Annotated in this window: 51 protein-coding genes (2 of these 51 cut by a window edge); 22 read left to right on the forward strand and 29 right to left on the reverse strand. The window is 35.2% G+C overall.

Annotated elements, in window-relative coordinates:
* The 4 genes from B0X80_RS15075 to B0X80_RS15090 all read right to left on the reverse strand — a co-directional run.
* A protein-coding gene (locus B0X80_RS15075; protein ID WP_077341742.1) for a PD-(D/E)XK nuclease family protein crosses the window boundary here: on the reverse strand, positions 1 to 40 show its start. 944 nt of this gene lie to the left of the window's left edge; only the first 40 of its 984 coding nucleotides appear in the window; its start codon is at positions 38 to 40; the stop codon falls past the left edge of the window.
* 137 nt (positions 41 to 177) lie between these two features.
* The gene (locus B0X80_RS20730) at positions 178 to 435 is read right to left on the reverse strand and encodes a DUF4145 domain-containing protein (RefSeq protein WP_077341744.1); all 258 of its coding nucleotides are present in this window, start codon (positions 433 to 435) and stop codon (positions 178 to 180) included.
* Positions 435 to 860 carry a hypothetical protein gene (locus B0X80_RS15085; protein WP_077341746.1) on the reverse strand — a complete coding sequence of 142 codons (426 nt, stop codon included), beginning with the start codon at positions 858 to 860 and terminating at the stop codon, positions 435 to 437. The genes B0X80_RS20730 and B0X80_RS15085 overlap by 1 nt, the downstream gene beginning before the upstream one ends.
* Before the next feature lie 585 nt (positions 861 to 1,445).
* Entirely contained in the window at positions 1,446 to 3,155 is a 1,710-nt protein-coding gene (locus B0X80_RS15090) for a proline--tRNA ligase (protein ID WP_077341748.1), read from the reverse strand.
* A gap of 193 nt (positions 3,156 to 3,348) precedes the next feature.
* Here B0X80_RS15090 and B0X80_RS15095 point away from each other — a divergent pair, with 193 nt between their 5' ends.
* Together B0X80_RS15095 and B0X80_RS15100 are read left to right on the forward strand one after the other, a co-directional pair.
* Positions 3,349 to 3,831 (forward strand): GNAT family N-acetyltransferase, encoded by a 483-nt coding sequence (locus B0X80_RS15095; protein ID WP_077341750.1) that lies wholly within the window; start codon positions 3,349 to 3,351, stop codon positions 3,829 to 3,831.
* A 421-nt stretch (positions 3,832 to 4,252) separates the two neighbouring features.
* The gene (locus B0X80_RS15100) at positions 4,253 to 5,362 is read left to right on the forward strand and encodes an arginase family protein (RefSeq protein WP_077341752.1); all 1,110 of its coding nucleotides are present in this window, start codon (positions 4,253 to 4,255) and stop codon (positions 5,360 to 5,362) included.
* Here B0X80_RS15100 and B0X80_RS15105 read toward each other — a convergent pair.
* The gene (locus B0X80_RS15105; RefSeq protein ID WP_077341754.1) at positions 5,359 to 5,874 is read right to left on the reverse strand and encodes an Lrp/AsnC family transcriptional regulator; all 516 of its coding nucleotides are present in this window, start codon (positions 5,872 to 5,874) and stop codon (positions 5,359 to 5,361) included. The two genes, B0X80_RS15100 and B0X80_RS15105, sit on opposite strands and share 4 nt — an antisense overlap.
* Before the next feature lie 232 nt (positions 5,875 to 6,106).
* On the opposite strand from B0X80_RS15105, the gene B0X80_RS15110 reads away from it, so the two are divergent.
* Complete coding sequence (locus tag B0X80_RS15110; protein WP_077341756.1) at positions 6,107 to 8,263, forward strand: TonB-dependent receptor; 2,157 nt, start codon at positions 6,107 to 6,109, stop codon at positions 8,261 to 8,263.
* Positions 8,264 to 8,363: 100 nt separating this feature from the next.
* Positions 8,364 to 9,668, forward strand: a complete 1,305-nt coding sequence (locus B0X80_RS15115; protein WP_077341758.1) for a cytosine permease — start codon at positions 8,364 to 8,366, stop codon at positions 9,666 to 9,668.
* A gap of 76 nt (positions 9,669 to 9,744) precedes the next feature.
* Here B0X80_RS15115 and B0X80_RS15120 read toward each other — a convergent pair whose 3' ends face one another.
* The gene (locus tag B0X80_RS15120) at positions 9,745 to 10,860 is read right to left on the reverse strand and encodes a M14 family metallopeptidase (protein ID WP_077341760.1); all 1,116 of its coding nucleotides are present in this window, start codon (positions 10,858 to 10,860) and stop codon (positions 9,745 to 9,747) included.
* Between the two features lie 247 nt (positions 10,861 to 11,107).
* Between B0X80_RS15120 and B0X80_RS15125 the strand changes: the two genes are divergently transcribed.
* Complete coding sequence (locus tag B0X80_RS15125) at positions 11,108 to 12,229, forward strand: S-methyl thiohydantoin desulfurase family protein (RefSeq protein WP_077341762.1); 1,122 nt, start codon at positions 11,108 to 11,110, stop codon at positions 12,227 to 12,229.
* 167 nt (positions 12,230 to 12,396) lie between these two features.
* On the opposite strand, the gene B0X80_RS15130 is transcribed toward B0X80_RS15125, so the two are convergent.
* Positions 12,397 to 12,789, reverse strand: coding sequence for an RNA-binding S4 domain-containing protein (locus B0X80_RS15130; protein ID WP_077341764.1), 393 nt, complete (start codon positions 12,787 to 12,789; stop codon positions 12,397 to 12,399).
* A gap of 305 nt (positions 12,790 to 13,094) precedes the next feature.
* On the opposite strand from B0X80_RS15130, the gene B0X80_RS15135 reads away from it, so the two are divergent.
* Both B0X80_RS15135 and B0X80_RS15140 read left to right on the forward strand, forming a co-directional pair.
* On the forward strand, positions 13,095 to 14,465 hold the full coding sequence (locus tag B0X80_RS15135; RefSeq protein WP_077341766.1) for a DUF1800 domain-containing protein: 1,371 nt from the start codon (positions 13,095 to 13,097) through the stop codon (positions 14,463 to 14,465).
* A 2-nt stretch (positions 14,466 to 14,467) separates the two neighbouring features.
* Positions 14,468 to 15,625: a DUF1501 domain-containing protein gene (locus B0X80_RS15140; protein WP_077341768.1), complete on the forward strand. Its 1,158-nt coding sequence runs from the start codon at positions 14,468 to 14,470 to the stop codon at positions 15,623 to 15,625.
* A 149-nt stretch (positions 15,626 to 15,774) separates the two neighbouring features.
* On the opposite strand, the gene B0X80_RS15145 is transcribed toward B0X80_RS15140, so the two are convergent.
* Positions 15,775 to 16,497, reverse strand: coding sequence for a 3-keto-disaccharide hydrolase (locus B0X80_RS15145; protein WP_089024898.1), 723 nt, complete (start codon positions 16,495 to 16,497; stop codon positions 15,775 to 15,777).
* A 165-nt stretch (positions 16,498 to 16,662) separates the two neighbouring features.
* Positions 16,663 to 17,529: a LysR family transcriptional regulator gene (locus B0X80_RS15150; protein WP_077341770.1), complete on the reverse strand. Its 867-nt coding sequence runs from the start codon at positions 17,527 to 17,529 to the stop codon at positions 16,663 to 16,665.
* 164 nt (positions 17,530 to 17,693) lie between these two features.
* Between B0X80_RS15150 and B0X80_RS15155 the strand changes: the two genes are divergently transcribed.
* Positions 17,694 to 18,827 carry an S-(hydroxymethyl)glutathione dehydrogenase/class III alcohol dehydrogenase gene (locus B0X80_RS15155; protein WP_077341772.1) on the forward strand — a complete coding sequence of 378 codons (1,134 nt, stop codon included), beginning with the start codon at positions 17,694 to 17,696 and terminating at the stop codon, positions 18,825 to 18,827.
* Positions 18,828 to 19,075: 248 nt separating this feature from the next.
* Here B0X80_RS15155 and B0X80_RS15160 read toward each other — a convergent pair whose 3' ends face one another.
* Both B0X80_RS15160 and B0X80_RS15165 read right to left on the reverse strand, forming a co-directional pair.
* The gene (locus tag B0X80_RS15160) at positions 19,076 to 19,489 is read right to left on the reverse strand and encodes a hypothetical protein (protein ID WP_245825473.1); all 414 of its coding nucleotides are present in this window, start codon (positions 19,487 to 19,489) and stop codon (positions 19,076 to 19,078) included.
* A 214-nt stretch (positions 19,490 to 19,703) separates the two neighbouring features.
* Positions 19,704 to 21,332, reverse strand: a complete 1,629-nt coding sequence (locus B0X80_RS15165) for a sulfatase family protein (RefSeq protein ID WP_077341774.1) — start codon at positions 21,330 to 21,332, stop codon at positions 19,704 to 19,706.
* Between the two features lie 301 nt (positions 21,333 to 21,633).
* Here B0X80_RS15165 and B0X80_RS15170 point away from each other — a divergent pair, with 301 nt between their 5' ends.
* On the forward strand, positions 21,634 to 22,410 hold the full coding sequence (locus tag B0X80_RS15170) for an IclR family transcriptional regulator (RefSeq protein WP_076419119.1): 777 nt from the start codon (positions 21,634 to 21,636) through the stop codon (positions 22,408 to 22,410).
* A 68-nt stretch (positions 22,411 to 22,478) separates the two neighbouring features.
* Here B0X80_RS15170 and B0X80_RS15175 read toward each other — a convergent pair whose 3' ends face one another.
* On the reverse strand, positions 22,479 to 23,162 hold the full coding sequence (locus B0X80_RS15175; protein ID WP_077341775.1) for a putative glycoside hydrolase: 684 nt from the start codon (positions 23,160 to 23,162) through the stop codon (positions 22,479 to 22,481).
* Positions 23,163 to 23,515: 353 nt separating this feature from the next.
* Here B0X80_RS15175 and B0X80_RS15180 point away from each other — a divergent pair, with 353 nt between their 5' ends.
* Genes B0X80_RS15180 through B0X80_RS15190 form a run of 3 tightly spaced genes read left to right on the forward strand, consistent with a single transcriptional unit; the run spans position 23,516 to position 26,315 of the window.
* Positions 23,516 to 24,529 carry a zinc-binding alcohol dehydrogenase family protein gene (locus B0X80_RS15180; protein WP_077341777.1) on the forward strand — a complete coding sequence of 338 codons (1,014 nt, stop codon included), beginning with the start codon at positions 23,516 to 23,518 and terminating at the stop codon, positions 24,527 to 24,529.
* 10 nt (positions 24,530 to 24,539) lie between these two features.
* Positions 24,540 to 25,370 (forward strand): amidohydrolase family protein, encoded by an 831-nt coding sequence (locus B0X80_RS15185; protein WP_077341779.1) that lies wholly within the window; start codon positions 24,540 to 24,542, stop codon positions 25,368 to 25,370.
* A gap of 9 nt (positions 25,371 to 25,379) precedes the next feature.
* Positions 25,380 to 26,315: an aldo/keto reductase gene (locus B0X80_RS15190; RefSeq protein ID WP_077341781.1), complete on the forward strand. Its 936-nt coding sequence runs from the start codon at positions 25,380 to 25,382 to the stop codon at positions 26,313 to 26,315.
* Positions 26,316 to 26,790: 475 nt separating this feature from the next.
* On the opposite strand, the gene ccoP is transcribed toward B0X80_RS15190, so the two are convergent.
* The 4 genes from ccoP to ccoN are packed head-to-tail and all read right to left on the reverse strand — an operon-like array spanning position 26,791 to position 30,046.
* Positions 26,791 to 27,765 carry a cytochrome-c oxidase, cbb3-type subunit III gene (ccoP, locus tag B0X80_RS15195; protein WP_076419114.1) on the reverse strand — a complete coding sequence of 325 codons (975 nt, stop codon included), beginning with the start codon at positions 27,763 to 27,765 and terminating at the stop codon, positions 26,791 to 26,793.
* Positions 27,765 to 27,962: a cbb3-type cytochrome oxidase subunit 3 gene (locus B0X80_RS15200; RefSeq protein WP_077341783.1), complete on the reverse strand. Its 198-nt coding sequence runs from the start codon at positions 27,960 to 27,962 to the stop codon at positions 27,765 to 27,767. Before B0X80_RS15200 ends, ccoP begins: the two co-directional genes overlap by 1 nt.
* Positions 27,963 to 27,966: 4 nt before the next feature.
* On the reverse strand, positions 27,967 to 28,611 hold the full coding sequence (ccoO, locus tag B0X80_RS15205) for a cytochrome-c oxidase, cbb3-type subunit II (RefSeq protein WP_076419112.1): 645 nt from the start codon (positions 28,609 to 28,611) through the stop codon (positions 27,967 to 27,969).
* Between the two features lie 10 nt (positions 28,612 to 28,621).
* Complete coding sequence (gene ccoN / locus B0X80_RS15210) at positions 28,622 to 30,046, reverse strand: cytochrome-c oxidase, cbb3-type subunit I (protein ID WP_077341785.1); 1,425 nt, start codon at positions 30,044 to 30,046, stop codon at positions 28,622 to 28,624.
* Between the two features lie 273 nt (positions 30,047 to 30,319).
* Between ccoN and B0X80_RS15215 the strand changes: the two genes are divergently transcribed.
* Positions 30,320 to 30,820 carry a hypothetical protein gene (locus B0X80_RS15215; protein ID WP_077341787.1) on the forward strand — a complete coding sequence of 167 codons (501 nt, stop codon included), beginning with the start codon at positions 30,320 to 30,322 and terminating at the stop codon, positions 30,818 to 30,820.
* 63 nt (positions 30,821 to 30,883) lie between these two features.
* Positions 30,884 to 31,804 carry an FAD:protein FMN transferase gene (locus B0X80_RS15220; RefSeq protein WP_245825474.1) on the forward strand — a complete coding sequence of 307 codons (921 nt, stop codon included), beginning with the start codon at positions 30,884 to 30,886 and terminating at the stop codon, positions 31,802 to 31,804.
* 69 nt (positions 31,805 to 31,873) lie between these two features.
* Here the strand turns inward: B0X80_RS15220 and B0X80_RS15225 are convergent, their stop codons facing one another.
* The 6 genes from B0X80_RS15225 to metG form a co-directional block, all read right to left on the reverse strand.
* Positions 31,874 to 32,986: a DUF3083 family protein gene (locus B0X80_RS15225; protein WP_076419108.1), complete on the reverse strand. Its 1,113-nt coding sequence runs from the start codon at positions 32,984 to 32,986 to the stop codon at positions 31,874 to 31,876.
* Positions 32,987 to 33,448: 462 nt separating this feature from the next.
* Positions 33,449 to 34,555 carry a DNA alkylation repair protein gene (locus B0X80_RS15230; protein ID WP_077341789.1) on the reverse strand — a complete coding sequence of 369 codons (1,107 nt, stop codon included), beginning with the start codon at positions 34,553 to 34,555 and terminating at the stop codon, positions 33,449 to 33,451.
* A gap of 9 nt (positions 34,556 to 34,564) precedes the next feature.
* A complete protein-coding gene (locus B0X80_RS15235) occupies positions 34,565 to 35,452 on the reverse strand; it encodes a DMT family transporter (protein WP_077341791.1) in 888 nt (295 codons plus the stop codon).
* Between the two features lie 2 nt (positions 35,453 to 35,454).
* Positions 35,455 to 36,204 (reverse strand): tRNA (N6-threonylcarbamoyladenosine(37)-N6)-methyltransferase TrmO, encoded by a 750-nt coding sequence (gene tsaA / locus B0X80_RS15240; protein WP_077341793.1) that lies wholly within the window; start codon positions 36,202 to 36,204, stop codon positions 35,455 to 35,457.
* A gap of 1 nt (position 36,205) precedes the next feature.
* Positions 36,206 to 36,604: an Rcs stress response system protein RcsF gene (gene rcsF, locus B0X80_RS15245; RefSeq protein WP_077341795.1), complete on the reverse strand. Its 399-nt coding sequence runs from the start codon at positions 36,602 to 36,604 to the stop codon at positions 36,206 to 36,208.
* Positions 36,605 to 36,722: 118 nt separating this feature from the next.
* On the reverse strand, positions 36,723 to 38,843 hold the full coding sequence (metG, locus tag B0X80_RS15250) for a methionine--tRNA ligase (protein WP_077341797.1): 2,121 nt from the start codon (positions 38,841 to 38,843) through the stop codon (positions 36,723 to 36,725).
* A gap of 136 nt (positions 38,844 to 38,979) precedes the next feature.
* Here metG and apbC point away from each other — a divergent pair, with 136 nt between their 5' ends.
* Genes apbC through B0X80_RS15265 form a run of 3 tightly spaced genes read left to right on the forward strand, consistent with a single transcriptional unit; the run spans position 38,980 to position 42,107 of the window.
* Positions 38,980 to 40,077 (forward strand): iron-sulfur cluster carrier protein ApbC, encoded by a 1,098-nt coding sequence (apbC, locus tag B0X80_RS15255; protein ID WP_077341799.1) that lies wholly within the window; start codon positions 38,980 to 38,982, stop codon positions 40,075 to 40,077.
* A 49-nt stretch (positions 40,078 to 40,126) separates the two neighbouring features.
* Positions 40,127 to 40,720 (forward strand): dCTP deaminase, encoded by a 594-nt coding sequence (dcd, locus tag B0X80_RS15260; RefSeq protein WP_077341801.1) that lies wholly within the window; start codon positions 40,127 to 40,129, stop codon positions 40,718 to 40,720.
* 43 nt (positions 40,721 to 40,763) lie between these two features.
* A complete protein-coding gene (locus tag B0X80_RS15265; RefSeq protein ID WP_077341803.1) occupies positions 40,764 to 42,107 on the forward strand; it encodes a YfiM family lipoprotein in 1,344 nt (447 codons plus the stop codon).
* A 76-nt stretch (positions 42,108 to 42,183) separates the two neighbouring features.
* On the opposite strand, the gene B0X80_RS15270 is transcribed toward B0X80_RS15265, so the two are convergent.
* Positions 42,184 to 42,960 (reverse strand): SDR family NAD(P)-dependent oxidoreductase, encoded by a 777-nt coding sequence (locus tag B0X80_RS15270; protein WP_077341805.1) that lies wholly within the window; start codon positions 42,958 to 42,960, stop codon positions 42,184 to 42,186.
* Between the two features lie 269 nt (positions 42,961 to 43,229).
* Between B0X80_RS15270 and B0X80_RS15275 the strand changes: the two genes are divergently transcribed.
* The 5 genes from B0X80_RS15275 (at position 43,230) to B0X80_RS15295 (ending at position 48,617) form a co-directional block, all read left to right on the forward strand.
* Positions 43,230 to 44,798, forward strand: coding sequence for an MFS transporter (locus tag B0X80_RS15275; RefSeq protein ID WP_245825476.1), 1,569 nt, complete (start codon positions 43,230 to 43,232; stop codon positions 44,796 to 44,798).
* 90 nt (positions 44,799 to 44,888) lie between these two features.
* On the forward strand, positions 44,889 to 45,800 hold the full coding sequence (locus tag B0X80_RS15280; protein WP_077341809.1) for a 2-dehydro-3-deoxygalactonokinase: 912 nt from the start codon (positions 44,889 to 44,891) through the stop codon (positions 45,798 to 45,800).
* Between the two features lie 4 nt (positions 45,801 to 45,804).
* Positions 45,805 to 46,443: a 2-dehydro-3-deoxy-6-phosphogalactonate aldolase gene (locus tag B0X80_RS15285; protein WP_077341811.1), complete on the forward strand. Its 639-nt coding sequence runs from the start codon at positions 45,805 to 45,807 to the stop codon at positions 46,441 to 46,443.
* 81 nt (positions 46,444 to 46,524) lie between these two features.
* A complete protein-coding gene (locus tag B0X80_RS15290) occupies positions 46,525 to 47,694 on the forward strand; it encodes a mandelate racemase/muconate lactonizing enzyme family protein (protein ID WP_077341813.1) in 1,170 nt (389 codons plus the stop codon).
* A 173-nt stretch (positions 47,695 to 47,867) separates the two neighbouring features.
* On the forward strand, positions 47,868 to 48,617 hold the full coding sequence (locus B0X80_RS15295) for a FadR/GntR family transcriptional regulator (RefSeq protein WP_077341815.1): 750 nt from the start codon (positions 47,868 to 47,870) through the stop codon (positions 48,615 to 48,617).
* 60 nt (positions 48,618 to 48,677) lie between these two features.
* Here B0X80_RS15295 and B0X80_RS15300 read toward each other — a convergent pair whose 3' ends face one another.
* The 6 genes from B0X80_RS15300 to B0X80_RS15325 form a co-directional block, all read right to left on the reverse strand.
* Positions 48,678 to 50,174, reverse strand: a complete 1,497-nt coding sequence (locus B0X80_RS15300) for a tryptophan halogenase family protein (protein ID WP_077341817.1) — start codon at positions 50,172 to 50,174, stop codon at positions 48,678 to 48,680.
* A gap of 96 nt (positions 50,175 to 50,270) precedes the next feature.
* Positions 50,271 to 53,429, reverse strand: coding sequence for a TonB-dependent receptor (locus tag B0X80_RS15305; RefSeq protein ID WP_077341819.1), 3,159 nt, complete (start codon positions 53,427 to 53,429; stop codon positions 50,271 to 50,273).
* 1,085 nt (positions 53,430 to 54,514) lie between these two features.
* The gene (locus B0X80_RS15310) at positions 54,515 to 55,483 is read right to left on the reverse strand and encodes an aldose epimerase family protein (RefSeq protein WP_077341821.1); all 969 of its coding nucleotides are present in this window, start codon (positions 55,481 to 55,483) and stop codon (positions 54,515 to 54,517) included.
* Between the two features lie 112 nt (positions 55,484 to 55,595).
* The gene (locus B0X80_RS15315) at positions 55,596 to 56,075 is read right to left on the reverse strand and encodes an ureidoglycolate lyase (protein ID WP_077341823.1); all 480 of its coding nucleotides are present in this window, start codon (positions 56,073 to 56,075) and stop codon (positions 55,596 to 55,598) included.
* 38 nt (positions 56,076 to 56,113) lie between these two features.
* The gene (locus B0X80_RS15320) at positions 56,114 to 56,869 is read right to left on the reverse strand and encodes a thioredoxin fold domain-containing protein (RefSeq protein WP_077341825.1); all 756 of its coding nucleotides are present in this window, start codon (positions 56,867 to 56,869) and stop codon (positions 56,114 to 56,116) included.
* 65 nt (positions 56,870 to 56,934) lie between these two features.
* Positions 56,935 to 57,671, reverse strand: partial view of an L-rhamnose/proton symporter RhaT gene (locus tag B0X80_RS15325; protein WP_077341827.1) — the 3' portion only. It continues 289 nt past the right edge of the window; 737 of the gene's 1,026 nt are visible here — the last part of the coding sequence; its start codon lies off the right edge, out of view; it ends in the stop codon at positions 56,935 to 56,937.

Here is a 57,671-nt window from a genome sequence, read left to right on the forward strand (position 1 = left end):
ATTCACTTGTAGCGAATGAGAATATATTCGGCGAACTCATAACTTTCCTTGCTCGATTCAAATCCAATTGCACCACTTGGCTTAATTAATAGAACCATTCTGATGGTTTGTAGTATCCTAGTTTCGACCAAAAAAAGCCAACTGTAATTTGTCTGACTTGAAACCCTTATTAAGCTTCTATACACCAAACTCCGCTTCAACTTTTGTTGGAATAATATAAACATCGTTTAACACATGCTCTACAACATCCATTGCCAAACCTAGCTGCTTTTCACTATGAGGTTTTACTTCGTGAGTCGCATCATTGCCTAGAGTTCGTATTTTATGAAGTATTGATGAGCCAGCAGGAGTTAGTATTTGTTTAACTACTAAATCTTCAATTTTTTTGTATAAATCCCTACCTTCAGCATTCTTTTCTTTGCAAATAGTCTCTATTAATGCCGAAGCCCGATGCCAGCTAAAACAGGTGAATTGTTATTTAATGCACCAATAGTTTCTTTGTATATGCCACGAACTGTAACCGGTAAATAGTGTTCTTCATTTTGTAGAGTTTTACGACCTTCTATACGTGATGGGTATAATAGCTCCAACTCAGCATATTCATATTCAGTGTCAGATATTGGGTAGTAATCCTCTGAGTTAGAACTTACATTTCTAAATGATTTACTTTTACACCCTCCACACTCAACGATTTGGTAGTCATCACACCATTGGAGTGACCAGTCACCCTTTGTTTCTTCACCTCGAACATCCACCGAGACTAGTACTTTATGAGTTGTTTTTCCTGAACACTTTATGCACGGAAGCTCTAGCTCTACATTTTGTGACTTATTGAGTTCTACATTTTTTGTTGATGCCACTGCATCCTCCTTGAAGCCTAAAAGCTTATTATGGAGACTTTTCAGTAATGTGAGCCCCACAATGTTTATTTAATTAATATCCCATATTTTCATAGGTTTAGGAATCATAAAATTTTAATTATCACTACAGCTTGGATATTACTGAAAAGTCTCAGTAATATCCAAAGTTAAACATGAAAAAATAACGATCAATATTAATTGGTTAAGTTTATATTTGAGTTTTTTTGGTTTATCACTAAAACTTCTCAGTAACATTCATTATAAAATACATTGTGAAAAACCTACTTATAAACTCGGAATGTTAACGGCAGGCTTGTTGGCAAAGCCGCCTATATAACCAATAATTTATGGCATCACTAAATAAAATTGACTGGTTAAGCTAGATGTAATTTATTGTATTTTCTTATAGTTTTGGATTCATAACTGAGTTTAAGTAATGTTGGCTAGGAGCGAATATAAACGATAATACTAATGTACTTGCATACGGATATATTCCTCAGGTTCATTCAACTATCGATTAAAATATTAGCCATTAAAAAAGCCGTTTTCATTATGAAAACGGCTTTTAGTTTGTGCTATTTTAGCTTACGCAAATAAAGACATAACATCGTCAATTTTGATCATGGTTTTTTCGCCAGTGATTCTGTTTTTAACTTCAAGTTCTTGGTTGTCTAAGTTACGTTCACCAATAACTAGTAGTAACGGTGTGCCAATTAATTCATGGTCGGCAAACATTACGCCCGGTCTTTCTTTTCTGTCATCAAAAATTACTTCAATGCCAGCTTGTTGTAATTTTTCGTATAGTGCTTCTGCGGTTTCTTTAACACGTGCTGATTTAGCCATGTTCATTGGAACAATCGCTACTTGGTATGGTGCGATAGCCGTTGGCCATTTAATACCGTATTTGTCGTGGTTTTGTTCAATAGCAGCAGCAACAATACGTGAAACACCAATACCGTAACAACCCATGGTAAGTATTTGGTTTTTACCTTCTTCAGTGAGTACGCCACAGTTCATTGCTTGTGCGTATTTTTGACCTAATTGGAAGATATGACCTACTTCAATACCACGTTTAATTACGATGTTACCTTGGCCACATGGGCTTGGGTCACCTTCAACTACGTTACGAATGTCTTCTACTGTGTATTCAGTACAGTCGCGATCCCAGTTAGCACCCGTAAAGTGAACATCGTTTTTGTTAGCACCACAAACAAAGTCTGCTAAGTGGGCTGCACTACGGTCAACAATTACAGGTATATTTAAGCCTACAGGGCCAATAGAACCGGCATTACAACCCGCTGCGGCTTCTATTTGTTCGTCTGAAGCAAAAGTCAGTGGTGAGGCAACTAAAGGTAAATGCTCTGCTTTAATTTCGTTTAACTGATGGTCGCCACGTAATACAAGGGCGATAACTGGGGTTGCTTGGCCTTTAACTTCTTCACCTAAAACAAGTAACGTTTTAGCGGTAGTTTTTACGTCAACTTTTAAAAAGTCAGCAAGGTCTTCAATTGATTTAACATTAGGTGTAGAAACTTCAGTTAAGTCTTGTGTCGCTGCTGGACGATCGCCTGTTGGTGCTAATGCTTCGGCTTTTTCTATGTTTGCTGCAAAGTCGCTAACATCACTAAATGCGATATCGTCTTCGCCTGAATCAGCTAATACATGAAACTCATGTGAAGCTTCACCGCCGATTGAACCTGTGTCAGCAATTACTGGGCGGTAATCTAAACCTAAACGATCGAATATTCTGCAATAAGCATCAAACATTACTTTATAGGTTTTTTCTAAACATTCGTTAGTTAAATGAAAAGAGTATGCGTCTTTCATTAAAAATTCACGACCACGCATAATACCAAAGCGAGGGCGAATTTCGTCGCGGAATTTTGATTGCACTTGGTACACGTTTAAAGGTAACTGTTTGTAGCTACTAATTTCGTTAGCAACTAACTTAGTAATAACTTCTTCATGTGTTGGGCCTAAAACAAATGGGCGATTATGACGATCGTTTAAACGTAATAATTCAGGGCCGTAGTCGTCCCAACGACCAGACTCTTCCCATAAATCGGCAGGTTGAACCATTGGCATTAATACTTCTAAAGCGCCTGCTCGTTCCATTTCTTCACGTACTATGTTTTCCACTTTTCTTAAAACTTTTAAGCCCGTGGGTAACCAAGTATATAAACCTGACGCTAAATTACGTACTAAACCTGCACGTAACATTAATTGATGACTGATAACTTCAGCGTTGGCTGGGGTTTCTTTCAGTGTTGAAAGTAAATATTGGCTAGTACGCATTGAGAAAATTTTCCGTTAAATAGACGTGTTAATTTCGTAATGCGGTATTCTAACAGGGCACTTTGGTTGGCAAAAGCGATAAATAAACATTATTGATGTTTTTCCTCAATAATGCTGTTTTACAGGGTTATATTGTTGAATATATTGAGGTACATTGTTTAAAAAAATTAAAGGGTTAACTTAAGGAATAGCGATGACTGTAGAAGTAATAAAAGCCGATTACCACAATGAACAACACGCGAAAGATGTTTTACTCTTATTAAATGCATATGCGATGGATCCTATGGGCGGCGGTGAACCGCTTTGTGAGTATACACAACAACATTTAATTGAAAATTTAAAACAACAAAATAATGTGTTTTCGGTGTTGGTTTATGTTGATGATAAACCTGCCGCTATTGCTAATTGTGTTGTGGGCTTTTCTACCTTTAATGCGAAACCTTTAGTTAACTTTCATGATGTAGCGGTATTAAAAGCGTATAGAAGACAGGGCTTAACGCAGCTGATGTTTAATAAGGTTGAACAAATAGCAAAAGAAATGGGCTGCTGTAAGTTAACGCTTGAAGTATTAGAAGGAAATACGGTTGCCAAGTCTGCTTACGCTAAACAAGGTTTTGCAGGTTACGAGTTAGATCCTAAAATGGGTCAAGCCGTTTTTTGGCAAAAGAAGTTATAACTTACTTAACTAACCTCAGCTCGGGATAAGCAAAGTTACTCAACAAGCTATTTTTATGCCTAACTTCGTTGAATTTATTACTAATAGCTAGCTATTAGATAGAAAAATTCGCCTTGTTATACACAAAAATATCAATGTTGAGAGACTAATATAACTTAGGAAAACAACGATGCAGGTTAAGGTTTTGATAAATAATAATTTTAATTCATTATCTAACATTCATTAACCCGAGTTGAGGTTAACTAGAATAAGGCTTTAATATTAACGCTAATAATTAATCGTTAGAATTAATATTAAAGCTCAACTAGTTGGTAGAAGAGCTTATTACCATCGTATTTTTTTGAAATCTTCCCATTTTCAAAATTTAATTTTTTAGTATTCCCATAAAATATCTCCTTACTACATCAGTTAGAGGTAATTTATGAATCCAATTTCCACCCATTTATTCGAAAAACTCTCTCATTGTTTATGTCCACCAGGTAATGGTGTGTTCACCGTTAATACTGCGAAAGAGCGTAAAGAACAGCTTCATCAACGTATTTTTGGTACAACAATCAATATAGATAAACATTGGCTCAATGCTTTACCTTTACTTCCAAACGCTTCAAACGCTGTTATTTTAGGTATTGCATCAGACTGTGGTGGCGGTATTTTAAGAGGAGCTAATTGGGGACCGTTGTTTTTACGTTCATTTTTATTAGAGCAACACCCAGAACTAAATAGTTATGATTTAGGTGATATTAGAGTTATACCGCATTTGCTGCATGATAAGTATTTAAATGAAGCGACTATTTCAAATTGTCGAAAAGCACTTTATGGCAGTAGTGATAAATTATATCCCGTGTCGCCATTAAGTATTACAGAAGATGTGTTGCATGACTTTTATAGTGAGTTTCCAAAAAAAGGTGTTTTTGGCATAGGTGGTGATCATTCAGTAAGTTATCCTTTAGTTAAAGCTTATTTACAGGGTAAGAAAAAACAAGGAATAAAAGCCGCAGTTATTCATTTTGATGCGCATACCGACTTGCTTACTGAGCGTTTAGGTATCGACTTATGTTTTGGGTCGTGGTGTACACATATATTAGATGACTTACCAAGCCCTGATTGTTTAATTCAAATAGGCATTCGTTCTAGTGGTAAGCCTAAATCACATTGGGAAAATACTTTTGGTGTGAAACAGCATTGGGCGGCGGAAGTTAGAGCGCTTGGCGTTAACCCTATTGTTGAAAATATTATTAAACAGCTTACAGAGCAGAATATAGAAGAGCTATATGTGAGTTTTGACATAGATGCTATTGATGCTGAGTTTGCTTCAGCAACAGGAACACCTGAGCCTGATGGGCTTTACCCAAATGAAGCTTTACAAATAATAACTGCATTGGGTGAACGCTTTAATATTACCGGAGCAGATATGATGGAAATAGCGCCATTTACCAATAGCACTAGCCATAATGAAAACGCTAGAGAGATAACACTTTCAGTAGCAACAAAAATATCGGCATTGCTGATCAATTTTATGTCGAAAAACTAGCTTTCTTCAAAAGAAGAGTCGTCTAACCATTTTAATTGAGCTAAAGGGTAACCTAAAAACCATTTAGCTCGATCTAAGACTATTCTAGTGTTAATGCGTTTTATTGATAAGGTTTCATCGTCGCTTAATTTATTACAAAAGTCGTTAAGCTTATTAATATTAGAAAAACAGCTTAATGAAATATAATCTACGTCACCACTTAATTGTAAGCAATCCATAATTTCAGGTATGTCTTGTAACGCATTGGCGAATTTTCTTCGGGTAGGAGCGCTGTTATCGTTTAAGGTAAATTCGATATAAGAAAATACGTGTTCGCAAAGTTGGTCTAGGTTTACGTCAGCATGAAAAGACCTAAAATAGCCAGCTTCTTTTAAAGATTTAACCCTTTGAAAACAAGCGCTTGGTGATAGGTTTACTTTTTCAGCCAATTCAATATTTGTTAAATCAGCTTGTAAGTGTAAACAAGCGAGTATTTTTCTATTATAACTGTCTATTTTAATCACTTTTTTCATGTATTAAGTGCTCTCATTGTTTAATGCTCTAATCATATTAACTTATTATCTCTTTATGTAACCTAAAGATTTATTGTTGATAATAGCTAAATCAAAATAAATGTAGTCTCAGAATATACTATTACAAAATAATATTTTTTTATAAACACTCATAATTAATTTAACCCTAGAGTTTAAGTGGCTATTAACACTTAATTACCTAATAATAAATACAAAGCATTAAGGCTTCACTATGAGTAAATCTAAAACGATAAGTAAAGTATTTTGTAAATCACTTGTTTCATGTGCAATTAGTTTATCATTATTTTCATCGGTTCAAGCGGTTGAAGATGAAGCAATAAAGGAAAAAGAAGCTTCAATTGAGAAAATAACTATTTCTGCCCGTGGCCGTATTGAAACTATTCAGAATGTTCCTGATTCTGTAACAGCATTTACTTCAGACATGATTGAAGGTTCTCGTATTACTAATTTTCGAGATGTTGCTAACATGACGCCCAACCTGAGTGCTCTTGATAACTTTAGGCCTGGCTTAGCGCGAATTACTATTAGGGGATTAATTACACCACAAGTGGGCGATCCACCATTAGCTTTTGTTGTTGATGGCGTTACCGCACCTGATCTTGAATTTATAAACCAAGACTTAGTTGATATTGAACGTATTGAAGTTATGCGTGGTGCTCAAGGAGCTTTATATGGCCGTGGTGCAGTAGGTGGCGCGGTTATTGTTACTACCAAACAACCGATTGAAGATTTAGAAGGTTCAGTTAAAGCCTCTTATGGTAATGGCAATACTTATAATATTAGTGGTGTTTTATCAGGTTCACTTAATGAAAAAGATACGGCTTATTTTCGTGTAGGTGGTTATACAAAAAGTACCGATGGATTAATTGATGATGACTTTTTAGGTGAGGAAGCTGATTACTCAGAAGAAGACTCTATTTTTGGTCAGCTTCAATTTGAGCTCTTTAACGACACAAGTTTAAACTTAAAAGCTAGGTATACTACAAGTACAGCAGGTTTTGCTTATTATCAGAACGTATCGGCCGATACGATCGAAGACTTTTCAATTAATACCTCTAATAATATTAAAAACAAAGACGAAAGAGATGTGTACGAGTTAAGTGCTAAATTAACGCAAGAATATGACTTAGGTACACTTGATTTTATTACCTCGTATAGCAAATCTGAAAACGAACATTTTTATGATGGCGACTATTCTGCTGATCCAACAGTTATTGATGATGGCATATCGTTTAGAGCTCCGCTTGGTACAGAAGGCTTATTCGATGTTGAATCGTTAACGGTTGAAACACGATTTACTTCTCAAGGCGATCAGCCATTACGTTGGGCAGTATCTGCTTTTTATCAAGATAAAGAGCGTGATAATACTATTAACTTTTTTGATGATTTTAATGGCGGAGAGCGTGAAACCCGTGCCGACTTTTCAAATGATCAAATTAATTTTGTCATAGCAGATATTAATAGTAGTGAAGCTTGGGCTGTGGCAGGGCAAGTGAACTACGATATAACCGAAAAGCTAGAAATTACGGGGGCTTTACGTTACGACCACGACTCAAGAGAGTCGTTTGATCCTAATTTTGCTAATGATACCTTTGCCAAGAAAGATTTCAGCCAATTACAGCCCAAAGTGACTATTGCTTATCAAATACAAGAAGATGTACTTATCTACACTGGCTATTCAAAAGGTTTTAGAAGTGGTGGTTTTAATGAACCTGCTGAAGGTATTGTTAGAACTTTTGATAAAGAAGTTTCAGACAGCTACGAAGCAGGCTTTAAATCAACATTATTTGATAATACCGTTACCATTAATGGCGCTATTTTTTCGATAGAACAAGATAATGCACAAATTACACAATTTAATGTTGAAACCTTTACTTTAGAGAATTTAGGAATTGATGAAGTTGAAACTAAGGGGCTTGAGTTAGAAGTTGGAGTAGCGATCACCGAAAACTTAGACTTACGTTTAAGTGCTGGTTTAATTGATTCAGAAATTACTGAATTTAAAAGACGCCCTAACTTAGAGGGAGAATCACAGTTTTGGGTCGCTGACTATAATTATTCCGCTTCTATTAATCACTTTTTTGAACTAAACGAAACGTGGTCGCTTATTTCGCGTGCTGATATTCAAATAACGGGACCTAAGTCATTTAATCTTGAATTACCCGAAATTAAATCGTCGCAATATACCTTTGTAAATGCAGGTATCGGAATAAAATCAGAAGAAATAACCATTCAGTTTTATGTGAAAAATTTAACTGATGAAAGGGGGATAGAAGATATCTTTATTTTTGGTGATGGTGTTACCGATTTAGCTCGTCAACCTAACAGACCACGTAGTTTCGGGTTAGAAGCCATATATAGTTTTTAAGTTAGACATGTTTAGCCCAGCTTAAGGTGCTAAGCTTTTATCAGCCTTTTAGTATTATTTTAGTATTAGGAGGCTGATTTTTTTAATAGGTGTCTACTTTATGAACGATAAAAAAACATGTACAAATGATATTTTAGAAGACTACGCCACTAGCCCCGTACCAGAAGATAAAACTATTGGTGGTGTACGTATTGGGATGATAAACGGCGGATTAGCGTTTGCTGTTCCTGGGTTAATTACAGGACTAGAAATAGGGAAGGGGTTAGGGCTTGAACAAAGTATATATGCTTTTATATTAGGTGGATTCATACTGTCTGTTTTAGGTTATGTAACCGGTCTTGTAGGAATGTATAACCGACTTGCTTCATGCATGATGATGAAGTTTGTTTTTGGTCGTGTAGGTGCCAATATATTAAGTTTAGCTTTTGTGTTGTCACTACTCGGTTGGTATGGAGTAAATATTGATGTTTTTAGTAAGGTTATACAAGAACTTATACAAGATACCTGTGACTATACAGCCACAATTTGGTTATTAGAAATTGTTATTGGTGTATTAATAACACTCACCACTATTTTAGGCTTTAAACTTTTAGAAAAACTTTCGAGTTTACTTGTTCCTGTGCTTTTTCTTATTGTTATATATATGCTTTATCAAAGTATGGGGTATAGCGCTAATGAGCTTAATATACCTACTGAAACTACTAATTTTACTTTTGGGGAGGCAGTGTCAGCCGTTGTGGGGAGTTTTATTGTAAGCGTGGTGTTAATGCCTGACTTTACACGATTCTCAGCCACTAAAAAAGGTACGTTTATCGCTTCATTTTTACCTTTTTTATTCATTAATAATTTTGTTTATATTGTTGCAGCTATTGCAGGATTAGCTGTGGTAAATAATGATGTTTTACAAGTTATGTTGGCGCTTGGTTTAGGCGGTTTTGCTTTTGTTTTATTGATTACATCAGGCTGGGTTACCAGTGTTATTAATTTGTATAGTTCAGCGTTAGGCTTAAACGCTATTACGCGAAAGTGGCCTGAATGGAAAGTTATTATATTTGTAGGGATTTTAGGGACATTTATTGCATCCTTTAACTTACTTGATAACTTTACTAGTTTTCTTTTTGGCTTATCTACTATCTTTACACCTGTTGCGGCGATTTATGTTATTGATTTCTTTGTTATTAGAAAGAAACAGCGTTATGTTGTAGAAGAATTGTCAGCGGTGAGTAAAGTTAATGTAGTCGCGCTTGTCGCTTGGGCAGTAGGTATTGTGGTTTCTATGTTAACTAATCAAGGGTATTTCACGCTTACAACAATAGAAGTATGTGATTCACTCTTAATTACCGCTCCTGTTTACTATCTATTAATGAAAATTAATCCTAAATTTAATACCAATCCTGTTCATTAAGTTTATAGGGACAACCTATAAAATCAGCTTAGCCTTAATTAAAATAAAGTTAAGCTGATTTATTTTAACCTAGCATTTATATTTCTTCTAAAATACGCGCTATAGGGGTTAATAGTTGTGTACCCATTTTGATACTACGCTCAGGCGACCAGCCACATTTAGGGTCAGGGTTGTACTTATTATCTAAAAAAGGTAATTCGATAGTAAGAGATAAACATCCATATAAATAGCCTATCTGATGACAAGCAATATCCAACAATGCTTGATTCGGTTCATCTGTTGGATAGCCATTCTCAATTGAAAAATCTATTGTTTCTTCATTGAAATAACGTCTAAAGTTTTTGTCTAAGCTCGCTTGCTTTTCAGTAAAGTTTGGAATGCCTTCACAGCCTGCAGCAAAGGTAAATGGGCGGTCTTCATCACCATGTATATCTAAAAATAAATCAACGCCAGTTTTCTTCATTAAGTCTAATACGTAAAAAGATTCTGGTGTTTTTTCAGCGCAAGGAGTATTCCAAGATCTATTTAGGTCTATACCACTTCCATTGGTGCGTATATTGCCAGCGATACTTCCGTCAGGGTTCATGTTAGGAACAATATACAATGTTGCTTTAGACAGTATGCTGTGTCCGTCTTTTTTGAGCAATTCTTGTAAAAAACCTTCCATTAACCATTCGCTCATTGTTTCAGCTGGGTGTTGACGAGCAATAATCCATATCGATTTTTTGTGTGGTGAAGATGAACCAATTTGTAATACTTCCACTTGGTTTTTATTAACGGTTTCAATCGTTTTTACTAAAGAGCATTGTGGGTGAGCTAAAGATTTTCCTATTAAATCGATATGACGCTCATATGAATAAGGAGCAAATAAAGCATAATAAGTAATAGGAGAGTCTGACTTATCTTTGAAAGATAATGTTTTGCCGTCGTAATGCGTGTTAATACGACGCCATTCTTTTCTATCAGAAGAGGCAACAATAGTACAAGTATCCCAAGCTTCAGGAAATGAAGCTTCATCGGCATTGTCTATATAATATTGACAGTCTAATCCTTGGATATTTGATGCCCTAAAATAAAACCATTGTTTATGATCTGCATTAATATCTTTGCGAAGATGTAAGCGCACATTTGTGTGTGAGTCTGTGCTTATAACGGTAATATTGCCGCTATCGAAATTAGAATCTATTCTCATTTTTAACCCTCTGTACAATAAATATTTATACCCGTAACCATTCAAGATGCACTCTGAAATAGGTATCTTGATTAGTAACGGTATTACTCTGTGTTTAGTGTGTAATAAAAGCTAAAAATTAAATTGTTTTATCGTAACGTCTGAAAAAATTTAAATTTGATTTGATAGAGCTATTCGAAACTTTAATTTTTTAATATTGGTTATTATTTTTAGCAACTAAAATTCTGACAACGGCGTTAGTAAATACATGAAATTTAAAAATTTAACTAAAGAAGATTTATCCGATATTTTATATGGCTGTACTATTTTAGGAACTGGCGGAGGAGGAGATCTTGATGAAGGTTTTCATTATATAAATAAAGCATTTGAGGCAGGGAAAGAATTTAAACTTATAGATTTTGACCATGTACCAGATGATGCAAATATTTGTACACCTTACATGTTAGGCGCTATTTCTGAATTATCTGCTCAGGAGGAGCTAGAGTATAGCGAATTACCTCAAAGTGGGGAGCCTTCTATTATGACGGCTTTCCGTAGGCTAGAAGAATTCACAGGTGATTCATATTTTGGCACTATTTGTTGTGAATTAGGTGGGGCGAATACGGCGATTTCATTCTACGTTGCCGCAATGAGTAACGGTTATATTATTGATGCTGATCCTGCTGGTAGAGCTGTGCCTGAAATAACCCATTCAACTTATTACTTAAATAATTTACCCGCAGCACCTATTGTTGCTGCAAACGAGTTTGGTGAATGTTTTGTTTGTGAAAATGTGAAAGACGATATGCGTGCAGAGCGTTTGGTACGAGCTTTAGCTAAAGTAAGTCGTAATGATATTGCTGCTATTGATCATGCAACTGAGGCTAAAAACTTAAGAGGAGCTGTAATTCAAGGCACTATCTCTACTGCATTAGAGCTAGGTAAAGCCTACCGTTTAGCTAAAGAAAATGGTGACGATATTGCTCAAGTTATTGCCGAAAAAGGCGATGGCTATGTTGCCTTTAGAGGAAAAACCCAAAGTTTTAACTTTGAGACAAAAGATGGGTTTACGCTTGGTTATATTGAGATAAAAGGTGTAAATAACTTTGACGGTGATATTTATTCGATTGACGTTAAAAATGAAAACATGCTCGCCCGTAAAAGTGGTGTAATTGATGTTACTATTCCTGATCTTATATGCTGTATTGATCTCGATAAAGGTGAACCTATCACCAACCCTAATCACCTTGTTGGTATGAATGTCGCTGTTATTATCTTACCCGCACCTAAAGAGTTTTTAACTGAAAAAGGATTAAAAGCTTTTGGACCAGAGTATTTAGGTTTAGCTGATGAGTATTTTTCTGCGGTAGATAAACACTTTAATCGGTAATGACTACTTAGGTATTTTAAGTAAAAGTAGGGAGTTAATACCAAGTCATTTTGTTCTATTATTAACTCTAACCTCGTGTCTAGTCGTAATTTAGGACATGAGGTATTACTTAAATAATATCCCGAAAGTTAATATTTTACTTATTTACATAAATAGCTAAAGCTGAATTAAAATGAAATAGGACGTCTTTTCGCTGGTGTTGATGGCATTGGCGTTTCCTGCTTAACAGCCTGTTGCTGAGTGTTTTTATTGCTGCTTCTTGATTGAGCTGTTTTTACTTTTGTTTTTGCTTTTTGAGCTTTAGCCTGTTTTATATCTTCAGAAGTATTTGCGGGCTTATTACATGCTACTTGTACTAGCTCACCATTAAATTCGATAATATCGTTATTGTATATTTTTTTTCTTTTTTGAAATTCCACTTCACCATTTAAATAAACATAGCCTTCGCTGATCACTATTTTAGCTTCACCGCCACCAGACACCATATTGGCTATTTTTAATAATTTACATAATTCTATTGGTTGAGATGAAATAGAAACAGTAGGGTAGTCGTCAGACATTGAATTTTCTCTATAAAAGGCGGTGTAATAAAAGCGCTAGTTTATCACATAATTTATACTTCGTTATTAACTTTAGTCAGGTTCCTACATGGATGTAGACCTTAGATTTTGTTTGGAACATGAAATCTGTGCCTAAATTGTTTTTAGTTCCCATTGAAACCTGCATCATGAATGGTTACGGGTATATAAGCCGCTATTATCGCATCAGCGTTTTTTAGTATTTGATGTAAAGATACGTAAAACAATTAGCATAAGTTGATGCTTGCTATTACTGTAAGTTAATAGTTTTATTTGAGGTAAGTAATATGTCTATTCAAGCGGTTATTGCGACTAATCGTTTTGGTTTAGGAGCTAAACCAAATGAGCATAAACAAGCAAAGAAGGCCCCCAAAGCGTGGTTAATTAATCAATTAAATGCAACGCCTGCTGTATATTTTGACGATGATTTACCTACCTCTGATGAAATAGCAGAGCAACTTGCTAAACTAAGACTTTTCAAGAAAAGTTTAAATAAAAAAAATGCCAATGGAAGCGCAAGCCTTGTAAGTAAAGCCGATCAAGATAAGCTGAAAAAACTACAAAAATATCCTCGAAACGTATATCAAAGCTTATCTAGCGATACTTTGATTCAAGCTATTCAATCTAACAATAGTCTGAACTGGAGATTGTTAGACTTTTTTTCTAATCATTTTAGTGTAACGGCTCAAGGCCAAATTATGACGGCATTAGCACCTACTTTAGAGCGCGAAGCGATTGCTCCACATTTGTTAGGATCTTTTGAAGAGATGTTGTTAGCTGTAACGAAACATCCAGCGATGTTAATTTACTTGAATAATGAAAAATCTTTTGGTCCCGCTTCTAAGTTGGGTAAAAAAGGTAAAGGTTTGAATGAAAACCTCGCCAGAGAAATATTAGAACTGCATACGCTAGGGGTAAATGGCGGTTATTCTCAACAAGACGTTACTGAACTCGCTAAAGGGATTACAGGCTGGAGTGTGGCTAATTTTACCAAAGAAAAAAGTATAGCTTTTACCTATATTGGCAAAGGGCATGAGCCTAATACGAGAAAAATATTAGGAACAATGTTTAAAAACGATGGAATCAAACAGGGTGAAAATATGCTTAAGTTTTTGGCGCATCACCCTGCTACTGCTGAACATATATGCTTTAAATTAGCGCGTCATTTTATTGCAGACGAACCACCTAAAAGCCTTGTTGAAAAAATGGTAAAGCGTTGGAAATTGAGCAAAGGAAAAATTAAAGACGTTGTTATTGAAATGATAAATGCTGACGAGTCGTGGTCAGAAACATCTCTTAAGTTTAAATCGCCTAGAGAGTTTGTTGTTTCTACCTTTCGTGGTGTTGGTCAAAAAAGCCTTAAACCTAAACAAGTTTTAAATGCTTTGACCGTGTTAGGGCAAAAACCTTTTAATGCGGGTTCTCCAGCCGGATATAGTGATTATCAGCAAGACTGGAATGGCGCGAGTGCCATTATGTCTAGAATTGAACTATCTGCACAGTACGCAGCGAGAAGAAAACCTAATGCTGAGAAGGTATTAATGAATACTTTAAGCGATAGTGTCAGTGAATTAACTTATAACAGTGTAATAAGAGCTGAAAGCCGTCAGCAGGCTTTTACCTTGTTGTTAATGAGCCCTGAATTTCAAAGGAGATAAAAATGAAACGTCGTCACTTTATAAAAACAATAGGCGCAAGTTTAGTTTTATTTCAAGGGACAGCTCTTGCCAGTAAAGCTAAAGCACTAAAGGGAAGCCAAGCTAATACCAAAAAAATTGTATGGGTAGTACTAAGAGGCGGGTTAGATTCGTTACACACTATTGTTCCTACATTTGAAGCTGATTTAGTTAAATTAAGACCTTCGTTATATAAAAGTGTTAAAGATAAATTATTGCCATTAGATAATGGTTTTGCTTTTAATCCGGCGCTTAAACATTTACACACTTGGTATAAAAATAAAGAACTTATACCTGTAGTTGCTGTGGGGTCCGGTTATAAAAGGCGTTCGCACTTTGACGGACAAGATTTTTTAGAGTCAGGCTTAACAAAAATAAATGAAGATTCTGGTTGGTTAGCTAGAGCGTTAAAGCACAAAAATAAAAAAGCCTTAGCAGTATCGCGTTCTACTCCTGTTAGCTTACGTGGTAGCGATAATACAAGCACTTGGTATCCGTCATCGTTGAAAGATGCTGATGATGATGTTTATGCGGCATTAGGTAAATTATATGCTGAAGATGCGTTGTTATCTTCAAGGTTAAAAGAAGGTTTAAATATTCAAGATATGGCGGGTTCGGCAGTCTCTGAAAAACGTAAAGGAAAGTTTATTGATTTAACTAAGGCGTGTGCGCAGCTATTAAAAAACAATAATACAATTGATTGTGCCATGCTCGAACTTGGAGGATGGGATACCCATAATAATCAAGATGTCCGCTTAAAAAAACAACTCACTGAGCTGGATAACGGCCTTGAAAGCTTAAAAGAAGGGTTAGGTGAAACGTGGAAAGACACCATAGTGATAGTTGCCACAGAATTTGGTCGTACAGCAAAAGAAAATGGCACGGGTGGTACGGATCACGGCACTGCTTCAAATATGTTTATTGCCGGTGGAAGTGTTAAAGGCGGTAAAGTGTTAGGTGATTGGCCGGGATTAAGTGAATCGCAATTGTTTGAACAGCGAGATTTAATGCCTACATCTAATAGTTTTTCTTGGATAGCCAGTGTACTAGGTGAGCAGTGGGGGTTATCGGCTGATCAACTTAACGATGTATTTCCAGCTGAATTTATTAAGCGTAAGCCGACAATAAAAATTGTCGTGTAATCGGTTTTAATAACTTAACGAAGGGCCATCAGTAAGGTGATTTTACTGATGGCACATTGTCTGGCTAATCTATTTAATCTGAATTCGGTTTATATATATTTTTTAAAATATTGAAAACTAAGCATGTTAGAAAATAGTTATTAATCATTCTATAGCTTACGTGCCCAAATATTTCTAAAACTAACTTTGTCGTTGTGATCTTGTAATAATAGTCGGTCACAACCATGAGCTTTATACTCTGGCTGACCTCTATATACAGTTCCACCTTTTAAAATATAGTGATCTTGTACCAATATTCCATTATGTAATACGGTTATATTTGCCGGAGTTTTTAATTCTGTTCCATTAAATTTAGGGGCATGGTAAATAATGTCATAAGTTTGCCATTGGCCTGTTGGTTTCATTGCATTAACCAAAGGAGCTGATTGTTTATATATAGATCCTGCTTGGCCGTTAGCATAAGTTTGGTTTTGATAAGAGTCTAAAATTTGTACTTCATAACGCCCTTGTATATATAGCCCACTGTTACCTAGTTGTTGTCCTTTTTTTCCCAATATTTTTTCGGGAGACTTCCATTCAACATGTAATTGCATATCACAAAATTTTTCTTTTGAAAAAATCCCCTTAGTACCCGGTTCAACAGTGAGAGCACCATTTTCTACGTTCCATTTTACTTTGCTACCATCGCCATGCTCTAAGTTGTCGGTTGATTTACCATCAAATAAAACAATAGCGTCTGAAGGGATAGGTGATGGAGTGATTATTTCAGGGATAGGGCTCCATTGTTCAGTTAATTTAGGATCTATTTTTTTTTCAGCTGAGACTAAAAAACTTGCTGATATACAACAAATGGACAAATAAAATTTTTTCATAAAACACCCTACAAAATCTTCTGTGAATAATATAAAGAATAGATTAACTTATAATTCTGGTTATTTATATATAAAATAATTATTTGTTAATATGCTTGAAAGAAGGGAAAGTTTATAACTACTTCATCAATTTTTATGGGCTATGAGGATGTTGTTTATATAAAATTACGTTAGCTGCTCCGCTAAATAATCTACAAGTAACCTTATCTTGGGAGATAAATGGCGATTTTGTGGGTAAATGGCCCAAATACCTTCATCGGGTACACGATAATTATCAAGTAAGGTAAGCAGTGTTCCGTTTTCTATATAGTTTTGAACGTAGTAATCAGGTAGTTGTACTATACCTAACCCTTTTAATGCAGCGTCAACTAAGCCGAAACCATTGTTATAACGTAGTCTACCAGTAACGCGAATATTTTTTTCTTTAGACGACTCTTTAAAGTGCCAGTAATCTAACGTACCTAATAAGCAGCTATGTTTAGCAAGTTCAGACAAAGCATGGGGCGTACCATATTTATTTAAGTAATCGGGGGATGCACAAACATAGTTTGTTCTTTTCCCTAGTTTTCTAGCCATCATTGAAGAGTCATTAAGTTTCCCTAATCTAATGGCCAAATCATACCCTCCTTCTACGAGATCAAGCTGTTGATTACTGAGGTAGGCTGTTACATTAATATGGTTATATTTTTCCATAAAATTGTTTACTAACGGTAATACTTGTTGTTCACCATAGGTGACAGGTGCTGTGAGCTTTATTTTTCCTTGGGGCTTCGACTGTAAGTGTGTAATGGCTTGCTCAGCAGCATTTAAACCGTCTAATACTGATCGGCAATGTTGATAAAAAACGCGACCTTCTTCAGTTAAAGATACTTTACGTGTAGTCCGGTAAAGTAACTTGATATTAAGGCGTTTTTCTAATGCGCTTATTTGACGACTGACCTGTGCTGTAGATATCGCCATTTTTTTTGAAGCAAGAGTAAAACTTTCATTTTCAGCCACATAGACAAACTCGCTGATACCTTCCCACTGCATTATTATTACCTATATGTAAAAGTGATTTTACGAATAGGTATATTATCATTGTTTTGGAAACAACTATAATAATCTGTTGGATAAGAACATTAAAAAACAATGTTTGTTAGTTCATTATTACCAGTGTGAAATAAAACTTTTTAACTAAAAATTGAGAACAAAAAATGCCAGATAAATTTATTAAATCAAAAGCAGCTATTGCTTGGGGGCCTAAACAACCGCTATCTATTGAAGAGGTCGATGTGATGTTGCCTCGTAAAGGTGAGGTACTTATTAAAGTTATTGCTTCAGGCGTTTGTCATACCGATGCTTTTACTTTATCTGGCGAGGATCCTGAGGGTATTTTTCCTGTGATTTTAGGGCATGAAGGCGGTGGTATTGTTGAACAAATAGGTGAGGGGGTTACTAGCGTACAAGTTGGAGATCACGTTATTCCTCTTTATACGCCTGAATGTGGCGAATGTAAATTTTGTTTGTCAGGTAAAACAAATTTGTGCCAAAAAATTAGAGAAACTCAAGGACAAGGTTTAATGCCTGATGGTACAACTCGCTTTTACAAAGATGGCAAACCTATTTTTCATTATATGGGCTGCTCAACTTTTTCGGAATATACCGTATTACCCGAAATTTCTTTAGCAAAAGTAAATAAAGAAGCACCGTTAGAGGAGGTATGTTTACTTGGTTGTGGGGTTACTACGGGTATGGGCGCTGTAATGAATACTGCAAAAGTAGAAGAGGGAGCAACGGTTGCTATATTTGGTTTAGGTGGTATTGGTTTATCTGCGGTGATTGGCGCTACTATGGCTAAAGCAAGTCGTATTATTGCTATTGATATTAACGAATCTAAATTTGAATTAGCGAAAAAGTTAGGAGCTACAGATTGTATTAATCCGAAAGATTATGAAAATCCTATTCAAGATATTATTGTAGAGTTAACTGATGGCGGTGTTGATTATTCGTTCGAATGTGTTGGTAACGTCAATTTAATGCGATCAGCATTAGAGTGTTGCCATAAAGGTTGGGGAGAATCTGTTGTTATCGGTGTAGCAGGCGCAGGACAAGAAATTTCAACCCGACCATTTCAATTAGTTACTGGGCGTGTATGGAGAGGTTCTGCTTTTGGTGGTGTTAAAGGTCGTTCAGAGTTACCTGATTACGTTGAGCGTTATTTAGCTGGAGAGTTTAAATTAAGCGACTTCATTACGCATACTATGGGCTTAGAAGATATTAATAAATCGTTTGAATTAATGCACAAAGGAGAAAGCATTCGTAGCGTTATTCATTTTAATAAGTCTTAGTTATACCCGTTACCAATCAAGATGCGTATTCCAGAGTGCTCAAGCGCTTCTTCGATGAGCTAAAAATAATTTATGGGGCTTATTAACTTTAGTCAGGTTCCTACACGGATGTAGACCTTAGATTTCGTCTGGAACATGAAATCTGTGCCTAAATTTTTTTGTTCCCACTGAAACCGGCATCTTGAATGATAACGGGTATAAAAGCGCTGCTACTGAGAGGAAGTAACAGCGCTTTATAGCGTATTAAATTAAAATTTATGTTGTTTTTGTAACTTACTGCTTCCTGAATCGGTCCAATGAATTTCGGATAAAGAGAGAAAAATGGCATTTTGTTGATGGAGTATTTCAACTGATTCAGCACTAAAACAGCCGCCAACAACAACCAGACTAGGGTTCGTTAATTCACCGAGTTTATTTAACGCTTTTTTAACTAGAGAACTTTTTACAATATCTTTTTTATTATGAGGAAAAATGATGAGTGTAGTTAATTCATCTAGTTGTGACTCACAGCTTAAAGCCAAACTTTTATATTCAGTAGGAACTCTTTCTTTAACGAGATAAGCTTCCAAATTTTTTAATATAATAAATTTCATAAGTGTCGCTAATAATTGGTTTGTAGATACTTCTATATTTAATAATAGTTCTTTTAATAAATTAATCATTTTTATCAGTTAAAAATTTTAACTATTTTGTTATTTATTTCACTAAGTATAAATAGCTTAATTTATTCATTGAACTCGTATAATTTACTCCAATCATTTTCATTCTCAAAGTATTAAAAATTTAAATTATAGAATTTATAATAAGCGAATTAATTATTGGATATAAAAAAACGGCAATAAAATTGCCGTTTTTATTAGTGCTACTTATTTTTTATCAATCGTTCCAATGCTTATCAATAATCTTTTGAAGATGAGGATATTGTTCATCTGTTTCATTATATAACTTACGTTGGCGCTTTAATTCAATTTTAAGTTCGTCAACAACCTTTGAATATTCAGGATTGCTATAAACGTTGTTTTGTTCTGTCGGGTCTTTGCGTAAGTCGTAAAGTTCCCATGCTGCTGGCGTATTAATAGCACTGTTATGAAGACCTGTTTTTGCTACCCATTTTTTATCATAAAAAGGGAAAGGTTTTGTCATAAAGTTAGCACCGTAAAAAAAGATAAGTTTGTAGTCTTTAGTACGCAAGCCAAAGTGTGCAGGTACGTCGTGGTAAGCTCTGTGTGTCCAATATCTGTAGTAGCTTGCTGTACGCCAGTTATCAGGTGTTTTACCTTGTAAAGCAGGTGCAAAACTTTTGCCGTGCATATATTCAGGTACTTTAATTCCAACTAAATCTAAAATTAAGGGGGCAAAATCTGTATTGTTCACTAATAAATCACTTTTTTGACCTTGAGTTGTCATACGTGGATCTTTAACAATAAAAGGCATTCTGATTGATTCTTCATACATCCAGCGTTTGTCTTGAAAGTCATGTTCGCCTAACATCATGCCTTGATCCGAAGTATAAATTATAATGGTGTTGTCGTACTCGCCTATGTCTTTTAATGTTTGTAATAAGCGCGCAATATTATCGTCTACTCCTTTAACACAACGTAAATAGGCTTTTACGTATTTTTGATAAGCTTGTCTGGTAAATTCTTCTTCAGGTAATGAAGGGTCTACACCTAGATCGATTCCCATGCTTCTACGGTTATGTCTTTTAGAAACCGATGTGCCAATATCTTTAATCAATTTGTCGTTAACGCCACGAGTGGCGATAGAACCAAATGTTGCTTTTACACCATATAAATCTGTTGGTTCTGGAATTGTTTCTGCGGCTAAGTAGTCTTCATAACGCGGAGCATATTCAAACATATCGTGTGGTGCTTTAAATTGATGCATTAAAAAGAAAGGTTTGTTGTTCTTTTTGTTTTTTAACCAATCAATTGATATATCGGTAACTACATCAGACGAGTAACCTTTATATTGAACTTCGTTTTTAGGCCATACATTTTCACCTTGTATTCTAAAAGTTGGATCAAAATAGGTACCTTGTCCTTCTAACACTTGGTAATAGTCAAAAGCACCTGGCTCTTTCTTTAAGTGCCATTTACCTATGATTGCTGTTTGGTAACCTGCGTTACTCATTAGTGTAGGTAAATGCTGATTTTCAGTTGATATACTGCCTCTTAAATCTAAAACACCATTTGTTTGACTATATTGACCCGTTAAAATACTTGCTCTGCTTGGTGTACATATAGAATTTGTTACAAAAGTATTAGTGAAAACCATACCTTCATCGGCTAATTTGTCGATATTAGGCGTAGGGTTAAGTTTCGCAAATCTACCTTCATAAACACCTACTGCATGTGCGGCATGATCATCCGTCATTATATAAAGCACATTTAATGGTTTAGTTTGTTCAACTTGAGTGCTAGCGTTGGTATCCGTATTAGAATTACAAGCGGTTAAAAAGCAAAAGATCGCTGAAATACTCATTGTTATAGATAAATTTTTCATTAATAACTCGAAATGTTTGTTGTATGTAAAATTATGTGTTTATATTTAAAATATGTCAATAGCTTCGTATTTTTGTTAGAAAGGGTTTGTTGTTATATTGATATATGAAAAGCAAAAAATACCTTTTAAAACTTTTTAATTATTGGAGAAGGGGTTATTAAGGTGTTAATATTCATGGATAAAGAATAATAACAACAGTTAATACATAACTACTTCATACAAGGTAAATCAATTTACCTGAAAGTAGACATTATATTTTATAGGCTTAGTTTAAGCCTTAAATTAAAGATAGGTAAAATTTATGGATGCCAAACCTGTAAAAAAATATTCAGCTCCGGCTTTAGAGAAAGGCTTAGATATTTTAGAGTTATTATCTAAAGACTCTACCGCTTACAGTACTTCAACTATTGCTGAAATTTTAGGTCGTTCAAATGCTGAAATATATCGTATGATACTTGTACTTGAACAACGTGGATATATTGAAAAAAGTGAAGATATTGATGGGTACCAAGTTACTCGTAAATTACTTCAATTAGGTACCGAACACGAGCCTATTAAAGATATTTTAGAATATGCGCAACCTATTATGCGTGACTTAGCTGAGAAAACGGCAATGTCTTGCCATATTGCTGTAGAGTCGCAAGAGCAAATTGTTGTTATTTCAAGGGTTGAAACACCTAGTGTAATGTCTTATTCCGTTAGAGTAGGCTATAGAAGACCTATATTATTTTCAGCATCTGGTAGAATATTATTTGCTTTTCAAAATCCTGACAAAAAAGAGTCTATGCTGAAACGTTTAAATAAACATCATACTGAAGATGAAATTAAGCACTTTGTTAACGATTGTAAAAAAGTAACTAAGCAAGGTTTTTTCAAAGGTGATAGTGCCTATGTACATGGTGTAACGGATATTTCATTTCCTATTATAGATAATGACCATGCCGTAGCGACTTTAACAATACCTTTTATTCAGCGTATACCTGAAACTGTGAAAATAGATCAAGTTATAGAAGAGTTAAGAAAGGCTGCAGAAGAATTATCTAAAGCATTAACCTATGGTATTGTTCGTAAAGTCTAATATTATGTGAGTTAAATGAGTCATTCAAGTACGTAAAAGAAGCCATCATATTGATGGCTTCTTTTGTTTTAGTCTGCTTTACAGCCTTTGCTACCTGCTGGTAATGCTACCAGTCCTATATTAGCAATTTCTATATCGAGCTTCCCTTGTGTTCCAATTGAAAAGATTGAAGTGACTTTACTGAAGTCAAAATTACCGTCTTTATTAAAACAATTTAACGGGATAGGTAATTGTGTCCATTCACCTTTTGGTAATCGATTAAGAATAGCTTTAACTGAGAATTTACTTAAACACTTATTGGAGTAATTACACTGCATTGATATGTTTGTGATGTCTTTTGCAGAACGATTGACCTTGAGTTCAATCATTAATGCTGCTTGATTTTCAATAGATGCAATGTTGATCATGTGTTTTGATATTGTAAAGCTTGAATCGTTAAGTATATTTCCTCCCCATTCATTTTTAACTTTTTTTCCTTTCCATTTTAAACGTATAGCATCGTTTTCTTTCTTTTTTGTTGAAGGTGATACAACAAGGTTACCACGCTCTGTTTCTCCTGTTTGATTGACGATAGGAATATTCCAATTAAGGCTGTTACTTAAATTACCTTTCCAGTTACCAACAAACTCTCCATCTTTAATATAAGTGGTTAATGGATCATCATTAAAGGCTAAACTTTGAAATGATAATGAAGTACAAAGTAGAGTGGCTAATTGCATTATTTTATAAGTGGTTAGAGCGTTTTTTTTCATGTTGTTGTCCTATTATTTTTAATACAATTATTGTTAGTTTTATTACTCAATTATTTAAATTTAAACAATCGAATCTGCATTTAATAGTTGTATAAGATAAATTTATATCGTTGAATTGTGACGCTTCATAAAAAATATACCAAGATTTTTAGCGATTGCAACACCTTTAACTAGAGGTTGTTTTATTAATTTTTTGGTGAACCAGCTTATTTATGTACGTTTTAAATGGTATGAAATTAAAGTTAAATATGAAGTTTAGTATTCATATTCAAAAAATAAGTATATTTTTATAAATATGGTGGTAGAATAAAATCAAATATAAAACCACTTGTTTATTTGGAGTTTGTTCGATTATGAGAACAATAATATGTGTAGAGCCTGGCGTTTTAGAGTCAAAAATTTTGGACAAGCCTGTGCCTAAGAAAGGTGAAGTGCTTGTTAAAGTTAAATCTATTGGCATTTGTGGCACAGATATACATGCATACGGTGGTAATCAACCTTTTTTCAGTTATCCTCGGGTATTAGGGCATGAATTATCAGGTGTTGTAGATGAGGTAGGTAATGGTGTTGATATACCTTTAGGTTCATCTGTTTATATCATTCCTTACTTACATTGCGGTGAGTGTATTGCTTGTCGTAATAATAAACCAAATTGTTGTACAAACATCGAAGTAGTTGGTGTTCACCGCGACGGTGGTATGTGCGAGTATATTGCTGTGCCTGAATCTGCAGTTGTTGTTACTGAAGGCGTAAGCTTTAATGATATGGCATTAATAGAGTGCTTAGCTATAGGGGCTCATGCTGTTAAAAGAGCACAAATAAATGAGAAAGATACTGTTTTAGTTTTAGGTGCTGGGCCTATAGGTATTGGTGCTTTACAATTTTCTAAAATAGCGGGTGCAAAGGTATTTGCTTCCGATGTTATGCAAGATAAACTCGATTTTTGTGTAAAAGAGTACGGAATAGACGGTACTGTAAATGCATTGGGTGATGTAACCCAACAGCTTAGCGATTTAACTGATGGTCAGTTTCCTACTGTTATTATAGATTGTACAGGAAATGCTAAAGCGATGGAGTCTACATTTACTAATTTAGCTCATGGTGGTCGAATTGTTTTTGTAAGTGTTATTAAGTCACCTATAACCTTTGAAGATCCTGAGTTTCATAAACGTGAAACCACCTTGTTGGGAAGCAGAAATGCAACTTTAGATGATTTTGAACATGTTGTTGCTTGTTTAAAAAATGGTTCTGCAAAAAGTGGGTCGTTTGTTACACACACCGCTAAGTTTAGTGATTTCTTAACAACATTTGATGACTGGGTGAAACCTGACAGTGGTGTAATTAAAGCCGTTGTTGAAATGGATTAATAGATTAACTATGAAAATAGACGCACATCAACATTTTTGGCAATACAGCCCTGAAGAGTATGATTGGATCGGTGATTCTGAAAAAGTATTAAAACATGATTTTTTACCTTCAGATTTATCTCCTATTTTAAACGAAAATAATATTGATGGTTGTGTTGCTGTACAAGCAAGACAAACAAACCAAGAAACACAGTGGTTAATTGAGCTATCGAAGAAAAGCAATATAATAAAAGCTGTTGTGGGTTGGATTGATTTACGCAGTAATAATTTAACTGAGCAATTGAAGCAATATAAAGATACAGCGATTCTTAAAGGTTTTAGGCATGTACTTCAAGGTGAGCACAGTGATTTTATGCTTGCCCCTGAGTTTATTAATGGTTTAAAAACTCTTGAGGAAGAAGGGTACACCTATGATCTTTTAGTATTTGCTCATCAATTACCTCAAACCATTGAATTAGTAAGTAAATTTAAAAAACTAAACTTTGTTGTAGATCATATTGCTAAGCCTGCTATTTTAGCTAATGAAGGCTTTTCTCAGTGGAAAGAAGCTATGTTTAGTTTAGCCAAATCCCCGAATGTTTATTGTAAAGTGTCAGGCATGGTAACTGAAGCTGATATACATAACTGGAAGGCTGAAGACTTTACTCAATATCTTGAGGTTGTTTTTAATGCTTTTGGTGTAAAGCGTATCATGTTTGGATCTGATTGGCCTGTATGTTTACTTGCCGGTGAATATGCACAAATTAAAAAAATTATTGAAGACTTTGTTCTGGTTAATTACCCAGATAATTTTGAAGACGTTTTTGGTAAAAACGCGTTAGCCTTTTATCAAATAACGTAGGAAATCATTATGGAATATAGAAAATTAGGTAAAACTGATCTTAACGTTTCACGTTTAAGTTATGGCGCATCACCTTTAGGTAGTGTTTTTAGAGACATTAGTGAAGATGATGGTATCAGAACGGTACATACGGCTATTGATATGGGCGTTAATTTGATTGACGTTTCACCTTATTATGGCTTAACTAAAGCTGAAACTGTTTTAGGTAAGGCACTAAAAGGTATACCACGTGATAAATATATTTTGTCTACCAAAGCTGGGCGTTATGGTGCTGAGTATGCTGACTTTGATTTTTCAGAAAAAAAAATAAGAAGTAGTTTAGATGAAAGTTTAAATCGTTTAGGTGTTGATGGTGTCGACATTTTATTTTTACATGACATAGAGTTTGGTAATTTAGAACAAATATTTAATGAAGCATTACCTTGTTTACAAGCCTTAAAACAAGAAGGTAAAGTACGTTACATTGGGGTAACCGGATACCCGTTAAAGATGTTTTCTGAAACCATTAAACAGGCTGATATTGACTGTATTCTTACTTATTGCCGTTATGCTTTGTATGATAATTCTTTAGCTAATATCATTCCTTCTTTTGAAGAAAAAGGCGTAGGTATTATTAATGCTTCGCCTACAGGTATGGGGCTATTAACGAATCGTGGTGCGCCAGAGTGGCATCCGGGTAATCAACAATTACTTGATGCTTGTCAAAAGGCAGTCAAACTTTGTCAAAGCCAAGGCGTAGATATTACTGAAGTTGCTTTGCAATATGCTATAGATCATCCTGCAATCTCTTCAACGTTAGTTGGAACAGCCAATCCTGTTAATATTGTTAAAAATATTGAATGGGCAGAAAAACCAGTAAACCAAGCTTTAGTTAAAGAAATTAGAAAGTTATTTGATAATGTGCCAGTAGTTTGGCCATCAGGTTACCCTGAAAATCAAGACTAATCATATTTATGTTTATACTCAAAGTTTCGATTTTATAAAACTTTGAGTATATTTTACTCTTAATCTCTATTCTTATTCCTTAGATATACATGCCTGCTAAAACCTGACTCTTTTTTAATTAACCTCAACTCGGGTTAATGAATGTTAGCCAATTAATTTAAAAGCTCGACTTAACAAATGCTTTTCTAGCAGCTATTTTCCCTAATTTCTGCGTTAAATTTACTTGCAATAGAACCAGTTATTGACGCGAAACTTGCCTTGAATTAAGAAAAACTATAAAGCTAGAGGCTAAATAAAATTATTTTATATTTCAATCCGCTAAGTATCTCTTAAACCCAGTTTAGATCATCTATTAACATTAGAAAAATAAAGAAAAGCATGAGAAAGAGAAGGGTAATAAAAAACGCTTAATGCAAAACATTAAGCGTTTTTAGTGAAATAAACTGGGTTTATTTCAAATGATAAATATTGTTAACTAATCTTGAGACAAGCTATAAACATAAGCGCTAATTACGTGAACTTTTTCTTCACCTAAAATATTAGCCCAAGCTGGCATAACACCTGCGCGACCATTTTTAATAGATTGTTCTATAACACGCTTTGAACCGCCGTATAACCATATGTTGTCAGTTAAGTTAGGTGCGCCAAGAGGAATCCCCATAGCTAAACTACCTTTACCTTCAGGGCCATGACAAGCCGCACACATTTGAAACTTAGGTTTACCTGCTGACGCAAGAGTAGGGTCAACTTCTCTACCACTTAAACTCATCACATAAGCAGCAACTTCTTTAACGCCTTTATCGCCGCCAAGAGCTGTTTCCCACGCCATCATACCGTTAGCTTTTCTACCGTGTAAAATAGTGGTTTTAATAGCTTCTGGTGAGCCACCGTATAACCAGTCTTTATCGGCTAGATTAGGGAAGCCTGTTGTACCACGAGCATCAGAACCATGACATTGTGAACAGTTTTGTAAAAATAAACGTTGTCCAACTTTTAATGCTTCTTTATCTGCGGCTAGCTCTTCAATGCTACGCGCAGCATAAGCTTCAAATATAGGACCGTATTTTTCATCTGCAGCGTGTACTTCACGATCGTATTGTACTAAGACGTTTGAGCCTTCTTTTAAATATTCAGCTGTTTTCGCCTTAGATTCTTCAAGGTTTAATATACCTTGGTTAGAGCTTTTCCAACCTAATAAACCTTCCCAATTTCCTAATCCAGGATAAAGAAGTAAGTAGCCAAAGCCCCAAATAATTGTTGCTAAGAAAAACGTACTCCACCATTTAGGAAGAGGGTTGTTTAATTCTTCGATGCCATCAAAAGTGTGCCCCATTGACTCACCTTCAGGAACACCAGCGAAGTTCTTTAAACACATACGTAGTAGAAAGTAACATCCTACTAACGTGCCTAGGGAAAGAACAGTAACCCACATACTCCAAAAGCTAGACATTAGTTTTTGTCTCCTGCTTGTTTACTTTCAACATTTTGGTTCGATACATTTGTTTTTACATCATCTTCTTCAAAAATAGAATTTGCAGCATCATCAAATGCTGATTTCCTTTTTTTGCTGTAAGACCAAACCACTATGATGATAAATAGTGCCAAAATTAGTAGGGCAAAAGCCCCTCGAAGCGTTCCGTAATCCATACTATTATCTCAACGCATGGCCAAGAGATTGAAGATACGCAACAAGTGCATCTATCTCTTTTTTGCCTTTAACAGCTGCTTTCGCATTGGCTATTTCTTCAGGAGTATAAAGAGGAATAGCATTACCATTTTCATCTTTATGGCTACGGTTTCTTGTTAAAAAGTTAAATGTTTCTAATTTTTTAGCGGTTAAATTACCATCTAAGTAATTTTCATCTAACCATTTAAAGCTTGGCATGTTTGATTCTGGAACAACTGAACGAGGATCAATTAAATGCGCTTTGTGCCAGTCATCACTATAACGTTGACCAACACGAGCTAGATCTGGTCCTGTTCTTTTTGAACCCCATAAAAATGGATGTTCCCATACAGATTCACCTGCAACAGAATAATGTCCGTAACGTTCTGTTTCTGCACGAAGAGGGCGGATCATTTGGCTATGACATACGTTACAACCTTCACGGATGTAAATGTCTCTACCTTCCATTTCAAGCGCAGTATAAGCTCTTAAGTTATCAACAGGTGTTGTTGTCGCTTTTTGGAAAAATAACGGTGTGATTTCAACTAGACCACCGATACTAATTGCCATAATAGTGAAGATAAAGAAGCGACCAACGTTTTTTTCTAAACTTTCATGTTTGTTTTTCATTACTGCCTCCTTATGCCATTTCTATTTTTTTAAGACTGTTATCTGGTGCGTAGATTGTTTTAATCATGTTGAAAATCATTAAACCAAAACCTGCTACAACTAAAACACCGCCAACAAAACGAATAAAGTAGAATGGGTATGAAGCTGTTAAGCTTTCAACAAAGCTATATGTCAATGTACCGTCAGCATTTACAGCACGCCACATCAAGCCTTGCATTACACCAGAAATCCACATAGCTACAATATAAAGAACAATACCTGTAGTGTGCATCCAGAAATGAATGTTGATTAAACGAATACTGTACATACGGCCTTGGTTAAATAGAACGGGGATTAAATGGTACATAGCACCAATAGAAACCATAGCAACCCAGCCTAGAGCACCAGAGTGTACATGGCCGATAGTCCAATCGGTGTAATGAGAAAGTGCGTTAACTGATTTAATTGCCATCATAGGACCTTCAAACGTAGACATACCGTAGAAAGATAATGAAACAATTAAGAAACGAAGAATAGGATCGTGACGAAGTTTATGCCACGCGCCTGATAACGTCATAATACCGTTAATCATTCCACCCCATGAAGGTAAGAATAAAACGATAGACATAACCATACCTACTGATTGAGCCCAGTCTGGTAAAGCTGTGTAATGAAGGTGATGTGGACCAGCCCAAATATACAAAGATACTAAAGCCCAGAAATGAACAATAGATAAACGGTAAGAATAAACAGGGCGCTCAGCTTGTTTAGGAACAAAGTAGTACATCATACCTAGGAAACCAGCCGTTAATAAGAATCCAACGGCATTATGTCCGTACCACCACTGCATCATTGCATCAATAGCACCTGAGTATATTGAATAAGATTTCATCATGGATACAGGAATAACCATGCTGTTACCGATATGTAAAACAGCAACCGTTAATATGAAACCACCAAAGAACCAGTTTGCTACATAAATATGAGACGTTGTTCGTTTGACTACCGTACCAAAAAATACAGTAGCATATGAAACCCAAACAACAGCAATTAAAATATCAATTGGCCATTCTAATTCTGCATATTCTTTACTACTGGTGTAACCCATAGGTAAAGTAATAATGGCTAATATAATAACTGCTTGCCAGCCCCAAAAAGTAAAAGGGACAAGTTTTCCACCAAACAAGGCTACTTTACAGGTTCTTTGCACAACGTAATACGAAGTGGCAAATAAGGCGCTAGTACCAAATGCAAAAATAACAGCATTGGTATGAAGAGGGCGTAAACGGGAGTAAGTTAACCAAGGTGTTTCAAAGTTTAATGCTGGCCAAATTAATTGCGCAGCAATAAGAACACCTATTAATGTACCTACGAATCCCCAGATGACAGTCATAACAGTAAATTGACGTACAACATTCATGTTGTAATCAACTGTCGACGTATTACTTTGACTCATGTTTTGGTTCCACATTTAAATTATTAATTATTTTGACGTTTCTTATCATGTATAAATTAAATATTACGTATTCCTAACTAGTATTTATAGTCTAGAAATGAGAATTTACACAATCCTTAGAAAACTGGGCGAAATGATAGACATTTAATCGACTAATGTCATTACTCAAAGGTTGAAATATTGTTCTAAATCATAAAAAAAACGATTGACGATTAAAAACAAGGCTAAAATAGCGTAAATTATTAATTATAGTGATAATAAGTAGTAAAAAAATTGATTAAAATTAAAACAATTCTATTTCTATTTGCATTTTTTGTATTTTGTTTTCTAGGATGTGGACAAAATGAAAAATACAAAAATGAAACAATAGAGCCTAAGTGTATATCAACACAGATGCCTTGCTTGATTAATTCATCTATAGGTGATTTTTCTATTTTGTTCAATGTTGAACCTGTCGTTACTGAAAATCCTTTTGATATCGTTTTAATCTCAAAAAGTAAATTTCCTATTAAAAATATTTCTGCTCACATGGAGGGGAAAAATATGTTTATGGGAAAAATTCCATTATTTTTTGAAGTTGATCAGGTTAAAAAGGAGTCTTATGAAAAGATTAATCTAACGTATTATGTAGCAAATACTATGTTAGGGAGTTGTAGTGAAAAAAATATGCGTTGGATAATTTTATTTGAAATAACGATAGAAAATCAGCAAGGAATTGATGTGATTGAAGATTTCTCTATCGAATTTGATAGTGTGCAAACTACAAGTCGTTAATTATATATTGTTAATATAATTGAATTTTATTTGTAACGCGTAACCTAGATGGGTGAATGAAAAGTGCAACATGCTAGAAAGTTTACTATTGAAAAAGATAAGAATGAATATCGGCTTTTATTTTCAGCAATGGCAAGCCCTTGTGAAGTATTAATTGAAATTCCTAGTGACTCACATACAACAGAAATACTAGAAAATTTGGTCAATAATTTAGCCTGTATTATTACAGATGAAGTTTGGCGTATTGAAGATAAATATAGCCGGTACGATCCTCACAGTGTTTGTAGTTTAATTAATAGTAGCCAAGGTCAAACAGTTTCTATTGATAAGGAAACATATCTATTACTGAATTTCGCCAATGTATGCTATGAGCTTAGTGATGGTTTATTTGATATTACATCAGGAATTTTACGTAAAGTATGGGTATTTAACGGTAGTGATAATATTCCTGATAAAGCACAGGTTGAGGCTGTTTTACCTTTAATTGGTTGGAATAAAGTCAAGTTTGCCCAACAAGCCATTACGTTGCCAAGCGGTATGGAAATTGATTTTGGTGGTATAGGTAAAGAGTACGCAGTAGATCGTTGTATTCTTTTAGCTAAAGAAATAACAGAATATCCTATTTTAATTAATTTGGGGGGAGACTTAGCTGCTACAAAACCGAGAGAGAATAATAAGCCTTGGGTTATTGGTGTCGAACATCCCGGTTTTGAGAATAAAACTAATATGGTGGTTTCGCTATATCAAGGCGCATTAGCAACCAGTGGTAATGCTAAGCGTTTTTTATTAAAAGATGGTGTGCGTTATAGCCATATTCTTAATGCTAAAACGGGTTGGTCAATTATTAATGCGCCTAGATCAATCACAGTTTCTTCCGAGCAATGTGTACAGGCAGGTATTTTAGCAACATTATCTTTATTACAAGGCGAAAATGCAGAAGCTTATTTAGATGATCAGGAAGTAAAATATTGGGCTGTAAGGTAAAAATTTAATATAAAAAAACGCCATTTAAAAATTAAATGGCGTTTTTTATTTTTTATTTAAAATAAAAAGTTAGTAATCAAAACCAACATGTTGATTAATACGAACAATTAATTGTTCTTTATCTTTAACAAAATCTAGTTTTTTCGCTAATAGCTCTAATGTATCTTCAACTTGGTTTAAGAACTTACCGTAACCATGCGATGTTCTATCTGCTTTAGTCGCAACAAATACAAATTGAATTTTATCAACTAACTTATCAGCATTCCATTTACATGTATAACCACAGGCATCATGTTCAGGGTTGTAACCTAAGTTGATAAGCTCTCCATTTGTAGAAACAAACTCTTCTTCAGTTACCCTTACAATAGGTACTAAACCATTAGCAATAACAGCACCATTATTTAAATTATATTGCTTAGCAGAACTAATAAACGCATCGGCAATTAAACTATAAAGTGCATTATAATTTTCATTGTCTAACTCTTTTTTATCAACAAGTTGCTTAATTCTACGATTAAAGCGAATATCTGCTACAGCGTAAGTTAATGCACTATCGTCTTCAGGTAAAATAACACCGTCTGTTGCATATCTTTTACTTAATGGTCTAAGTTTGTGTACTTGTAAACCTTCATCACCTTTTTCTTTAGAGAAAAGATCAAATGTTAAATGTTGGTGATCACACACACGGAATTTATTTTTTTCAATCCCCGTTTGTTCTGCAAATTGTGTAACAGCTTTTAACACTTTTCTATGAAATTTAGCTGAATCATGGCGGATATCTGAGCCGTTAGATAAAAAGACTAACGTAATTTTTTTAGCTCTTTTACTACCGTCGAAATAAGCGTGCTCACTTTGGTGGTATAGAGAGTTATATAAAAAAAGTATTTGTTGATTTGTTTGTGCTGTTATTTTTTCTGGGCTAAATCTAACTCGTGTAAATTTATCGTTACCGACAAACTGACCACTCTCAATATGTAATTTTTCGTTAATATCAAAAAATATTTTTGAAAGTTTTTTATAAAAAGATAAATAAGGTTGAGCTGAATCTTTTTCTGATGCATCAGAAAATTTAGCAATAAGCTCGTCAGTTACATAAAATTTAGCTAATAAATACTGGTTCTCACGAGCAGACGATGGAATAAATGCTTTGTGTTGTGCATTTCTCATTCGAGATGAAGACATTAAAAAATCCCTTAAGTTATTTCATTGGCGCGATTATAAGAAATCATTATGGCTAATTTATTACAAATAATGTTTGTTTTAAATCAACCTTAGATTTTACTGTTGTTTGTTTGCCTATTTATAATTCAAAACAGGACTTATACCTATTCCATTAATTTTATTGGTTATTTTTATTGTTAAAATAGCGCTGTTTATTAACAGAATTTGTATTACATAAATTTATTATTATGTTTATTCATTAAAAGAGTATTACTTAAATAATGAATTTCTATGTGAATATAATACTTCATTTTTATGACTGTACTATTACAACCTAATGTTTATACCCAATTTAAATCACGATGTATATAGTGGTTTATAAAATATCGTTATAATGGATATGTATTATTGTGCTATCAATAGTATGTTGTTTTACATGATAAAAATTAAATAATTATTCTATATAATAGAATTTTATTTCATTTAAACTACATCAAAGCTTTTAGATATAAGCTCTTTACCATTAATTAAGAGTGTGATTTTATGCTCACCTTGATAGTACTTACGTGTTGTTATAGGTTTGAATGAAAATGACTTTTTAAGATTAACCAATTCGTTTGGTTTTATGGTGATATTTTTTAGTTTAAAGACTTTTGCTTGTTGTTTACCATTAGCTTTAACAAAGTGAATTGCGTAATCAATAACAATACTTTGAATGCTATTACTGTTTGCTTTTATATTCGCGCTAAAGGTTACTGATTCACCTAGTTTTATTTGATTGTTGGATAGTTCAATCGCTTCTATTGTAATTTGAGGGTTTTCAGTAAAGCCTAATAAAGGAAACACCTCAGGATTACCCGCTTTAACTAAGGTTCTGGTGGCATGTTTTATTACCCAGTCAACGCTTTTATTGTTTAACGTAGCCCATTTTTTACAGGTGTTTATTACTAAATTAGGATGATCTTTTGTAATGTCATTTAAATGATTTGCAACAGAGCGTCGTACATACAAGCTAGCATCAGATTTTAAGCAATCGAGTAGCGGTATATTGGGGGTTGGGTCACTAACAAATTGTTTGAGTTGTATTCCCCAAGGCAGTTTAGGCCTTGTTCCTTCAGAAACTAATCGTCTCACATCTGCACTTTCATCTTTAACCCATAAGCTAAATTGTTCGTGGCAATATTGTGGATACTTAACAATAAAAGCGCGTATAGCAAACTCAGCAGAAAATAAATGAGTCAGTTGTTTAAGCCCATCTAAAGATTCTTTTGGGTGATCTAATCCATATTCACTAAAGTAATCAATAATAGGCCAAGCGGCGAAGCTTTTTAATGGATCGTCAGCATCGCCAAAATCCCATACCTCTTTAATCCTTATAAGAACATTCGCTGCTTCTTTAAAATTATTGGGTAAGTGTTGATGAAGTACTTTAATTATATGGTTAACGCGTTCTTTAAGCTCTAACGTATCTAATCCGTTTAAGCAGGAATTTTCAAAGCTTTTACTATTAAAATCAGTGAGTACATGAGATAACGCATTACTGATCCGGCAAATAGCAGGCTGCGATAATCCATTTTTCATTAACTCCATGCCGAGTCCTTAGTTTGCGAGTGCTTTCGAAGATTTTAATTTAATGACACCTGTTGTTAACGCTACACCTAATAAAATAAGTGTTGCGCCGAATACTGTCCAATAGCTTATGGTTTCATTGAGAAAAATAATTCCCCAAACAATGCCAAATACAGGAATTAAATAGGTAACTGATATTGCTTTAGTTGGTCCTAAGGCCGCTATTAATCTAAAAAATAGTATGTAAGCAACGCCCGTACAGATTATACCTAAGGTGATAACAGAAAATATCGCAGATGATGAAGGTATTGTTTCAGGTAAGAAAAACATACTTGCGGGCAATAAAAGTACGGTAGCACTTATTTGACTACCCGCAGCAAGTGCTAAAGGACTAATTCCACCTAAATACATTTTGGTGTAGTTGGCTGAAATACCGTAGCATAAAGCCGCCAACATAATGGCTAGTGTAGGTAGTATCACATGAGTGTTTTCATTTGATATTTTGTCGAACATTAAAAAGTACACACCTAAAAAGCCTATACATACACCTAAAATTGCACTCATGCTTAATGTATCTTTTAACCAAAAATAAGCGACTAATGCGCCAAACATAGGAGTTGTACCATTAAGTACTGCGGTATTACCTGCGGAAAGGGTTAAGGTTGCCCAACCAAATAAAACAAAAGGTATGGCTGTATTTAATGAACCCACAATAAAAATTTTTCCCCAATAGCCTGACAGCACTGATTGATTTTTAGTAATAAAAAGAAGCGGAATTAAAAATAAGCTTGCGACTAAGGTTCGCATAGCCATAAATAAAATAGGACCGAATTCTGGACTTCCTATTTTCATGAATATAAATGAAGCGCCCCAAATAGCGGCAAGTAAAGGAAGTTCTATCAAAGGCTTAGTGGGCATTTTTAATGTTTATCATGCTTATGGTTAATATTAATGACGTTAATGTCGTATAAAGACACGAACTGCCATTGAATATTTAAGTTATAAAGCGCCATGCCATATACTTTGTCGTCTTTCTTATTTTGTTTATAAGCAGGTCTCGGATCTTGCTCTAGTACCTGGCAAATAAAGGCTTTTAGTTCTGGGTACTTTTTGTTTAATCTTTTTAGTGTTTGTGTCGCTTCATCATTAAAGCTAATAGAAATTTCTTTGCTAGGAGTTTCTTGTGCGTAACTTGCTTGCGCGTCAACAATTGCGTCTGAATAAGGAATGTAAGGCTTTATATCGATAACAGGTGTACCGTCTAATAAATCGAGTCCTGAAATATTCAGTATGACGCTTTTAGTTTGTGTTGTGCTTTCTAGGCTATTAATCACTTCAATGCTGTCGAGTTTAACAACAGACATACCAATTGGATTTGGTCTGAAAGTAGAGCGTGTAGCTAAAGTGCCTATTTTAGCATTACCACCCAAGCGTGGTGGTCTAACTAAAGGTTTCCATCCTTGATCTTGTGTACCATGAAAAACAAATATCACCCAGATATGACTAAATGCCTCTAGCCCTCGAATAACATCTACGGTATTAGCATCACCTAAGAGCGTAATACTTCCTTTGGCTGCAGTGACTAAGCCGGGTTGCCTGGGAATGGCGAATTTTTCTTTATAGGGTGATGAAACGCTACCTATATAATTCAGTGATATGCTTTGAGACATATTAATTTTTCGGTGAAGTCGGTTCTACATAATAAGCTTGGCCGTAACATACGGTTGAAGCGATACATTGTTTAGCTGTGCTTTCATCAGGTAATAAAGCGCAACCTGTAAAAATAATCGCGTTTGCCTTAAGCTGATAGGCTTTTTTTCTGGCTTCTGTTCTTGCCATAACGTCATCAGGTTTTGCATGATGTGCTTTAGCTTGGCAATTTTCACCTTCAACTAAACCCATATATTTATATTGCGTTTTAAATTCATCTGTAGATGTGTAAATGGTTACATTTGACGGAGCAAAGTAGTTAGTAAAATTTTCTGCATCTAAATTCGTTGAGCTGTCAAAGTTACTACTACAGCTTGTTAGCAATGATAAAGAGAGTAAGGTTAAAAATGTATTTTTCATTGCAGTTCCATTTAGGTAGTTAACGAAATATATTCGTTGTTAAAGACAAGTAAGGCGAACAAAAGTTCGCCTTACTTTTGTGACCATAATTAAATGGTCACTCAATGCAGCTTTATTGTTACTTAACGCGCATGCCTGGTTGAGCGCCGTCTTCTGGATTTAATATCCATAAGTCTTCACCGCCAGGGCCTGCTGCTAATACCATGCCTTCAGACATACCAAAGCGCATTTTACGTGGAGCTAAGTTAGCCACCATCACAGTTAACTTACCAATAAGATCTTCAGGCTGATAAGCTGATTTTATCCCTGCGAATACTTGGCGAGTTTCACCACCTTCAACTGAATCTAAAGCAAGTTCTAATCTTAATAGTTTATCGGCTTTTTCAACATGTTCAGCTTTAACGATTTTTGCAATACGTAAATCGATTTTGGCAAAATCATCAAAACTAATTTCTGGAGAAATAGGATCTGAAGCTAACGGGTTGTTGAAATCCATTTTAGGTTTTTCAACTGCAGCTGGCTTTTTCTTTTTCTCTTTTGCTGGTTTTGCTGCTTCTTCTTTCGCCGCTAGATTATCTTTTGATGCATCTGTCATCGCATTGATTTTGTCCATATCAACACGTTGTAATAAGGCTTTAAACTTATTAATTTTATGATCCGTTAATAAAACTTTATGACCTTCCCAAAGTAACTCATCATTTAAGAATGCTTCTGTACTTTCGGCAAGCTTAGGTAGAACCGGTTTTAAGTAGATCATTAACGTACGGAACATGTTAATACCAAGCGAACAAATATCTTGTACTTCTTGTTGTTTTGCTTCGTCTTTAACTAACTGCCATGGTTCTTTTATCGCAATGTATTCATTCACTTTATCGGCTAATGCCATTATTTCGCGCATAGCTCGACTAAAGTCACGGTTTTCATAATGTTGCGCAATGCTGTCGCCAGCATTCATTACTTCGTCAGCTAGCGCTTGGTCATCAATATTGGTTGATAACATGCCGTCGAAACGTTTTGAAATAAAGCTAGCACAACGAGAAGCTATATTAACCACTTTACCGACTAAGTCAGAATTTACACGTTGTGCGAAATCTTCTAGGTTTAAATCTAAGTCATCAATACGGCTAGTTAATTTAGCTGCGTAGTAATAGCGTAAGTATTCTGGATTTAAATGCTCTAAATAAGTACGACCTTTAATAAAGGTGCCTTTAGATTTAGACATTTTAGCGCCATTAACGGTAACAAAACCGTGAGCAAAAACAGAAGTAGGCTTACGGTAACCTGCGCCTTCTAACATGGCAGGCCAAAATAGGCTGTGGAAATAGATGATGTCTTTACCGATAAAGTGGTAAAGCTCAGCGTCAGAATCTTTATTCCAAAAGCTATCAAAGTCGATGTTAGCTTTCTCACATAAGTTTTTAAAGCTTCCCATGTAACCAATAGGAGCGTCTAACCAAACGTAGAAATATTTACCGGGGGCATTGGGAATTTCAAACCCAAAGTAGGGAGCATCACGGCTGATGTCCCATTGGTTAAGTCCAGACTCAAACCATTCTGCAAGTTTGTTGGCCATTTCTTCTTGTAACGCACCACTGCGCGTCCAGTTTTGTAGCATTTCTTCAAACGCTGGCAAATCAAAAAAGTAATGCTCCGAATCTTTTAATACCGGAGTTGCACCAGATACAACAGAACGAGGATTAATCACATCGGTAGGTGAGTAAGTTGCACCACAGTTGTCACAGCTGTCGCCGTTTTCATCTTCGCTCTTACATTTAGGACATGTGCCTTTAATAAAGCGATCAGGTAAAAACATACCTTTTTCTGGATCATATAATTGCGAGATAATACGCGTTTTTATATGGCCGTTAGCATGTAAGCTGTTATAAATTTCGTGAGCAAAGGTTTCATTTTCTTTGCTGTGGGTAGAATGGTAATTGTCGAAACTGATATAAAAGTCAGCAAAGTCAGCCATATGTTCTTCACGCACACCTGCAATCATTTCTTCAGGTGTCACACCTAGCTCTTGAGCTTTAAGCATGATTGGTGTGCCATGTGCATCATCAGCACAAACGAAATAAGTTTCGTGACCACGCATTCGTTGAAAACGTACCCAAATATCTGTTTGAATATGTTCAAGTAAATGGCCTAAATGGATAGAACCATTGGCGTAAGGTAGGGCACATGTTGCTAATATTTTTCGTTTTTCAGTCGTTAGCTGAGATGACTTTGATTCAGACATATAAAGTTTACATATTTAAGGTGGTAATTATGGGGAGAATGGTACAGAATTTACAGATACTTTTCATTAATAATTCTCGCTAAGTGACCAATTAATTAATCTTATTGGTATTAGTTCGATAAAGTGCCTGAAAACCATGTTCTCTAAGTTTTTTTCTAGTAAAACCGTACCTCAAGAATCGCAAGATTTGATTATGAGTTTTTTAACTGAATACCACAGCGATTGTTTTCCTGATGGAATACTTAAAATTAGCTCGGTTCCTCATATTGTTTTAATTGATAGCTGTATCGTTATTAATGTTGATTTACCTTTTCCTTGTGATGGCGAATTAGATGAGATGAGTGACGCATTAACTGAGTTGCTTAATCAAACCACCATTATTAAACCTGATTATCAAATTAAGCCGGTAAGGCAACATTCCTTAAAAGGTATCAGTAACATTATTGCGGTTACCTCAGGTAAAGGTGGTGTGGGTAAATCTACAACAGCTGTTAATCTCGCTTATGCATTAATTGCAGAGGGGAGCACCGTAGGAATTTTAGATGCCGATATTTATGGGCCGTCACTTCCTACTATGTTGGGGCTTAAAGGGCAGCAACCTTCGTCGAGCAATGGTAAATCAATAACCCCCCTTGACGCTAATGGTCTTACGGCTATGTCGGTAGGATTTTTGGTAGGAGATGAAGATGCAACGGTTTGGCGTGGACCTATGGCAAGTCGAGCATTCAGCCAATTATTAAATGAAACACTTTGGCCTGATTTAGATTATCTTATTGTTGATATGCCTCCAGGTACAGGTGATATTCAATTAACTTTGTCGCAAAGCGTGCCTGTTGCTGCGGCTATTGTGGTTACTACGCCGCAAGATATAGCGCTAACAGATGCTATCAAAGGCATTACTATGTTTGATAAAGTTAAAGTACCTGTATTAGGTTTAGTTGAGAACATGAGTTACCACGTATGTGAAAACTGTGGTCATCAATCACATCTTTTTGGTGAAAACGGTGGTGTACATACTGCAAAAGATAAAGATATACCTCTTTTAGGCCAGTTGCCTTTAAATATAAACATAAGGCAAGACGTTGATAACGGTAACGCGTCAGTTTTACAAAATAGCACTAGCGATATAACCCTGTTATACCGTAAACTAGCGCGCAATGTAGCATCTGAGTTGTTTTATCAGCTTGATGCAAGAAGCCCTAATACAGCAGAAATATGTTTTAGCAACGAATAATTGCCAATTAAAAATCATATAAACGCCAAATAATCATAGAAGAAAAAGTATGAGACTGTCTGATAAAGATATAGAAAAATCTATTAGCGATGGAAGAATTTGTATCGAACCAATGCCTGATATTACAATGATCTCAGGGGTAAGTGTTGATATTAGACTCGGCAACGAATTTAGAGTTTTTAAAGAACATACAGCCCCTTATATCGACTTAAGTGGGCCAAAAGCTGAAATGCAAAAAGCCATGAACTCGGTGATGAGCGATGAAATTCATATTGAAGATGGCGAGGCTTTTTTCTTACACCCTGGTGAACTTGCTTTAGCGGTAACTTATGAGTCAGTAACTTTACCTGATGATATAGTCGGTTGGTTAGATGGTCGTTCGTCATTAGCGCGTTTAGGCTTAATGGTACACGTTACAGCACATAGAATTGATCCCGGCTGGTCAGGCCAAATTGTTTTAGAGTTTTATAACAGCGGTAAATTACCATTGGCTTTACGCCCAAAAATGAAAATTGCGGCATTAAACTTTGAAACAATGTCGAGTAGTGCATTACGTCCATACAATAAAAGAGATGATGCTAAATATAAAGGTCAGAAGGGCGCTGTGGCGAGTCGTATTAGTCAAGACGATACTTCTGAATAGTTAACTTTTATCATATTTTATTATTTGTTTTGTTAGGTGTTTCTTGAAATTAGCATTTAAAATATTAGGTTTGCTCATTATTACTAGTGTTATTTTTATTAGTGTAGTGAGCTTTCTTGCTTTGCAATCCCAACCTCAATTTAAAAATAACAACACCGTTAATGTGCAAGCGGCGACCCAAAGTAAAGTGGCAGCGAAACGTTTTATAGAGTCTTTAAAAAATAAGAAGCAACCTGTTTTATTGTCTTTATCTCAAACCGAAATCAATGGTTTGAATGCCTTGCTCAATCGAGCTTTTCCACAAATTTCATCTGATGTTATTATTCAAAATGAAGCGGCTAAAATTAAAATGTCAATTGAGTTACCTTTTCCTAAGGCTTTTAAATATTTAAATATTTCTGGAGATCTACATCCTTCTGATAAAGGTATAAATATTGGAGATGTGAATGTGGGGGGCTTAACATTTTCAGGTAACCAACTGGTATCTTTTAGCCGTTGGTTTCTTGATTGGTTTATACAAGATAAGCTCGGAACAAACTTAGTTTCTATGGTGCAATGGGTTAAGCTAAACGATCAACATATACGTACAAGTTTATTTATTCCTCAAGAAATGAATGAATTAAACAAAGGTTCATCAGCGCTTTTTGCTTTGAGAGACAACCTTGCTCTTTTTGGTGATGTACCCAAAATCAAGTTTTATCATCATGCTTTAGCTGAATATTTAGATCAGTTAGAAAATTCAGCCAGTAATAATAGAAAACTTGCTTACTACATTCAGTTTATGTTTACGTTAGCGCATCAACAAACCTCTTTAGCAAATACTAGTCAATCACAAAATAAAAAACGTGCGGTACAAGAAAACTACTCAGCGCTAATGGCGTTAGCTCTTTATTTTGGTTCAGACGCTTTTGAATTACTTGTTGGCGATGTTTCAAATTTAACTGATGCGCAAATACGAAAACGAAACTTTTTAAGAAACAAAGTGACTTTGCGTAACCGTATAGACTTACAAAAACATTTTATTTATTCTGTTGCCTTACAGTTATTCGGTAATAGCTCTGCAAGCGATGCCATTGGTGAAATTAAAGAGTTTTTAGATAGTAATCCTGGAGGTAGTGGTTTTAGCTTCGCCGATTTAATGGCTGATAGGGCCGGAACTCGTTTAGCGAAATTAGCAACAACGTCAGAAACATCAGCACTGCGATTACAGAAAATACTCAGTAAAAATATTGAAGAAAGTGACTTTATGCCTGAAATTCACGGCATACCAGAAGGTATTTCAGCCGATACATTTAATCTTGATTATCGAGACGTTGATTCACAAGAATATAAAAAGATGATTTCGATTCTTGATGAGCGGTTAGCAGAATTAACTTTGTATGATTGATGAATGAATTTGATACAAAAAAGACGGTTAATGAAAATTAATCGTCTTTTTATGTATCTGATTTTAAAGTAACTATCTACTGATAAACAATCGAACGGCCGCCATCTATAATAAGGCTTTGACCTGTCATAAAGCTAGATTCATTACTTGCTAAAAATAGTGCTGGATACGCTATTTCTTCACACGATGCGTTACGCTTAAGTGGATGAATATCACCCATTGCTTTCCTGGTTGCTTCGGCATCACCAGATTCTGCAAACCACTTAAAGGCTGCCGGTGTTTCTGTCATACCAGGGCAAAGGGTGTTAACACGAATATTAAACTCACCAAACTCTACAGCTAAGTTTTTGGTTAAACCAATGATTGCATGTTTAGTTACTGCATAAGGGAAGTGTTCTGGTACTATATTGAAAGAGTGTACAGAGCCTAAATTGACAATACTGCCAGAACGAGCCGCTTTCATATAAGGTAAAACAGCTTTTGCACAATTCCACATACCTTCTACATTAACTGAAATGCTTTTGTCCCATTGATCTTTAGTTACAGCTAAAGGATCTTTACTTTGATAAATAATACCTGCGTTATTAATTAAAATAGTAGGAGCGCCAAATTTTTTATTAGTTTCGTTTACCATGTTATTAACTGAATCAAGATCACTTACATCTGTTTTTACAAAAAGAGCTTTGTAGCCTTGGCTTGTTAATTGGTTGGCGAATTCATTTCCTAAATCTTCATTTATATCGGCAATACATACTTTAGCGCCTTGATCACAAAATAATTTTACTATTGATTGTCCGATGCCGTCAGCACCACCTGTTACGATAGCAACTTGTTCTCTTAAGCGAGAAGTCATACTTAAAATCCTATTTTTCTGCATATTTAAATCTAATGGCGCGTATTTTGATTATTATGCCCTTAAATTGGAAGCGTTTTTTTTTAAAGTATTTTAACTTTAGAATATTTATTCTAGTTTTATATGAGTTTTAACGCTAGATATCGTTAACTGGTTTTGCTTTAGCTTATATAAATGCTATATTCCCAAAGTGTTCATTTAAACATAGTATGTATATATTCATACTTTCATTAATAAGTGTAAATAAAAATTAAAACAAGAGAAGGTATATGATGACGAATACGTCTAGTAATGTTACCAAATATTCACTAATAGCTGCATTTGGTGGCTTGGTTTTTGGATTAGATCTTTTAAACATCTCAGGTGCAATGCGTTTTATCAGTGCTTTATTTGGCCTTGATGATGCACAGCAGGGACGTATTATAGGTAGCACCTTCTATGGTGTTATGGTTATTTTGTTTTTCGCCGGTACTTTATGTGAAAACTTTGGGCGTAAGAAAGTTTTATTAGGTATTGCCTTGGCTTATACCATATCAACCTTGTTATCAGCTTTTGCTGTTAGTTATGAAATGCTACTTGTGGGTCGTTTTATTGGTGGTGCAGCCTTTGCGTCGATTATGGTTTCAGCCATGTATATTGGTGAAGTAGCTCCAGCGGATCAACGAGGTAAATTTGTATCTGTTAACCAACTAATGATCGCCATTGGTATATTCCTTACTTCAGTTATTAATTATTTCTTACTTCAGTACTTAGCTGATATTAGTTTCTTATCTAATGAAAATGTATGGCGTTACATGCTAGGGTCTGAGTTAATTGCTAACATAGTTTGGGTTACCTTATTATTAAAAATACCTGAATCACCACGCTGGTTGTTGAAAAAAGGTCGTGATGAAGAAGCAAGAAAAGCCATTGAAAAAATAATTCCTGCTGATGAAATTGAGACATTTATAAGTGATGTTAAAGAAAGCTTCCATCACGAAACCAAATCAGACACATTAACGCAGCTTAAAAATTTGTTTCATAAACGTATGTTTTTAATTTTAGCTATCGCAATTGTTTATGCCGTTGTTCAAGGTGGTACGGGGATGAATGCTATTATGTCATTTGCACCTATGGTATTTGAACAAGTAGGCATGAGCACCGCAGATAGTTTTATGCAAACTGTAATTTTAGCTGTTGTAAATCTAACGGCTGTCATAATTGCTGTATTTACTGTAGAAAAATTAGGGCGACGTAAATTAACTTTAGGTGGTTTAGCATTAGTTGTTATTGCGCATACTTCTGTATGGTATGGGTTTAAAGATACCACTTATATTTTAGATGCGCCTGCATTAGCGAATATTCAAGAGCAATTGAAGAATGAGCCAGTTGATTTAAATAAATTACAAACGCTTATAGGTAAAACTTACGAAAGTGATATTGAACTTAAATCCGCCTTGAATGAAACCTTTACTAAACAAGAACTACCTTTAGCAAGCGGTGCTGTTATCAATGAAACCATTCAAGGTATTAAACCTATTGCAGTTTTATTTGGTATATTGACTTTTATTGCGGCGTTTAATTTATCGATAGGACCTATTATGTGGGTTATTTTTTCAGAAATATTTCCTAATAATGTACGTAGTATTGGTTTAGCTTTTGCCGCTTTAATACAAACAATAGCATCATGGTCTGTAAGCGAGTTGTTTCCGTGGAGTCTAAATAATTATGGCGCTGCAAATGTGTTTTTAATGTATGCGTTTATCGGTTTGGGCGGACTAATTATTATGTTTATCATTTTACCCGAAACCAAAGGTAAATCGATTGAAGCGTTGGAAAAAGATTTAGTTAGATCTTAATGAAAACCCTAGGCTTAGCTTAGGGTGAATTTTTCTGTAATACCTACTTCATTGATGAGTGAAATCGGTATAAGTATGAGTTGTAAATAAATGAGTAATATAAATAAAACTGCCAACCATTTAATTGTGGATTGGGGGACGACAAACTTTCGTGCGTTTGTGATGGACGCAAAAGGTAAAATGTTAGATAAAAAAGAATTACCTATGGGCTTATTACAAGTCGATGACGGTGATTTTGCTAAAGCATTAAAAAGTGTTTTAAATGGCTGGATTGAAAATTTTGAATCATTACCTATTTATATGGCTGGCATGGTGGGCTCTCAATTAGGTTGGGTTAACGTTGAATATGCGAGTACTTCAATTGATGAAGCAGGTTTAGTTAAAAAAGCGCATCGTTTTGATTTACCGTGGGGACCCCAAGCGGTTATTATTCCAGGTGTAAGTCATCAATCTGAAACGGGCGCTTATGATGTTATGCGCGGCGAAGAAGTTCAACTTTTTGGTTTAGCTAAAATTGTTAAACAAAGTTCTTTAGATGCCATTTTACCGGGAACACATAGCAAACATGCTAATTTTGTTAACGGAAAAATGACGCGCTTTGCATCATTCATGACAGGTGAACTATTTTCTGTTATTTCAAAATATACCATTTTAGGTAAAGGCTTACCTGAACAGGTTGATAGCCAAGTTGCTTTTATCCGTGGTGTAAAAGAAGGCCAGTTAACCAATAGTTTAACCAGCACCTTATTTGCTGCAAGAACGCATAGACTATTTAATAACATTGAAGAAAATGAAGTATTAGATTATTTGTCTGGCTTATTAATTGGTAACGAATTAAAGAGTTTGAAGAATAATCATGTATTTTTAGTGGGTGGTAAAAGCTTGTGTGAAAGATACAAAATAGCTTGTACCGAACTATCAATATTTTCAACTTATATCAGTGGTGATGAATGTTTCCTTGCTGGTATGGCAGATTTAATTACCGTTTTAAATGAAGGCTAAAATAATGACTAAACGTTATAAACTTGAAGAACATCTTCCTCTAATTGCAATTATTCGTGGCGTATTACCAGAAGACGTAGTGCGTATTGGCCAAATCTTAATTGATGAAGGCTTTACTATGATTGAAGTGCCATTAAATAGCCCCGACCCATTAGTCAGTATTAAGAAGTTAGTTGACGCTTTTGGTGATAAATATCTGATTGGTGCTGGTACAGTGACTACGCCACAAAAAGCTAAAGACGTAATTGCGACAGGTGCTAACCTAGTAGTTACGCCTAATATGAATACAGAAGTTATTAAACTATCTGTAGAAGCTGGTTGTGCAACTTTTCCTGGTATAGTTACACCTACAGAAGCATTTGATGCCTTAGCTGCTGGCGCAACGGGGATTAAATTATTCCCAGTTTCAGCTTTAGGTTTAGATGGTTACAAAGCATTAAAATCTGTTTTACCTCCCGAAACACTTTCTTTCCCTGTTGGTGGTATTGATCCTACCGTTGAAAGCATGAAACCATTATTAGATATTGGCGCTAATGGTTTTGGATTAGGTTCATCTTTATACAAACCTAATATGACAGACGACCAAGTACGTGCAAATGCAAAACAATTTGTTGAAACATTTAAAAGTCTCACCTCTAAATAATTGAACTAATAATTTAGATGAAGCTCAAATGTTTACGCATTTGGGCTTCTTTTTATTAAAACAGAATAAAGGCATAAACTAATGAAAATAACAGCTATTACTCCCTATGTAATTTGGGTAGGTACTCGTAACCAACTTATTGTTAAAGTTGAAACTGATGAAGGATTATATGGTTGGGGCGAAGCGGGTTTCTCATTTCGTGAACAAGCTGTAGCTATGATGATTGAACACTTTTCAAAGTTCATTATTGGTCAAGATCCTATGAACATTGGTCGCATTTGGCAAGAATGTTATCGTAGTCATTATTTTGAAGGTGGGCGTGTAGTTACTGCGGCAATGGCTGCCATTGATATTGCGCTTCATGACATTAAAGGTAAAGCATTAGGCGTACCTGTTTATCAATTAATTGGCGGCAAGCAACGTGATGTTGTTCCTGCATTTGCTACTGTTCCAGCAGAGCCAAGTGAATTAATGATAGAGCAAGCGGTAAAACTAAAAGAAATGGGTTGGAAATGCATTCGTTTTATTGCTGATGGTATGGGCGCAGCCTACTCTGAAACAGGTGTAGCACGCTTTGAACCTAGAGAATCTATCAATAATACAGTTCCTTGGTTAATTAAAGCTAGAGAAGCATTAGGACATGAAGTTGTTTTAGGTTTAGAGTTTCATCATAGATTAAGTGTTGCTGAAGCGGCTTCATTATGTCAAAAAATACCAGCAGGTACGTTAGACTTCTTAGAAGAACCTATTCGTGATGAAACACCTGAAGCTTATGAAACATTAAGAAAACTCACCAATATACCTTTTGCTATTGGTGAAGAATTCTCTTCAAAATGGCAATTTATGCCATATATTGAAAGAGAACTTATGCAATATAACCGATTAGATATTTGTAACGTAGGAGGTTTTACTGAAGCATTAAAAGTAGCAGGTTGGAGTGAAGCACATTATATTGACTTAGTGATGCATAATCCTCTAGGACCTATCTGTACTGCTGCTTCTATACATTTAGCTGCAGCCGTTCCTAACTTTAGCTGGTTAGAATGTCGTTCTTCCCCATTTGAACAATTAGGTTTTGATAACCCCGAACTATTTCCTGTTCAAGCAACAATGGAAGGGGCTAATTTTATTATTCCTGAGTTACCAGGTTTAGGTGTTGAAGTAAACGAAGAGAAAATTAAAGAGCAAAGCGCTACATTTACGGAAGCACCTCATCTGACCACTGATGATGGAAGTGTTCAAAACTGGTAATATTCAAGGTATTATGCTAAAAAGCTTTGTTTTTATAATTAAACGTTATACTGTATTGAAATTAGAGTATAGTTAACAATCTTTAGTTGTTTTTTTTAGATGGCTACAGTACTCTTATTTAATGAAAGTATGAATATATACATACTACGTTTATATATATATTATGAGTGAACATGAGCGAATTAGTTTATTACGACCTAAAACGAGCAGCCACCATGACTCCAAGTTTACCTGTACAGGTTGCTCGTGAGTTAGGAAGACGCATAGTTGCTGGCACTATTGAAACAGGCACTTTAATTGATGATGAAGCAACACTAACCGAGCGTTATCAGGTTAGTCGAGTTGTTGTTAGAGATGCTGTTAAAATATTAGTTGGTAAAGGCTTGCTTGATGTACGACGTGGCATAGGTACACGTGTAAAACCAAGAAATCAATGGATTTTATGGGATGATGATGTATTGGCTTGGCATGTGAATGCGCCACCAAATAAAGATTTCATTAATCAATTGATGGATATACGTTTAGCCTTTGAACCTAAAGCAGCTAGATGGGCGGCAGAAAGAGCGACAACTGAAAGTTTAGCTGAAATAGAAGCTGCGTGTTCAGGTATGGAATTAGAAAAAGGATCTGTAGAGAAATTTATTATTGCGGATGCTTTGTTTCATCGTTCAGTATTACGAGCGGCGAGGAACGACTATTTAACGGCAATGGAAGGTGTTATTTATTCTGCGTTGTTAATAAGTGTTCAAATAACTAACCAAGATCCACGTGAAAATAGCTCATCTGTTTTTTTTCATCGTGAAGTTTATCAAGCGATTGCTGATAAAGATGGATATAGAGCAGAGCAGTTAACTGAAAAGCTACTTAGAGATGCCATTAGACGTCTACAAGAAGCATTTGGTGATAACTTTAGAATTAGTTAGTACTATCGTTAGTTTGATTTTTAAAAAAGGCTTCATATTCCATTGAAGCCTTTTTTGTTATTAATGTTTTAAGCGATTAATATACTCAGCATGATCAAGTGTTTTACTGGCATTAATTTGTAATGCTTTGGCACTTTCAGTAAAAGCTTTTTCTATTTTGTCAAAAAGTGATTTATCTATAATAGGGTCATAACTTTTAGGTCGAACTCCCATGCCTTCTAATACCGCATACCAACTCTCGCTGGCAAATAAATCATAATGATTTTCGTATAGTCGGCCTTGGCATTTAAATAAATCAAGCTTGGTTTTTAACGATTCAGGTATAGCTAAGTTTTGCCACATTTGCCAAAATTTACTATCGGTTCGTTTAGTTTCACAGTAATGTAAAATAATAAAATCTCGTATATTGTAATATTCATTATCAATGAGTCGATTGAATTCGTTAATTGTTGGTTCAGCCATTTCCTTCGTTGGTAATGATTGAACAAAATTAAGCATGGTTTTCATTATTAAATAAATACTGGTTGACTCTAGTGGTTCCAAAAATCCAGACGATAAACCAACAGCTAAACAGTTTTTATGCCATACCTTATTACGTTTTCCTGTTGTAAACGAGATGACTCTAGGTTCTGTAATTATATTGGGTACATTTTTTTTAAGTAAGCCAATAGCTTCATCGTCTGAACAGTAATCACTACAATAAACATAGCCATTACCTGTTCTATTTTGTAACGGAATACGCCAACGCCAACCATGTTCGTGAGCAATTGATTCAGTATAAGGTGACAATGGGGTGATTAACTCAGATTGAGCGGCAACCGCTTTATTTACCGGAAGGTAATGCTGCCAGTTTTCGTAGCCTACTCTTAATGCTTTATTAATGAGTAAGGCGCTTTGTCCTGTACAATCTATAAAAAAATCGCCTTTAATTGACTCGTGACCGTCAATAGTTAATTGGCTGATATTGCCATTTTCATCAAGTAAGGTGTCTTTCACATGGGCCTGTATAAGCTTTACGTTGAGTGCAGTGGAGTATTCCGTTAAGTATTTTGCAACTAAACTGGCATCAAAATGTAGAGCGTATGCTGACTTAGAAAGGTTGCTAGGTTGTTTGGGATCTGGAATAAAAAATTTATTTTGTTTGGCTAGCGCAATAGCTGGAGAAAAATCGGTTAATTCAAAAGTAGGATTGATAAATTGATGTTTTAACCAATGTTGATAAAAAGGTTGGGCATCTACTTTATTGCCAATATGTCCAAATTGATGCCAATAATGATGATTTTTCTCTTTCCAATCAACAAATTTTATACCTAATTTAAATGTAGCATTTGTTTTAAGTATAAAGTCTTTTAACGGAATTCTTAAAAACTCTAACATATCGACAATTGACGGGATAGTTGCCTCACCTACGCCAATTGTTGGTATGTTGGGGGATTCTATCACGGTGATTGTATGTTCGGTGTTATGTAATGTTCTCGCTAAAATGGCGGCTGAAATCCAGCCAGCTGTTCCACCACCCACAATAACGTAGTTTTTTATATTTTCATTCTTTTGCACACTACACCCCGATAATTATTTTTTACTTAGGTTATAACGAAACAAGCTTTACTCGAAAGTAAAGCTTGTATTCATTTTAAGTTTTAACTAAAGCGCTTAAAACTTAGCAGATACGCCCACTTGAAAACGTCGACCTGAATATTGTACTAATGTTACACGTTCACGTATATCAGCATATTCAATAATATTTTCGTTAGTTAGGTTAATTGCTTCAGCACGAATAGTTAACGTTTCATTGATATCATATGAAGTACTGAAATCAAATTGACCATAATCTTCAACATGCTGAGGCATACCGTTAGCGCCAGACACAGGCCCTTGGCGATGCTTTAAGTAATTATCGCGCCAGTTGTAAGCTAAACGCGCTTGAAATCCATCATTATCATAGAAAGCAATTAAGTTATAAGCATTTTCAGAAAAGCCTTCTAGGCCACCACCGGCAAGTTGAACGTTTGTTACACCAGCAAGCGCTGCTGCTTCGGCTTCTTCTCTTGCTGAGTTTTTATCTTCCGCTTTAGTGTATGTGTAGTTAGCTTGAATACCAAAACCACTTAACCAACCCGGTAAATAATCAAAGAAATGCAATGCTGCTAATTCAAAGCCTTCTACAGTACCACCACTTCTGTTGGTTGGTGCTGAATATTCTTCAAATAAAGTTTGTGTGTTTCCGTTAAAATCAGGGAAAGCATAGCCACTATCTTCTTTAAAGCTTTGTGTTGATACAAAGGTACTGATATCTTTATAAAATAAACCTGCTGAGTATGCATTACCATTGTCTTCATAATATTCGAACGATAAGTCGAATTGTGTGGCTTCGTAGGGTTTTAACTCTGGATTTTGACGTTTAGTTATGTATTGATCTAAACGTGTTGAATCAGGAAGCGTACGGTTAACCCCTGTATCTTCAATTGCTGGTCGTGTGATAACTTTTGCTGCAGCTGTTTTAATATAAAAACCATTATTAAAGTTAAAATTGAAGTTTGCACTTGGTAATACATGGCTGTAATCAGTACCAAAGGTACGAGGTTGATTTTCATCGTAAGTGATATCAACAATGGTGCCGTCGTTTACTGTAGATGAACGAAAAACAATATCTTGAACAAATTTTGTATGACCTGTAGATGATGTTTTAGTATCAACATAACGTAAACCTACATTGCCGCTCCAACCGAAATACTCAGCTTCACCTTCAAGGTTCAATTGAGCATATAATGCTAGTGTTTCTTCGGTATTAATTACTGATGCGGTAGGGCGTGCAACTTCTGTGGTCCAATCATTAGCACTGCCTACTTCTTGATTTCTAATTTGTCCCATTTCAGCTTTAAACGCTTCAATATCGTTAATTAAGGTAAAGTTTCTAGGGAAATTTCCTGATTCATCAGCTAAGAAGTTTGAGTTATTAATTGAAAACAAGCTATCTGTTAAATCGTGATCATTACAGGTATTGCCAGTTTCAAGGGTATTACGATTAATAAAGTCATTAATTTTAGCTTCTTCCGCAGTTAAAGCTCTACCTAAGCTTTCTTCAGTTAATACGTTTGGAACGCCTACACGAGCATTCGGGTCAAAACAACCTTGCGGAACCTGAAATAGGTTATTGGTTTTTTCTCTATCTGTGTAAGCAATGCCTATGTCAAGAGATTGCATTACGCCGCTATCTAGCTCGTATTGCGCATCAAGTTTAGCTTCTTTTACAGTGTCTTCTAATTCATTATGCTTAATGTCTGTCCACCAAGAACGAACCGCAGCTGGGTCTGTATAGTCAATCGTGGTATCCGTAATTGACAAAATATCGCCATGGTTATTAACGCTAATAAAATCACCGTTAACCACTGTACCATCAGCTGAAGTAAAAGTGTCTGTTGTTGCACCTTTAATTTGTTCATCTTTGTAATCTGTTAATCCAGCGTAATAATCGCGTGCAAATTGTATAGCGGCATCTGGATTAGTGAATGGGTCAGGGAAAGGAGACGTTTGATCGTTACCATGATCTGAATGGTTAACGTAATGAAAAGTCATTTCATTAACACGAGGATCTGATTCTGCTTTTGAATAAGCAAAGTCAGTTTCAATTGTCCATTTACCCAAATAGTATGTGCTGTTTAAGCCTAGCGCTAACGTTTTAGAGTCTTGACCACGTTGAATAGGTAAGCCATCAATTTTACTACCACGTTTAGTGGCTTCTAAAACCGTAAAGTTATCAGAAACAACTAAATCTTCCCAAGTACCATTACTTTGTAAAGGAATTTGCATACCACTGCTGTCTGATTGACGACTTAAGTCTGAGTGCAATAAATCAAATGTATGAACAATATCTTCATTTGCTTGCCATTGCGCTGTAAAGTTTAAGCTAGTACGTTCACGTTCTTCAGTATCTAAACTATAAGTGGCTCGTCCAGGGTGTCTAACAATTTCTCTTTCATTAGGTAAAATGCTACCGTCTGCGGCAAGAAAGTTTTTACTACCATCAGCAATTTGTCCATCGTTATTGATATCTCTATCAACAATAAGGTTGCCACTCGTGTCTCTAGCACCGTGATCAGTAGCAAAGAAATTACCCCAACGGTTTGTGGTTGCGGCGTCTATTCTATTAGTTGCTTTTGAATGAGAAACACCTAATAAAACACCAAATGTATCATCTAAAAAAGTGTTACTTACAATGGCTGATAGTTTTGTACCCATATCATCGGCTAAATCATTGTCAGTAAGTGTTACCGAGCCTGCAGCATGAAGCCCAGGGCTGTTTAAAGGGCGAGCTGTATTTACATTAACATAAGCACCTAAGCTACCTTCAGCAATGTTTGCACGAGAAGCTTTGATGACATCTGCACCAGAAATAAGCTCAGAAGGTAATGACTGAAAGTCAAATTCGCGGCCTTGTTCGGTTGTTGCTAAGGTACGATTATTAACTTTTACGGAGTTAAATTGTGGGCCCATACCACGAACGGTGATTTTTGAACCTTCACCATTTGTTCTATCAATCATTACACCTGTTATGCGTTGTAATGATTCAGCAACGTTTTGATCTGGAAATTTACCTAAATCCTCAGCCACAATGCTATCTTGAATAGAAGCTGCGTCTTTTTTTATCGACATTGCTTCATTTAAGCTGCTTCTAATGCCTCTTACTTGAATTATTTCAACATCTTGCTCTGCATTTTGCTGAGTAGACTCTGCAGAAATAGCATAATTAGTCGATAATGCTGCAGATATAGCTAAGCTAATTGGCAGTAATCTGAATGAACTTTGTTTCATTTTATCCCCTAGTCTATCTTTTTGTTATATGTATATAAACATATGATGTTTTGTTCGGTTGCTTTTTTATCATGCTAATTTGTAAAGTTCAATAGAATTAATGAGAATTAGTTTTTATGCTAAAAGTAAACATTATTTATTGATGAGGTTATTTATTACGAAATACTTAGTAATTAGTGGGTTAGTTGAGTTGTTAGGCTGTAAGTAACTAAGGGGTATGGTTAAATTATTTTATTTTTTAATAAAAAAATGTGTAAATAATTTGAGGGAAAAGTTAATTACTCTATTTGAAAGTTTAAATACAACCCATTGTGTAGTGAATTTTTGAGTATATGGGTAGGTGTTATTGAATTTCGGTTGCAACATCTTATGTTTATGTGTTTTTAATTGGCGTAATTCGTGTGATTAGCTGACTGAAAAACTGTTTACCACCGAGAACACGGAGTTGTGCTTCGCACACACAGAGGAAGGTCAAAACATTTTTTTTTAAACATTGCCAACGAATTACGCTAATTTCACGAATTATTTAAAACAACAAATCTTTTGCTTTACTGCGCTTTCCTCGGTGTAGGACGAAGTCCCTCTGTGCACTCTGTGGTTGGATCTTTTTAATTGGGGTAATTCGTGTGATTAGCTGACTGAAAAACTGTTTACCACCGAGAACACGGAGTTGTGCTTCGCACACACAGAGGAAGGTCAAAACACTTTTTTTTAAACATTGCCAACGAATTACGCTAATTTCACGAATTATTTAAAACAACAAATCTTTTGCTTTACTGCGCTTTCCTCGGTGTAGGACGAAGTCCCTCGGTGCACTCTGTGGTCGGATCTTTTTAATTGGGGTCATTCGTGTAATTCGCTGGTAAAGGTTTATGAAAAGATAAAAGATCTTTAACCACAGAGAAGAGCCACAGAGGAAGAGAAGTTCACAAGCTTTTAATTTATAACCTCGGTTCACTCTGTGGTTGACCTTATGTTTTTTAATTGGCGTAACTTGCTGGTAGTGATTTATGAAAATATAAAAGGTTTTAACCTTTGTGTTCTCGGTGGTTCACTCTTGCTATTCTAGGGCTGTTTTTTACTCTTTATATTACGTCGGTTTTGATTGAAAAGTTCCACGAATATGTTTCACCTTTACTTATCACCGCACAGGTATTTTGAGCATAAGCTTTAGCAACATTGTCATATATACCAGTACAAGGTTCTAATGCAAAATTATAATCATTATTAAAACCATTCTGATTTTTCCAAATACCTAAATAGGGTACTTTATCAGCATCTACCGATAACATAACTTTTCGATACTTATCCGTAAAACCAAAGTTGTCATTAGCTTTTAACATTGAAGTGAAGTAATACTTTTCAAAATTTCTACTCGAGCTTGGTTCCATTTTATTTAGGTGCACTAAACCATGTTTATCGGTATGTGTAGATGGGTAAGTATGAAGGCTGCCAAAGTTACCAAGTCTCCCTCCATTATCTGATACTGAAATAACCTTGTTTAAATTTTCAGGAATAATAAATTTCACATCAGGGTAGACTTTAAAAAGCGCATGAGGGGTCCAGATGAAGGGCATTGTATTCGTAGTTTCTAGCAAGGTAACAGTATAAGTGCTATCTATATTATTTTGATTTAATGAGACGGTTTTAGATAACTTGTAGCCAAATATTTTACTGATAATACTAAAGGTAATGCTGTGGTTGGTATGAGTTTCAATTGTCCACGGCTGTGACCAAACTTCTCCATGATCCGGTACTCTAACGGTCTCATCTAAATGGATAGGAGAAGGGCATTCCTCAATGGTGGGAAAGCACTCATCAAAACCGCTGAGATCATATTGGGTAAAATCATCCGCATAACTAGGTGTAACTAATAAGTTTTTTTTATATTGATAGAGTATTTCATTATCTGCATCAGACAAATGTAATAACTTAGTTTTTAGCGAAGCAAGTTTACTTCCATAGTCAGGTAGCCACTCCGCTTTAATTGATTCATTTTCAAGTACTATAGAATTCAAACCTTTAAAGCGGCTGCGATAACATTGTGTATTCATAATTTAGACATTAATAATAGAGAAGGGAGGTTGTGGTTAGATAAATTGGCCATGGCCGCTATAACCTTTATTAACAAAGGTTATAGCGGCCAATTAAACGGTTTAGATTTACTTAAAAAGTAAGCTCAACACTTTCGCTGATGTCTTCAAAAACGGTATCGTTATCTAAAGCATCTTTTTGGAAAATAATTAGTAAAGTAATTTCATCTTTATCAATAGGGTAAGTTGCTGAATGCCAACATTTTTCAGCTAATACAAATAATTGCCCTTGAGGAATAGTATAAGCCTTCAAAGTATCTACATTTGGAATATCGTCTGAAGGAGGAGCTACAGCAATAACACAGTCACCGTCTAAACAAATAATACCTGTTGCGGTTTTAAAGTGATTTTCTAATTGATCGAAAACCATGTCTTGTTTTTTAATTTTTAAAACGCCTACTTCAGTTTCACCCTTAATAGAAAACATGGCTTGTTGCTTCCAAAATGTCACGTTTTCTACCGCAATAGTGGGGTCATCTTTTACTGGCATTTCAATCAGCTGTCCGTAAGATTGGAAGACTTCTTTTGATACGTTTTCAATGGCTAATTTCATTTAATTCTCCTGATTTTATTGTTTTATTAGAATGTTGTTTATTGTTTAAAAGCTAATTCGGCAATTTTTGATGATGAGTGAAATCCTGATACCATATTGCCATCTTCAAAAACGATTGTCGGTGTGCCTTGTACGCCAATCGCATTCCCTAATTTAAATTGTTGGTCCACCGTTATTTCGTCGCATTCTATAAGTTCTAGGTGATCGCCACGTTGCAACTTGGGTAGCACTTCTTTTGGATTGTCGGAACACCATGCGGAAGCAATTTTTGAATAAGAAGGGGAATACAGTCCTGCTCTAGGGTAAGCTAAATAACGTACTTCAATTTGAAGATCATTGATTGCAGGAATTTCGTTATGAAGTTTTACACAGTAGGGGCAGTCAACATCTGTAAATACCCATATAATGGCTTTAGATTGTTTTACTGGTTTGTAAACGATCATGTCTTCTAACGCTACGTTGGACATTAACCTAGCACGGTATGTTTTTTTATCTTCTTTATCTAAATCTACAAATTGCCCCGATTCTACGGCGTACATTTTTCCTGAAATAATGTAACTTGCGTCTTCATTAACGTAAATTTTCGAACCTTGAGCTAATTCAACTCTATATAAACCTTCAATTTCACTTTTTTGTATGGAAAGAAGTTGCAGAGGAGTTGAACCACTGGTTAATTTTGATTTTATTATTTCAATAATTTCTTGGGATAACTCTTCTGCATGTAATTGACAAAACCAAGGGCATATTAAGAAAAAAGCAAAGTATTTAATGTGTTTTACTGCACGTTGTAACATTATATTAATCACCTATTTGAATTAAAAAAGGCAGGCGTTAACCTACCTTTTTAGCATATACTTTTTTAAAGTGTAGAAGCGTATGTCATGAGTATGGTTGCAACTATGATGATGAAAACACCTAAGCCCACAAGTTTTAATGGGCCGTTCATACCTTTCCATTCACCGGTCGCTACAGCAACAATGTTACTAACTACTAACGATAAACCTAGCATTACAGGCCAGCAGATCATTGTTCCAATATCACCTAATAAAGCAACACCTTGGCCATAGGTGCCTAATGCTGCAAACCATAAAACCCCTGTAATAATAGACCACTTTAATGCCTTACCCATTCCGGGTTTTTTAAACGAACCAAAACTATTGTTCTTAACAAGGAGGAATAGGGCATAACCTACATTTATAATATAAGCGCCAGCAAGAACAACAACCCATCGTGCTAAAGCTGTATTGCGTTGTAATGCTCCGCTTTCTTCAGCTAATTTACCTATTTCAGCGGTGTTATCGAAACCAACGGCTAACATTGCTGATAAAATACCTGATGCAGAAGCAATATATAAACCTTTCTTAAAAGCACTACCTTTAGCAATGCCTTCAATTTCAGCACCTGATTCAGAGGCTATTTTGTCGCGTTTTAAACCCGCAATCGTTACCACATATACAGCAACAGCTAATAGAACTAAACCTGTTAAAATGTAAGGGATACTGTCAGGGTTGATAGAGTCATATCTTAAAAAGAAAGGAATAAGAGCGCCGGCAATAGAACATAACCCCATAACGATGCCGTAAGTTAAAGACATAC

It is taken from the genome of Pseudocolwellia agarivorans (assembly GCF_002000085.1).
Lineage (GTDB): Bacteria > Pseudomonadota > Gammaproteobacteria > Enterobacterales > Alteromonadaceae > Pseudocolwellia > Pseudocolwellia agarivorans.

Coding starts and splice junctions, on each gene's coding strand:
- B0X80_RS15090 (WP_077341748.1), bottom strand. CDS start 3,155: ATGCGTACTAGCCAATATTTACTTTCAACACTGAAAGAAACCCCAGCC.
- B0X80_RS15095 (WP_077341750.1), top strand. CDS start 3,349: ATGACTGTAGAAGTAATAAAAGCCGATTACCACAATGAACAACACGCG.
- B0X80_RS15100 (WP_077341752.1), top strand. CDS start 4,253: ATGAATCCAATTTCCACCCATTTATTCGAAAAACTCTCTCATTGTTTA.
- B0X80_RS15105 (WP_077341754.1), bottom strand. CDS start 5,874: ATGAAAAAAGTGATTAAAATAGACAGTTATAATAGAAAAATACTCGCT.
- B0X80_RS15110 (WP_077341756.1), top strand. CDS start 6,107: ATGAGTAAATCTAAAACGATAAGTAAAGTATTTTGTAAATCACTTGTT.
- B0X80_RS15115 (WP_077341758.1), top strand. CDS start 8,364: ATGAACGATAAAAAAACATGTACAAATGATATTTTAGAAGACTACGCC.
- B0X80_RS15120 (WP_077341760.1), bottom strand. CDS start 10,860: ATGAGAATAGATTCTAATTTCGATAGCGGCAATATTACCGTTATAAGC.
- B0X80_RS15125 (WP_077341762.1), top strand. CDS start 11,108: ATGAAATTTAAAAATTTAACTAAAGAAGATTTATCCGATATTTTATAT.
- B0X80_RS15130 (WP_077341764.1), bottom strand. CDS start 12,789: ATGTCTGACGACTACCCTACTGTTTCTATTTCATCTCAACCAATAGAA.
- B0X80_RS15135 (WP_077341766.1), top strand. CDS start 13,095: ATGTCTATTCAAGCGGTTATTGCGACTAATCGTTTTGGTTTAGGAGCT.
- B0X80_RS15140 (WP_077341768.1), top strand. CDS start 14,468: ATGAAACGTCGTCACTTTATAAAAACAATAGGCGCAAGTTTAGTTTTA.
- B0X80_RS15145 (WP_089024898.1), bottom strand. CDS start 16,497: ATGAAAAAATTTTATTTGTCCATTTGTTGTATATCAGCAAGTTTTTTA.
- B0X80_RS15150 (WP_077341770.1), bottom strand. CDS start 17,529: ATGCAGTGGGAAGGTATCAGCGAGTTTGTCTATGTGGCTGAAAATGAA.
- B0X80_RS15155 (WP_077341772.1), top strand. CDS start 17,694: ATGCCAGATAAATTTATTAAATCAAAAGCAGCTATTGCTTGGGGGCCT.
- B0X80_RS15160 (WP_245825473.1), bottom strand. CDS start 19,489: ATGATTAATTTATTAAAAGAACTATTATTAAATATAGAAGTATCTACA.
- B0X80_RS15165 (WP_077341774.1), bottom strand. CDS start 21,332: ATGAAAAATTTATCTATAACAATGAGTATTTCAGCGATCTTTTGCTTT.
- B0X80_RS15170 (WP_076419119.1), top strand. CDS start 21,634: ATGGATGCCAAACCTGTAAAAAAATATTCAGCTCCGGCTTTAGAGAAA.
- B0X80_RS15175 (WP_077341775.1), bottom strand. CDS start 23,162: ATGAAAAAAAACGCTCTAACCACTTATAAAATAATGCAATTAGCCACT.
- B0X80_RS15180 (WP_077341777.1), top strand. CDS start 23,516: ATGAGAACAATAATATGTGTAGAGCCTGGCGTTTTAGAGTCAAAAATT.
- B0X80_RS15185 (WP_077341779.1), top strand. CDS start 24,540: ATGAAAATAGACGCACATCAACATTTTTGGCAATACAGCCCTGAAGAG.
- B0X80_RS15190 (WP_077341781.1), top strand. CDS start 25,380: ATGGAATATAGAAAATTAGGTAAAACTGATCTTAACGTTTCACGTTTA.
- ccoP (WP_076419114.1), bottom strand. CDS start 27,765: ATGTCTAGCTTTTGGAGTATGTGGGTTACTGTTCTTTCCCTAGGCACG.
- B0X80_RS15200 (WP_077341783.1), bottom strand. CDS start 27,962: ATGGATTACGGAACGCTTCGAGGGGCTTTTGCCCTACTAATTTTGGCA.
- ccoO (WP_076419112.1), bottom strand. CDS start 28,611: ATGAAAAACAAACATGAAAGTTTAGAAAAAAACGTTGGTCGCTTCTTT.
- ccoN (WP_077341785.1), bottom strand. CDS start 30,046: ATGAGTCAAAGTAATACGTCGACAGTTGATTACAACATGAATGTTGTA.
- B0X80_RS15225 (WP_076419108.1), bottom strand. CDS start 32,986: ATGTCTTCATCTCGAATGAGAAATGCACAACACAAAGCATTTATTCCA.
- B0X80_RS15230 (WP_077341789.1), bottom strand. CDS start 34,555: ATGGAGTTAATGAAAAATGGATTATCGCAGCCTGCTATTTGCCGGATC.
- B0X80_RS15235 (WP_077341791.1), bottom strand. CDS start 35,452: ATGCCCACTAAGCCTTTGATAGAACTTCCTTTACTTGCCGCTATTTGG.
- tsaA (WP_077341793.1), bottom strand. CDS start 36,204: ATGTCTCAAAGCATATCACTGAATTATATAGGTAGCGTTTCATCACCC.
- rcsF (WP_077341795.1), bottom strand. CDS start 36,604: ATGAAAAATACATTTTTAACCTTACTCTCTTTATCATTGCTAACAAGC.
- metG (WP_077341797.1), bottom strand. CDS start 38,843: ATGTCTGAATCAAAGTCATCTCAGCTAACGACTGAAAAACGAAAAATA.
- apbC (WP_077341799.1), top strand. CDS start 38,980: ATGTTCTCTAAGTTTTTTTCTAGTAAAACCGTACCTCAAGAATCGCAA.
- dcd (WP_077341801.1), top strand. CDS start 40,127: ATGAGACTGTCTGATAAAGATATAGAAAAATCTATTAGCGATGGAAGA.
- B0X80_RS15270 (WP_077341805.1), bottom strand. CDS start 42,960: ATGACTTCTCGCTTAAGAGAACAAGTTGCTATCGTAACAGGTGGTGCT.
- B0X80_RS15275 (WP_245825476.1), top strand. CDS start 43,230: ATGATGACGAATACGTCTAGTAATGTTACCAAATATTCACTAATAGCT.
- B0X80_RS15280 (WP_077341809.1), top strand. CDS start 44,889: ATGAGTAATATAAATAAAACTGCCAACCATTTAATTGTGGATTGGGGG.
- B0X80_RS15285 (WP_077341811.1), top strand. CDS start 45,805: ATGACTAAACGTTATAAACTTGAAGAACATCTTCCTCTAATTGCAATT.
- B0X80_RS15290 (WP_077341813.1), top strand. CDS start 46,525: ATGAAAATAACAGCTATTACTCCCTATGTAATTTGGGTAGGTACTCGT.
- B0X80_RS15295 (WP_077341815.1), top strand. CDS start 47,868: ATGAGCGAATTAGTTTATTACGACCTAAAACGAGCAGCCACCATGACT.
- B0X80_RS15305 (WP_077341819.1), bottom strand. CDS start 53,429: ATGAAACAAAGTTCATTCAGATTACTGCCAATTAGCTTAGCTATATCT.
- B0X80_RS15310 (WP_077341821.1), bottom strand. CDS start 55,483: ATGAATACACAATGTTATCGCAGCCGCTTTAAAGGTTTGAATTCTATA.
- B0X80_RS15315 (WP_077341823.1), bottom strand. CDS start 56,075: ATGAAATTAGCCATTGAAAACGTATCAAAAGAAGTCTTCCAATCTTAC.
- B0X80_RS15320 (WP_077341825.1), bottom strand. CDS start 56,869: ATGTTACAACGTGCAGTAAAACACATTAAATACTTTGCTTTTTTCTTA.